Genomic DNA, 57,671 nt, shown 5'->3' on the forward strand with positions numbered 1-57,671 from the left:
ACCTACCTTGGTTGTACCTTATGGTGAATTGAAAAACACCCACGAAGAAATTGCCTATTTCGGTGAAGTGCTAAATAAAGAAAAAGAATCTGAGGCATGGTTAGCCGATTATGACGCAAGAATTGCAGATGCCAAGAAGCGCGTTCATGAGGCGATTGATCCGCAGGCCGAGGTGTCGGTCATGCAGTTCTATGATAAAGCACCGTTGGCCTTTGGTGATAATTTTGGTCGGGGAGGTCAGGCAGTCTATAGCGCGCTTGGTTTGAATCCTCCTGCAGATAAAAAAGAGATTTTAATGAAGGATCAACTGGTTGAAGTTTCATCGGAAGCGATTCCTGAATTTGCCGGAGACTACATCATTCTAACAGCAGATAATCTGACCCTGGAAGAGTTGAAATCGAAACCGGTCTGGAGTTCACTGGATGCAGTTAAAAATGATCGTGTGTTTATCTGGAGCCCGGATCGTTCATGGTACTTTGACCCGATTGCAACATTGGATCAAACAGAGGAATTGGCCGTGTGGTTTACGAAGATCTCTGAACCCAAATAAGCATAACAAGTGATAGATGAGATGAAATCCAATTCCACTCCAAATTACAGTTGATAATGAAAATTATTATCATTTATAATAAAGGTATATTAGTGAACCTCTGCTACACATATGTTATCGGATGTGTGGCAGGATGATGACCTTGTAAGGCCTTTGTTCCGGGTGAGGCTGGGATTGGAGAGTATTCGATGCAATTAGACGAACAGATGAAATGCTGGAATCATGCCGCTGTTAAGGTTCTGGATATACGCCGAATCGTTATGGAGGCAGGGGCACAACTGAGTTCTTACACACTTCCGGCAAATGGTTTTATATATACGATTCGAGGATCGGCTGTGCTTCAGTTGGATGGACAAACATACAAGGCAGAGCGGTTCTACATGCTTCATGGGGCGAAAGGATCTTCACTGGATATCCAAACCAACGAAGATTTTGAATATATTCTGCTCTATTACAGAGCATTCCTTGCCTTTCCTAGTTATCGTAAAAAGTGGTTATTGGCACAGCCGGAAGTTGCGCCGTTCTCTTTGCAATATGGATTTGCACCGAGCAGTCCGCTGGGGTTGTTACGTTACCTTGATGAGCTTGAGGGTGCATGGATTCAATCTGGGAGTCTGGATCTGCTTCATACAAAAAGTTTATTTTACCAATTCATTCATGAAATGATGGTTCAGTTGGCAGAGCAGGAGATCAAAACAGAGCTTGCTGACCCGGTGAAACAAACACTTCGTTATATACAGAACCATTATAGGGAACAGGTCACGCTTGATTTCCTGGCTGAACAATTCAACTACAGCTCCCGTCATTTATCCATGCAATTCAAACGACAGACGGGTCACAGTCCCATTGATTATTTAATTCAGACCCGAATCGCTAAGGCTCGCAATCTGCTTTTGCGATCTGATGCAACGCTGAGTGAAATTGCAGCAGAAGTAGGTTATTCGGATGTGTATTATTTTAGTCGTATCTTCAAAAAACATGTGGGGATCTCTCCGATACAGTATCAACGAAAGATGAGAGAAGAAGCGAGAACAGAGGATCGTCCATTGGTAATCTCTGAATCGTCCATTGGCCGAAGATGGAAGTCGGGATATATTGATTATGAGAATCATTATCAATATATAGACGGAGGGTCTACACCAATGAAAAGAAGAAAAACAAGTTCCAGTATGATTATGGTTGCATTATTGAGCATAACGATGCTCCTCGCAGCCTGCTCTTCAGGTACAGCAACAACACCAGCAGCTGGCGAAGGAACGGGTGCCAGTTCCAACAATAACAGCAGTACGGCAGTATCATCAGACACAGGAAGCCAGACGAACAAAGACAATGAAACACGCACGGTCTCCACGGTTAAGGGTGACGTAGTTGTTCCAGCAAATCCTAAACGGGTTGTTGTACTATATCTCCAGGGAGACGTCGTTGCGCTTGGAATTAAGCCAATTGCTACATCTGAAGTATTCAACGGGGCTGCCTACAAGAGTGAGCTTGAAGGTGTAAATTCACTAGGCACCTGGTTCGAACCGAATCCTGAAGCTGTCATTGACCTTGATCCGGATCTGATCATTGTTCCTTCAGAAGAGACGTATACGTTGTTAAAGGATATCGCACCTACGGTATATATTCCATACGAGAAAATGACAACAGAAGAAAGACTCCAGAGTATAGCGAGTATTTTTGGCAAAGAGCAGGAAGCTGAGACATTAATCAATAATCTCAATAGCAAAGTCGAAGAGAGTAAGCAAACACTAGCAGATGCAGGCATATTGGACAAAACGGTTTCCATTGTTGAGGGCGGTTTGAAAGGTATGGTCGTTGTAGAGAGCAAGCAATATGGCCGAGGATCTCAGGCACTATATGAATACTTGGGGATGAAAGCACCTGAAGTGGTACAAAAGAAAATTGATGTAGTTTCGGAAGCTGGAGGCTCCAATCTATCCATGGAAGTACTGCCTGAATATATCGGTGACTACGTGTTTCGTTCGGTGTATGAAGGGGCAGATAACCTTACGGATGATCCAATATGGAGTAGCATCCCGGCTGTTAAAGAAGGTCGCCTAATTGAGATTGATTTTGATTTCTTCTACTATTCGGATATCTATTCAATTAATAAACAACTTGATTTTGTCGTTGAAAAGCTGTTGGCGGCTCCAAGAGCGCAATAGTAAAGAACAGATGTGTTCGTAGAATTTTTGTACAAGAAATGTTTGTTTTTTAGCCATTGTATTTTGATAAGATTACCATTACACTAGGATTTAAGTGATAATGAGAATCGATATCAAATACTCGATGTTCTGGATCGAATTAACGGAGGTATTTTTAATATGAATCAGCAGTTGGAACTTTATGATGTAACCATTATCGGCGGTGGCCCTGCGGGTATGTACTCTGCCTTTTATAGCGGCATGCGAGATATGAAGACCAAGTTGATTGAGGCACGTGACAGATTGGGAGGTCGCATGCTCTTTTATCCGGAGAAAATGATCTGGGATGTCGGGGGTGTGACGCCAATTCTGTGTGAAGATCTGATCAAACAATTGGAAGAACAGGCAAGAACTTTTGAGCCTACCCTCGTATTTGAACAACAGATCGAAGGATTCGAGCGTCAACCTGATGGCACAATTCTGTTAACTTCTGCAACAGGTGAGCAACACTGGACACGTACCGTCATTATGGCAATCGGATATGGTATATATAAAATGGCCAAGCTGGAGCTTGAAGGTGCAGACCGTTACGAGGTTAGCAATCTGCACTATACCGTGCAGGAACTAGAACCATTCCGCGGTAAACGCGTGCTGATCTCGGGTGGAGGCGACTCTGCTGTGGACTGGGCGAATGAATTGGAAGCTCTGGCAGAGCAAGTTACGGTTGTGCATCGTCGTGACCGCTTTGGCGGGTTGGAGCGTAATGTACTGCGTATGAGAGAATCCTCTGTAGATGTTCGTACACCTTACGCGGTAGAGACACTGCATAGTATGAGTGGTGATGTGATTGAACAGGTGACCATCTCACACGTGGACACAGGTGAAACTGAACTGCTTGAAGTCGATGCTGTCATTGTAAACCACGGCATGAAGAGTGACTTTGGTCCAATCCGGGATTGGGGACTTGATCTTGGCGAATGGCATGTCACTACAACGGAGAGATTACAGACCAATATTCCTGGTGTTTTTGCCGCGGGTGACTTTGTAGATTATGGTAGCAAACTGTATCTGATTGCGGGTACTTTTACTGATGCAGCCCTAGCGGTAAACAGTGCAAAGCTTTACATGGACCCTGAAGCGGAAAAAGTGGCTTATGTTTCTTCCCATAACAGTCGCTTTAAGGAGAAAAATAAAGCTCTTGGTGTTGTAGAAGAATAAAGGTCTGCGATCGGTTATATTAAGATGACTTCGGGTTCATTCCGAAGTCATCTTTTTTGCATAAAATGGGTAATAAGAAGGCATAATTTTACGAGAAGCAAAGGCTGCCGAATTGTATATACACTACCAAATGTCTATAATAAGCCTGAGAAACATTAGAATGACATCAAGACACAATAATTAGATCAGAGTGGAGTGCAGCGTATGAAAAAGGGATCACAGCCACAACGAGGTTTCACCTTCATCCAGCGGTGGTTCAAACGATCTGATAAAAAAAAGATCAAATGGTCTGAAATGTATCTCGCACTGGCTGGCGCGCTTCATCGCTTGTTGGTTGAAGGGCGGCGTGAACGTTCAGCAGCCAAACGGCTGCATCAGGACTTGCCTATTAACGTGTTGGGTGAGATGAAGCTAGAGCCAGGGGATATTGTGTACACGCCAAGCTCGGAATCGACGTATTACGCCGGGCATATGGGCATTATTGGTCTCGACGGCAAGGTGTATCATGTGCACCCTTATGGGCCTGTATTTGCTGATTCATTAGAGTGGTATCTTACGCGGTTTTATGAAGGAGATCGTTTCATTGTATTCCGTTCCAGACTGAATGAGGCAGGCATGAAAGCAGCCGGGTGGGTACATGACCATTACAAGCAGGTAAAATTCTACCGTTTGCAGACCAATCTGCGCAGTATTGAGCGCAATTACTGCTCCAAGTTTATATATCAGGCCTATCAGTTCACATCGGGACTGGACCTGTGGAGCCGCAAATTTACCCGAATGAATCAGGGTTATATCTATCCATTTCGAATTGAGCGCTCTTCAGAGCTGGACGTTCTGGGAACTTTTTATAAATAAGGATGGAACCGACTAAAATACTGTTCTTCCGAAAATAAGGAGAGCAGGTTCTGTCGGTTTTTTTTGTATGTGTAGAGATTAAAAACAGGAAAAACGTTCAAAACGTCGAATAGATTATGAGATAGGCATGCACAACTTGGAATTGTATACATAAAAAAAGACGAGATGATTTTTAGCCCAGAGTAAAAAAATGACTACGAAGTAGACGAACAAGAAAGAGTGAAGCGAGATGAAATGGCCGGGTTTCTTACAACGATTCCGACCGAACAAAAACGTGGTTAAGCTATCGGACTATATCCCAAAAAAGGAAAGGAGGCACTACTGTTCCATATGCAAGAAAAACGTTAAATCGGTCGTGCATTATGCGGCGCCACAGGGAAATGTTTCAGGTGTATGCAGTTCTTGTAAGTCTTTGGCGGATGAACGTGGAATGTTTCCCATTTAATAAGAAGAGATGCGCTCAGGAAATAAGAATTTTTTGATTTATGCGCGTTTTTGTAGTACATTAGCAAATGTATTCGAAGGAGGATTCTAATGTACTCAGGTAGACAAGACGATACTTTATACATCATGACCTACACCTTAAACAGCGGTATCAAGGGTACGGTTCCACTGTCTAATAAGCAGATTATTGAGTGGCTGGATTGCTACAGAAATGAGAAGCGCTTCGTGACCGAAATCGGCAAGGAGTTTTTTGGATTGAATGCAGGATTGGTAGCAGACTTCAAGGTTCAAAATCATTTATCGGATTATCAGCAGACCATTATGCCTACACAGCAGCAGGATAACCTGGAACGCTTGTCCAGTGCCTATAAATCAACCGAGTTATTAATGAAGATTGATTGTAAATGTGGCACGGCTTATGTGACGGAATCCCCATACAAGCGCACAAAATGGTACTGTACAAAGTGTAAAGAGATTGTATTTTTGGATGCCAAAAAAGGAATGGTGGAAACGTCGCGTGGTGACGCTTACTACATGACCAACAAATATTTTGTTTCCCGTGACTAGCGGGAAGTGACTCTGGAAGCATCGCTGCGAAGCGGTGCTTTTTTGTGCGAATGTTTGCTCTATAACAAAAAAAGCCCCAAGGGGCCTTTTTGGAAGAAATCAAAAATCTTTTAGCAATTATGATGAGCATTCAACTTTGTGAGGAGGAATGAAGCAGCAACGACAGCGTGGCTCGTAAGCTTCTGAATCGCCAATCATGACAACCGGACCCAAGGTAACAGGCTCCCCATTGACGATACGTTGCGTAAAGGCTGCATCCGGGCTGCCACATACCGCACAGAAAGCCGAGAGTTTCTCAATGTCGTCTGCCATGGCAAGCAAACCGCCGACATATCCGAATTCCTTACCACGGTAATCCATATTAAGTCCGTCCACAATGACATGTTTGCCACAATACGCTAACTCCGAGACAAGTTCCATAATGGCACTGCTGAAAAATTGTACTTCATCAAATGCAACAACATCAGCATCTATGGTTTGGTTCAAGATCATTTCTACGGATTCCGGGGTTAATTGCCGGGGAATGGAATGGGCAGGGAGTCGATAACCAATTCGGCTTACGATCTCGTCCTGGGCAAACCGATCATCCTCGGCTGGTTTGTAGGCCACAACCTTTTTACGGCCAAATTGTATTAATTTCTGACAACGGCGAATGAGTTCACCGGATTTTTCACTGAACATGGGTCCAGTAATTACGGTAATACGTCCTGTTTGCACGGTGCTACTCCTCTCACATACGGGATTCAACAAAAAAAGCGACCTTTACAGAGTACCACAAAATCTTTGGAAAGAGCCAGAACTAATCTGCGCAGCTTTGTGTTACTATATGGATTGTTAAGGTATTGGTTACGGCAGCTAATTAACAGGAGTTGTGAAAAGAGGTGTTTAGTATGAGTGAAGCATTAACATCACTGCAAGCGCAATATGAAAGCCTGAAAGAACAGGGATCTCTAGATGAAGCGGCGCAGGTATTATTTGCAGAACTGTTCGCAGAAGCGGAGAGACTGCAGGCAAGTAACCTTACCTTGCGTAGAACGATTTTGAAGTCTTCTTCCAAAGAATCACGTATGTCTACCAAACTGCGGGATGCCCTATACGAATGACCCGGAGATTACTCCGGGTCCTCTTCTGTCTTTAATTTGCGAGGGAATAGAATACCTGCTGTAATTCTGGCAATCATGGCAAAGGTGAGACCAATGCCTGCAAACATGTAGATTACGGTAAAGGCTTTGCTGAATCCGGTGGATGGCACAAATTCAGGATGTCCCACTGTAGTCAGGGTAACTGCACAGAAGTATAACGCATCGATCCAGTACAGACCTTCAACACGAGTGTAAAACAAAGTGCCTGACAGCAACGTTGCTGCTGTTAACGCGAACAGAGCCAGAAACTTGGGGTCTTTGAACGCATGGAAAATGCCTTTGAGCAATCGTTGTAACGTGATTAGAAATGATACCATGATGATCCATCCTGTCTATGTAAAGTAGGCGGTGTGTTGTATACACACAAAAAAAGCCCGGACTCATGGAGTCCTTCCGGGCGTCTCTGCTTTTTCGGGTACACTTTTGGACCGGAAACGGGGACCTACATAATTACGCTTGCGGTCACGGAACAAGATCCAGCCTCCCAGAAAACTCATACCTGCGGCAAAAAGGACAAGTCCACCGCCAAAGGAAAGCCACTGGAACCCTGGTGAAATCAGTTCGTTCCCGTGCTCGGCATAATATAGGAACAGGGCATCTTTCATCATCAGAAAACCCTTCATTGCCATTAAACCGGGGATGACCAGAACAACAATTGCCAAAAATCGCGCAAAGACCAATCTTGTATTCATGAGCATTATACCCTTTCTGCCAAAGTCGACATTAAATAAAGGTTACGCTTACAGATCATACCTGATTCCATCATAGCTTGGAATGCATGGGCTGTCCATGTGTGATTGCTTCAAACTTTGAGTTGACCGCTCAAGGAGAGTACAATGGCATATAGAGGGTATAAGCTAAACCATGATTTAAGCCATCATAAATTATATTGAAATTTGATTCATAGAGGAGAGCATGAGAGATGCCAATTACATGTGATGTTGCAATTCTTGGAGGAGGAACTGGTGGATATGTAGCTGCGATCCGGGCTGCACAGCTGGGAAAACAGGTCGTTATCATTGAGAAGGACAAGCTTGGCGGTACCTGTCTGCATCGTGGCTGTATTCCGAGTAAGGCTTTGCTGAAAAGTGCGGAAGTATACGCCGAGATCCAGGAGAGCGAGACGTATGGTATCGAGACAGCTGGAGCTACACTTGTATTTCCCAAAGTACAGGCGCGCAAGGATGCAATTGTCGAACAGCTCCATCAGGGCGTTCAATATTTGATGAAAAAAAATAAAATCCAGGTTGTACACGCGAAAGGTCGCGTCATCGGACCATCCATCTTCTCACCGCAGAGCGGAGCAGTCGCTGTGGAGTTTGAAGATGGCGAGATGGATACGGTAGTTCCAACCAATCTCATCATTGCGACTGGTTCGCGTCCACGTGTGTTGCCGGGCCTGGAACCGGACGGCAAGTTTATTATGAGCAGTGACGAAGCCCTGCGTATGGATGAACTTCCTGCATCACTCATCATTGTCGGTGGGGGTGTGATTGGACTGGAGTGGGCATCCATGCTGAATGACTTTGGCGTAGACATCACAGTAGTAGAAGCAGCTGCTCACGTGTTGCCTGCCGAGGATGAGGATGTTGCCAAAGAAATGCAGCGATTGCTAAGCAAACGAGGTGTTCGTTTCCTGACAGGTGCCACTGTTCTAACGGAAACATATAACACGGATCAAGAGGGCATCCAGATTGATGTGCAGCTTGGTGACGATAAGCAGGAAACGCTGAGAGCGGAGAAAATGCTCGTGTCGGTTGGACGTCAGGCTAATGTCGAAAATATCGGACTCGAAAATACAGATATCAAACTGGAGCGTGGATTCATCGCTGTGAACAAACAGTTACAAACCGGCGAAGGTCACATCTACGCCATTGGTGACTGCATCGGCGGTTTGCAGCTTGCACATGCCGCAAGTCATGAAGGCATTCTCGCTGTCGATCATCTGGCGGGCGAAACGGTACATGCCGTAGAATCCCATCGCATCCCGCGCTGTGTGTATACACGTCCGGAAGCAGCAAGCATCGGATTCACCGAGCGTGAAGCCAAAGAACGTGGCTATGACATTAAAACAGGCAAGTTCCCATTTTCGGCGATTGGCAAATCGCTCATTCATGGAAGTCGGGATGGATTCGTGAAGGTGATCGCAGATGCCAAGACGAATGATATATTGGGAGTACATATGATTGGCACCCATGTGACGGAATTGATCGCTGAGGCTTCTCTGGCTCAGATGCTGGATGCCACACCTTGGGAAGTTGGACAAACCATTCATCCGCACCCTTCTCTGTCGGAAATCATGGGTGAAGCCATGCTGGCGGTCGATGGAAAGGCCATTGGAATGTAAGCCAAACAGGCTTATGAGAAAGGTTCTTTCCTTTTTTGGGTAAAAGGGATTATAATAAGGTTAAGCCAAGTCTTAGTACCAGGTTATAAGATCGGGTAGTAAGAGTGGCACAGGCTCTGATTAAAAGGAGGTACCTCATATGAGTTCACAAGGTACTGCAGACGCGGTCCATCGGCATCAACAGCTGGGACTTAGCGATGGTGAAGTATTGGATATGTACAAATACATGCTGCTCGCACGCAAGTTTGACGAGCGTTGCTTGCTCTTGCAACGGGCTGGCAAAATTAACTTTCACGTATCCGGTGTAGGACAGGAAGCTGCCCAAGTAGGCGCTGCTTTTGGTCTGGATCGGGATCACGATTATTATTTACCTTATTACCGCGATTACGGCTTTGTACTGGCGGTAGGCATGACTCCGCGTGAGTTGATGCTGTCTGCTTTTGCGAAGGCAGAAGATCCGAATAGTGGCGGTCGGCAAATGCCGGGTCACTTCGGTCACAAAAAGCTGCGGATTGTGACGGGTTCCAGCCCGGTTACAACACAGGTTCCGCACGCTGTTGGATTTGCGCTGGCTGCCAAAATGAAGAAGCAAGAATTTGTTTCTTTTGTTACCTTTGGCGAAGGATCAAGCAATCAGGGTGACTTCCACGAGGGAGCCAATTTTGCAGGTGTGCATAAATTGCCTGTCATTATTATGTGTGAGAACAATCAATATGCAATTTCGGTACCGATTCACAAACAGTTGAGCGGCAAAATATCCGATCGAGCACAAGGATACGGGTTCCCCGGACTACGTGTAGATGGTAACGATGCATTAGAAGTATATGCTGCAGTGAAGGAAGCGCGTCGCCGTGCTATAGCCGGGGAAGGCCCAACACTGATTGAAGCGATGATGTATCGGTTGTCACCTCATTCCACCTCCGATAATGATCTGGCTTACCGGACCAAAGAGGAAGTTGATGAGAACTGGAAGAAAGATGGCGTTCCTCGCATGAAGAACTACTTGATCGATTGCGGCATCTGGGACGAAGCCCGGGATGCGGATCTGGCTTCCCAGCTTGCGATGGAAATGAAAGAAGCAACTGAATATGCAGACAACGCGCCATATCCTAAACCTGAGGACACTCTGACGCACGTTTATGCGGACAGCGAAGAAGGGGGACGGTAAGTATGGCAGTGATGGAATATATTGATGCAATCCGTCTCGCGATGAAAGAAGAGATGGAACGGGATGAGAATGTTTTTATCCTTGGTGAAGACGTAGGTCTCAAAGGTGGTGTGTTTACCACAACTAAAGGGCTGCAAGATCAGTTTGGCGAAATGCGAGTGATGGACACACCATTGTCTGAATCCGCTATTGCAGGTGTTGCCATTGGTGCAGCGATGTATGGCATGAAGCCAATTGCCGAAATGCAATATTCGGACTTCATGTTGCCGGCAACCAACCAGATCATTAGTGAAGCGGCGAAGATCCGCTATCGTTCCAACAATGACTGGAGTTGTCCGATTGTTATCCGTGCGCCGATTGGTGGCGGAATCTTCGGTGGTTTGTATCACTCCCAATGTCCGGAATCGATTTTCTTTGGTACACCTGGTCTGAAAATTATAGCACCCTACTCGGCATACGATGCCAAGGGACTGCTCAAGGCGGCCATTCGCGACCCGGACCCGGTACTCTTTTTTGAAAATAAAAAATGCTACAAGCTTATCAAGGAAGATGTGCCTGAAGATGATTACATCGTTCCGATTGGTAAAGCCAACGTACTTCGTGAGGGTGCGGATATTACGGTGATCGGTTACAGTCAGCCGCTGCATTTTGTAATGCAGGCTGCTGAGGAGCTGGAACGGGAAGAAGGCATTACAGCACACGTTCTGGATCTGCGGACATTGCAGCCGTTGGATCGTGAAGCCATTATCGCTTCCGCTCGTCTGACAGGCAAGGTGCTGATTGTACACGAAGATAACAAAACCGGTGGTGTAGGTGCCGAAGTTGCCGCTATTATTAGTGAGGAATGTCTATTTGAACTGGATGCACCGATTCAGCGTCTCTGCGGACCTGACGTGCCGGCCATGCCAATTAGCCCAACATTGGAGAAATTCTACATGCTGAGCAAGGACAAAGCCAAAGCAGCAATGCGTACACTTGCCGAGTTTTAATTTCGTTTTTTGGATCGTTTAAAAGTAAAGTTTGGAGTGATAATCAAATGGCTGAACGTATGAAATGGATCGAGGTCATTATGCCGCAATTGGCGGAATCGCTGGTCTCGGCTACCATAGGCAAATGGTTGAAAAAACCGGGCGACCGTGTGGAACAGTACGAGCCGATCTGTGAAGTAATCACTGATAAAGTTAATGCCGAGATTCCATCCACTGTGGATGGAATTATGGGTGATCTTTTGGTGGAAGAGGGCACAACGATTGCTGTTGGTGAAGCAATCTGCCGCATGCAGGTCGCAGCTTCTGACGAAGAAGTGGCCGAGCAAGTAACACAAGTATCGCAGCAACAGGAGCAAGTGCAGCAACATGTCAGCCACACTCCTGTTGCCGCCTCAAATACAGCAGCACATGACCCCAACCAGCCGATGCGCAATCGATATTCCCCGGCAGTGCAATCCTTGGCAGCAGAGCATGGCTTGAACTTGCAAAGCATCCAAGGCACTGGGGCCGGTGGTCGTATTACCCGCAAAGATGTGCTGGCATTTGTTGCACAGGGAGGTAACGCGGCTGGAACGTCTGCACAAGCATCATCTGCAGCAGCACAGCATACACCTTCTGGTGTGCCGTCTGCTTCTCCATTCAGCGGAGTGAATCGTGGAAATGGAGAAATGGGTTTAACCGCTGGAGAAGCGATCTCAGCGTCCGATGCAGGTGTTCCTGTGAGACATTCAGGCATTCATCTAACCGAAAGCCCGAAAATTCCACAGATCGAAGTGGAAGGTGGCGGCCAGGGAAGATCGGAGTATTTCATCGATGTTACCCCTGTGCGTAATGCCATTGCCCGGAATATGCGTCAAAGCGTATCGGAAATCCCGCATGCATGGACAATGATCGAAGTGGACGTAACAAATCTTGTGATGCTGCGCAATAAACTCAAGGATGAGTTCAAGCGTAAGGAAGGCATCAATCTGACATATCTGTCCTTCATGATGAAGGGAGTCGTTAACGCGATTAAAGACTACCCAATCATGAACTCGGTATGGGCAGTGGACAAAATTATCGTCAAACGGGACATTAACCTGTCCATGGCGGTAGGAACCGAAGATTCCGTACTTACACCTGTAATCAAACATGCCGATCAGCGAAATATTGCAGGTCTGGCCCGTGAAGTGGATGAACTGGCTCGCAAAACACGTGAAGGTACGTTGAAGCTGGATCATATGCAAGGTGGTACGTTTACGGTAAACAACACAGGTTCATTTGGTTCGATCCTGTCCCAGCCAATCATTAACTACCCGCAGGCAGCGATTCTTACATTTGAGTCAATTGTCAAGAAACCAGTGGTTATTAATGATATGATCGCTGTTCGTTCGATGGCTAACCTGTGTCTATCACTGGATCACCGAATCCTGGATGGTGTAATCAGCGGACGTTTCTTGCAACGTGTCAAAGAAAACCTTGAAGGATATACCATGGAGAGCAAGGTGTATTAAGTAAATAGTTGACGGGAAAGTGTATGTGCCGGAGGCCGTGCACTTTTCCTGCTGTCTATGGACAAGTGCTCAATTGTACAATGAACCTGAAGCAGAAGGGTGTGGGGAATCATGAGCAAGCCGCTGGATGTTGCATACATACCAATGCTTGATTATGAAGAGGCTTGGAACCGCCAGAAAGCGATTGTGCAGCGATTGGACGAGGGCGAGGGAGCGGAGCAGATGCTGCTTTTACAACACCCGCCTACGTATACAATCGGATCACAAAATCATCCGGAGCATCTGCTTCTCAGTCCGGAAGAGTTGCGTGAGCAAGGGATTTCTTTGTTTCAAATTGACCGCGGCGGTGATATTACTTATCATGGCCCGGGCCAGTTGGTAGGTTACCCGTTATTGATTCTTGGTCGGGATGAAGACCTGGATCTGCACGGCTATTTACGGAAACTTGAGCAGGTACTTATGGATTATCTCGCAGACCAGGGCATCGAAGCCGGACGCAAAGAGGGTTACACGGGTGTGTGGATTGGCGATATGAAGATCGCTGCAATTGGCATCAAGTTTAATCGTTGCAAACACCGCCGCGGTTTTGTGACCAGTCACGGCTTTGCTTTTAATATCAGCTCAGGCATTCAACATGCAGGTTTTCAGGGGATTGTTCCTTGTGGGATTGAGCAGTATGGCGTTACCTCACTGGAGGATATAACAGGCAAGTCCTATGCGGTGGAACAGGTAGCGCAGGAGATTGTTCCGCACTTTAATCGTATTTTTCCATATGAGATTAATTGGGTCACGGAAAAAGAAGCCCTTCAACGTCTGTAAACAGTTCGTCGAAAGGCTTTAGGTTGCTATCCGAACAGCAACGGTTCGAGAGCTATGAAAAGGGTGGACCCGATCATGGCGATCAGCATGAGATAGATGATGATTTTGAACCATTTCTTTTTTTGCATGATGAGAGAACTCCTTTCAACATAAAGTGTGTGTTCAAAAAGACTGGTTTTCAGTACCAAGAAGATGGAATGAAGCTAGAAATGGAGTAGCGGAGCGTAGGAAAACTACGTGAGCAACGGACATTTCGGCTGAATTCCATATTCGATGCTGATGATGCCGCCAGGCATCCTTCGTAATCAAAAGCGGACTTTTTGAACAACCTCATAAAAAGTAAACAAGCCATAGTAATTGTATTGTACCGTATCCACGAGAGGGAGGAAAGTCCTATGATTAAACAACAACGTGTTATCGATCAGTTTATGGAACTGGTGCAGATTGATAGTGAAACGAAAAATGAACAGAACATCTCGAAGGTGTTAAAAGAACAGTTTACAGAGCTTGGTCTTCATGTCTATGAGGACGACACGATGGAGCAAACCGGACATGGCGCCGGAAACCTCGTTATTACCTGGGAAGCCGAAGGAACAGATGGAGTTGCACCGATCTTTTTCACATGTCATATGGACACCGTAACGCCAGGACAGGGAATCAAGCCTGAACTGGGTGAAGATGGCTGGATTCGCAGTGATGGAACAACGATCCTGGGAGCAGATGATAAAGCAGGGATTGCGGCATTGTTCGAAGCGATTCGTGTGATCCAGGAAAACAAGATTCCTCATGGTAAAATTCAATTTGTCATTACAGTTGGCGAAGAGTCTGGCCTGGTGGGCGCACGTGCGATGAATCCGAAGGATATCGATGCCGAGTTCGGTTATGCGCTTGACTCTAATGGAGCTGTAGGCACGATCTGTGTAGCTGCACCAGCCAGAGCTGAAATTCAAATGAGCATCTATGGTAAGTCCGCACATGCGGGCGTGAACCCGGAAGACGGGATCAGCGCCATTCAGGTAGCAGCCAAAGCAATTGCAGCGATGACACTGGGCAGAATTGATGATGAAACGACAGCAAACATTGGCAAATTCCAGGGTGGATCACCACTCAACGTGGTATGTGACTTTGTACAGCTTGAAGCGGAAGCCCGCAGTATTGTGCAGGAGAAAGTTGAATTGCAGGTTGCACAGATGCGTGACGCGCTGGAAACGACATGTCGCAAATACGGTGCAACGGCTGAATTCAGAAGTGAGATCCTCTACCCTGCATTTGGCTTCCATGATGAACACGAAGTTGTACAGCTTGCACAGCGTGCCATCCGCAGTATTGGGCTGGAGACCAGTACGTTTGCTTCCGGTGGTGGCAGTGATGCCAATATCTTTAACGGATTCGACATTCCAACAGTGAACTTGGCGGTAGGGTATGAGGATATTCATACGACCAAAGAACGCATTCGTGCCGAAGACATTGTGAAGTTGTCTCAGGTAGTCGTAGCTATTATTCAGGAAACGGCAGCTGACAAGAAATAATATAGAGCGCATGTTACCTCACATGTTGTTAGACAAAAGTCCGAACCCGGTCTGTATCGGATTCGGACTTTTTGCGAATTCATGTTATATTTCAAGGGAGAAGACTCGTTAATTTAGGGTCAAAAGGAATCAATGGATCGATGACCCATTCATTTACGTCCAGCGAGCAGATCGACTAACTTGGCATCCGGGCCCCACTCGCGCAACCATTGTTTGAGTATGAGCTGTACTTGCCGGGCTTGTCCTACCACGTGTACGGATTGAGGCGTCATATAACTGTTCATCGAAAGTCCCCCTGATTCGTTTATATTTGCTGTGAGAATTCTATACGCTCACCATATGCCCAAAATCAGAGATATATACATTAACCGAATATATAAATTGAGCTAATCCTTTACACAAGAACGGAGAGGACAGAAATAACCAAGAGAAGCGGAGCGTTCGCCTTTATAACCAAATTTTATCTATTAGAGAAAGAAATCAAAAAAATCTGGGGATAACAGCGATCGAAGGGTTGTTCTGTCATCGGAGTGGTTAGTGTAAATATTTTTAGTCCATTTATATATAATCCTACGATATGGAGTTGAAGAACAAATGAAACCAAACCAATCTGCCCAATCCATCCATGCAGCACAACCTGCCAATCCAAAACTGGATGAAGTGACCGTATCCACCAAGCCAATCTTCGAGGGCAAAGTGATTTCACTTCAAGTCGATACCGTTAAACTGCCAAACGGCCAGACGGCTACACGTGAGATAATCCGGCACCCTGGAGCGGTAGCTGTACTCGCTCTGAATGGGGATCGCATGCTTGTTGTAGATCAGTATCGTCAGGCAATGGGACGCACCGAAGTGGAGATTCCTGCGGGGAAACTGGACCCGGGTGAAGAACCAGAGGTTGCAGCAGCACGTGAATTGCGAGAAGAGACAGGATATGTAGCCAAGTCGCTACGTCATTTGCGTTCATTCTACACGTCACCGGGATTCGCAGATGAGATCATTCATCTTTACATCGCTGAAGAGTTGGTAGCAGGGGACATGGCGCTGGACGAAGACGAATTCCTTGAAGTTGCCGAAATAACTCTGGAGGAAGCCTATGCGCTTATGGACGAGAACCGTATTAGCGATGCCAAAACGATGATGGCTGTGTACGCGTGGGACCTTTACAGAACGACAGGACGGTTCTAGGCATGCAAGGCCAACTGAAAACGTCCACGATGTGGGAGCCCTGTTATACAGACCTGCATATCCATATCGGACGAACCTCTCGCGGAGAGGCCGTTAAAATCAGCGGCAGTCGCGATCTGACATTTGAGAATATCGCTCGGGAAGCATCGGATCGCAAAGGAATTCATTTGCTTGGTGTTATTGATTGTCATTCTCCGGTTGTACAGATGGATATTGAGCAATTGCTGGAGAGTGGTACCATGTCCGAGATTGAGGGCGGCGGTATTGCCTACCAGGACACTACCATTCTGCTGGGTACAGAGATTGAGCTGCGCGAGCCTGGAATGCGTGAGTTTCATATGCTGGCGTACTTCCGTGATCTGAAAACGATGAAGTCTTTCACGGACTGGATGAAACGTTATATGAAAAATGTGAACCTCAGTTCTCAGCGGGTGTACGTGCCCGCGCTAGAGATGCAGGCTGAGATTAAGGCACTTGGTGGGCTTATTGTGCCTGCACATGTATTTACACCGCATAAAGGCATCTATGGCAGTACTGCGCCCCGTATGGGCGATGTATTGGATACCCGTCTTGTGGATGCTGTCGAGTTGGGGTTAAGCTCTGATTCATCCATGGCCAGTTATATTCGGGAGTTGGATCATGTACCGTTTCTCACCAACTCGGATGCTCATTCACTCGGTAAGATTGGACGGGAGTATAACGAACTGCAAGTTGCTGCCCCTTCTTTTGATGAATTCCGTATGGCACTTCAAGGAGAAGCCGGCAGGGAAATTGCGGCCAATTATGGACTGAATCCAAGACTGGGCAAGTATCACCGTACTTACTGTGCAGCATGTGGCAGCATTATGGATGAGCGAGCGATGTCAGCAGAGCGTTGTCCGCACTGTGGCAGTCTGAAGCTGGTTCAGGGGGTGCTGGACCGCATTCTGGCGATCTCTGATCGGGAGAGTCCTCATGTCCCTGCAAACAGACCGGCCTATCATTATCAGGTACCACTGGAGTTCATCCCCGGACTTGGCAAAGCCAAACTGCGCCAGCTACTGGACCATTTTGGTACAGAAATGAATGTACTTCATCGCACGCGTGAGGAAGAGCTTGCTGCGGTTGTTGGACCTGTGCTAGCAGGCTTAATTGTGGCTGCACGGAACGGACAACTGGAGCTGTCCTCCGGAGGTGGCGGCACGTACGGTAAAGTTGCTGTTCAGGTGAAAGCTTCGGAGTGACCCGTGTAATTACTCCTAGGTTCAACTGATAAAGCTTCACTTCACGTAGAGCCAATCTGGACAAGAAGTCATACAGGTGCGTTCCGGTTCATAAGAATGACTATGAGGATGTAACTGAGAATCCTTGCAGCATGATACCGGAAAGGGGACTCGTACCTGTATGCGCTCTTCCTACTTTACATTTAAAGGTCAGACTTCGTTATATGTATTTGTGGCTGTCTTGTTTCTGGTCGGCGTCATTTTTGGTGCGCTCATGGTGAACGCATTGTCTCTTGAGCAACGTCAGGATCTGGAGGGTTATCTCGGCAATTTCTTCATGACCGTGCAGCACAGCGCACAAGTGACTGAGACCGGGGCATATTGGGACATTGCCATGCTCCATCTGAAATGGGTGGGTCTGATCTTTATTCTGGGTTTATCCGTTGTTGGACTGCCCGGTATACTGGTTCTGGATTTTTTGAAAGGTGTGCTCATTGGATTCACAGTAGGGTACCTTGTTGGGCAGTATTCCTGGAAAGGGCTGCTGTTTGCACTGGTGTCCGTGGCACCACATAATCTATTTGTCATTCCGATCCTTCTGATCTGCAGTGTGGCGGCGATGACGTTCTCGTTATACATCATTCGCAATCGTGTTTTGATGCAGCGAACACCTGGTCGACAAAGGCCTTTTGCTTCATATATAGTGTTAACTTTGGTTATGGCTGCATTGCTGCTCGGCGTGGCGTCTTTTGAAACATGGGTTACACCTGCGATGATGCGTTGGGTCACGCCAATGTTACTACCGGCCTAACGTGCACCGTATAGTGTAAAATGTTGACTTTAATTACGCACTCCCCCTATAATGAAAAGAGTGGGTTAAGTTGCAGTGTGCAGTGATTTCCTAGGGGGAGGGAGAAAATGGAAGCACGGATTGATAAAATTAAGCAGCAACTACAGTCCCAAGGATATAAATTAACGCCCCAGCGGGAAGCCACCTTAAGAGTACTTCTTGAGAATGAAGAAGATCATCTGAGTGCAGAAGACGTATTCATGCTCGTTAAAGAAAAGGCTCCCGAAATCGGTCTGGCAACCGTGTACCGTACCCTCGAACTGCTGAGTGAGCTGCATGTTGTAGAGAAAATCAACTTCGGCGACGGTGTAGCGCGTTATGATCTGCGCGGAGATACATCCAAGCATCACCATCATCACTTAATCTGTGTTCAATGCGGAAGTATGGATGAAATACGTGAAGACTGGCTTGGACCGCTTGAAGAGCGTTTGGAGCGGGAATTCAACTTTTCGGTAGTAGATCACCGACTGGACTTTCATGGAATTTGTTATCGTTGCAAAGCTAAAAATGAACAGAAACCCAAAGATGAAGAATAACATAGCATATCTTCAAGCTCTCACCGGCGGTTTTGACGGGAGAGCTTTTTTGGCAACGGACATGATCTGGAGTTTCCTCCGAATGGCATAAATCTGTGTTTATGGACATACCCTGATTCAAGGACATTACCGGATTCGAATCAGGAGGGGGACACGCCCATGATTATATCAGTGCGGAGAGGGCTCCGTTTTATTCGATTTATTATATTTTTTGCCGCATTAGTTTATCTGTTCTATCATGTTCTGGATCTGTTTAATGGCTGGATCTCACCTGTGGATCAGTATCAGATGCCGACTGGCAATGCAATCAAAGTTTTTCAGGAAACGGATTGGCCGGGTAATGGAGAAGGACGTCCTACGATGGCAGAGCGTCTCCGTTTGTTCTATTGGTACGGGGAGTAGCTTCAAACAGCCAGGGATGCAAATACGGGAGCAGTCTGCCAGAGCGGCAGATCTGTCAGTTGAGGAGCGTTGTACATGAAACAGACGATACATGCCTATGCCTTATACTTGGAAGATGATAAAGGGATGTCGAGCAGCACGCTTGAATCGTATCTCCGAGACGTGGACAAGTTCATTGAATTTGCAGAGAAGGAATATGGCATACGCGAAGCCGATCAGGTCAGACGCACACATGTCGTCCTGTTTGCAGGTCAGCTCAAACAGGCAGGACGTGCCAATGCAACCATTGCCCGCAGCATCGTATCTCTGCGCTCCTACTTTCATTTTTTGATGCGGCGGGGTGATATTATACAGGACCCTACGTTTGATGTGGAAGCTCCCAAGGCGGACAAGACGCCACCACAGGTGTTAAGTATCCAGGAGATCGAACAACTGCTGACAGCGCCTGATATTCGTTCACCGCAGGGTGTGAGAGATCGAGCGATGCTTGAACTATTATATGCTACAGGCATTCGGGTCTCTGAACTGATTGCGCTTGACATTCGGGATGTACAGCCAGGCATGCGCTTTATACGATGCGGTGGGGCGGGCAAGGAACGCATCCTTCCCATCGGTGCACCAGCTGCACATTGGGCGAGTGTATATGTGGAGGAATTCCGCAATAAGTTGCTCAAAACCGATTCGGACGAGCAGGCACTATTCGTGAATGTATCTGGCAGACGTTTAACCCGGCAGGGCTTCTGGAAGCTGCTCAAAAAAGCGGCAGTGGACGCGGGAATCTCGGAAGAAATAACGCCGCATACGCTGCGTCATTCCTTTGCGGCACACCTGATTGCCAATGGGGCGGATACACGTGCGGTTCAAGACATGCTGGGTCACGTGGAGCAGCCTGGACAACAATATGGCAATCATGGTCGCAAAACCATGAAAGAAATCTATGAAACCCATCATCCGAGGGCAAGATAGATTTTGACGCATGGCATTCACAAATAAATGCGGAACATTGGGCCGATTTAGGATAAAATAAATTGAATACATCCAAACGCCGTTATACATAAGACGGATCGTTTCAACTCAAGGAGGAACATACAACGCATGACAGCATTAAACCAACAAATGATTTCGGAAGCAGCATCTTATATTCAAAGCAAAAGCTCCATCAAGCCGGAAGTCGGTTTGATTTTGGGTTCGGGTCTTGGCGTACTGGCAGAACTGATTGAAGATGGCGTAAGTATTGCTTATCAGGATATTCCACATTTTCCGGTGTCCACAGTAGAAGGACATGAAGGTGAACTATTGGTCGGAACCATTAAAGGTCGTCCAGTCGTGATGATGAAAGGCCGTTTCCATATGTACGAAGGATATGGTCCGGAATTGACAGCTTTCCCGGTCCGGGTTATGAAAGAACTGGGTGTAAGTAGCTTGCTTGTAACCAATGCTGCAGGCGGTGTGAATACGTCGTATGAAGCTGGAGACTTGATGCTGATCTCTGACCACTTGAATCTCACAGGCAAAAATCCACTGATTGGACCAAATGACGCTGCACTGGGCGTGCGTTTCCCGGATCTGTCCGAAGCATATAGCCGCCGTTTGCGTGCGCTGGCGAAGGATACGGCCGCATCACAAGGTTTTAACGTACGTGAAGGGGTATACGCAGGTATGCTTGGTCCAAACTACGAGACACCGGCAGAGATCAGAATGCTGCGTACATTGGGCGCAGACGCAGTGGGCATGTCCACTGTATCTGAAGTGATCGTGGCACGCCACGCAGGCCTGGAAGTACTCGGTATTTCCTGTATCAGCAACATGGCTGCCGGAATTCTGGACCAGCCACTGTCACATGATGAGGTTATGGAGACAACGGAACGTGTGCGTGAGTCGTTCCTGGCGCTGGTATTGGCTGTTATTCCACAAATGTAAGCAAGATTTGAGTAGATAAGGTTACCTCTTTGAATGAGAAATCATCGGAGGTAACCTTTTTTTTGTTGTGTTAAACGTACGGTTACTCATTCGTTGAGTGCAGTGCGTTTTTTAGCTTTGACCACATTTTCAATAAAAGTTCGGGAAATCATGCTTTACATGGAATAATTTACTGGAAACGGGCCGACAATGATTAGCAGTACATGCATGGAACATGCAGTAAGCAAGTCATTTGAGGAGGTAAACTTGTGAAGAAAAGAATAATGGCATCGTTCATGACCCTTTGTATCCTGCTGTCCCTTTTGGCATCAACGGCATTAGCTGAAGAAACACCGAAGGCAGCGGGAGGAACTGATCTGGCCCCGTCGGCGCGCTCTGCGATCTTAATGGATGCAGACACGGGAACGGTCATTTATGAGAAAAACAGTCATGATCAGCTGCCTCCGGCGAGCATTACAAAAATTATGACCATGCTGCTTACGATCGAAGCGATCGACTCAGGCAAGCTGAAGCTGACGGACAAAGTAAGAGCGAGCGAATATGCAGCTTCGATGGGCGGTTCGCAGATCTTCCTGGAGCCTGGGGAAGAAATGACAGTTGATGATATGTTAAAAGGGATCGCGATGGCTTCGGGCAATGATGCCTCGGTAGCTATGGCTGAGAAGATCGCTGGCTCGGAAGAAGCCTTTGTACAGCTGATGAATGAGCGTGCGAAGGAGCTTGGCATGAAGGATACTCATTTTGCCAACTGTAACGGTCTGCCGGTCGATAATCATTATTCTTCCGCCCATGATATTGCCGTCATGAGCCGTGAACTGTTGAAACATTCCGGGATTACGAAGTACACCGGTGCATATCAGGATTACCTTCGCAAAGATACGGAAAAGCCATTCTGGCTGGTTAACACCAACAAGCTGGTTCGTTTTTATCAAGGGGCAGACGGTTTGAAAACAGGTTACACTTCCGAAGCGAAATTCTGCTTGTCTGCAACGGCGTCCAAAGATGGATTGCGTGTCGTTTCCGTGGTACTTGGTGAACCAAATACCAAAACACGGAACAGTGAGGTATCTTCGATGTTTGACTATGCGTTTAGCCAATATACGATGAAGGCGCTCTACAAGGCAGGGGATCTGCTGGGCAGTCTGAAGATCGAAAAAGGTGAAGTTGCCGAATTGCCTCTAAATGCCACGCAAAATTATAGTGTACTGATGCGCAAAGGAGCCAAATCCAACGACATCCGACATGAATTGTTGGTTGCCAAAGAATTGAAAGCTCCGATCAAGGCTGGGCAAAGTATAGGTAAACTTGTGGTTTACCAGGGCAATGACGTGATTAAGGAGTTCGATATTCAGGCTCCGCAGGATGTGAATAAGGCTGGCTGGTGGAAGCTGTTCAAGCGGACAACGTCCAACCTGTTTGACTAAACGGCGATTTCTGCGAGTTGCACGCATCCTTCGAACATATTTTGTAGTTAAATAGGGGTTTTCTTCTAGTTTTGTCGGGGGGCAGGAAAAGCCTTCGGAAGCGTAGAAATCCTTGTTCTAAGACAGGGAGGAGAGTGAGCAAACGTGAACTTGCATGTGGAAATGGAACACCATCGCGGGATTCTGATTGTACGATTATCCGGGGAGCTGGATCACCATACAGCTGACATGGTACGGATGCAGATGGATGAAGCCATCCAGCGGAGACAAAGCGAGCATCTCGTACTCAGCCTGAAAGATCTGCAATTTATGGACAGTTCGGGTCTGGGTGTCATTTTGGGAAGATACAAGCTCATTAAGAATAAAGGTGGCAAGATGGTGGTCTGTGACGTCAATTCGCCAGTGTACCGATTGCTGGAAATGTCGGGTCTGTTCAAGATTATGCCGATATACGAAAATGAGGGAACTGCTCTCTCAGGTCTGGAGGTCGTCTCATGAATGAAGGAACAGGGACAAATTTCATGAATCTGCAATTCGCGGCCAAGTCAGAGAATGAGTCGTTTGCACGGGTAACCGTTGCTGCGTTTATCTCCCAGCTTGATCCAACGATGGACGAGCTCAGTGACCTGAAGACGGTCATTTCGGAAGCCGTGACCAACAGCATCATCCACGGATACAACAACAACTCCGAAGGTGTTGTGTCTATCCAGGCCGAGATTCGGGAAGACATGATCACAATCATCGTGGAAGACCGCGGTGAAGGAATCGAAGATCTTGAACTCGCCAAGCAGCCGCTATATACGTCCAAACCCGAACTTGAGCGGTCGGGCATGGGCTTCACCATTATGGAAAACTTTATGGATGAATTCGAAGTCAGCAGTGAGCCCGGCAGAGGCACCTCCATCAAGATGAAAAAAAGGATTGAATCCAAGAAAGCATTGTATAATTAGGGGTTGGTGTTCTTATGGATGCTGAAGTGAAACCATCTTCACAGACCTATTTGGACGATGCCGAGGTCAAACGGCTGATTGCGCTCAGTCAGTCGGGTGACCATGTCTCACGGGATACGCTGGTGAACTGCAACATCAGACTCGTCTGGTCCGTCGTACAGCGTTTTATGAACAGGGGATATGATCCGGAAGATCTGTTCCAGATTGGTTGTATCGGTCTGCTCAAGTCAGTGGACAAATTTGATCTCAGTTATGACGTGAAGTTCTCAACCTACGCGGTACCGATGATCATCGGAGAAATCCAGCGATTCCTGCGGGATGACGGTACCCTGAAGGTCAGTCGTTCACTAAAAGAGATGGCGAATAAAGTCCGTAAAAAAAGGGACGAACTGTCTAAACATCTGGATCGTCTGCCAACGATTAAGGAAGTTGCCGCAGAGCTGGGGGTAACCCCGGAGGAAGTCGTATTTGCCCAGGAAGCGAACAAACCACCCACCTCCATTCATGAGACGGTATTCGAGAATGACGGTGATCCCATCACGTTAATGGATCAGATTGCCGACGAGTCTCAGGAACGTTGGTTTGACAAACTGGCCCTGAACGAAGCCATCGGTGGTCTCAGCGAGCGGGAGCGGTTAATCGTTTATCTTCGGTATTACCGGGATCAGACGCAGTCCGAGGTTGCCAGCAGGCTGGGAATATCTCAGGTACAGGTATCACGTCTGGAGAAAAAAATACTGCAATCCATCCGCGACCAGATCGCGCAGTGATTTTGTGGAGTGCAACAACAATATTGGCGCTTATGCACCAATATACGACAACTAACAACCTTCTATCGCGCATTATGGCGAGGGAGGTTATTTGTTGTTACTCCGGGGAGATCTCGAACGATTGGACTGCATGACCAGCATCATGCCAAGAATACATGCCATACCAATCCATTGATAGAGGCCAAAAGGTTCATGCAGCCATATAACGGTTGTTCCGACAGCAGCTAGGGGCTCTGCGCTCCCGAGCAGGCTAGTTTCCTTGGGTGTAAGACTTTTGAGACTCGCAATATAAAACCAAAAAGCAATCATGGTTCCAAAAAGGATCGTAAATATCAAATAACCGTAGGTTTCCAGCGTGATGCTAGCAAAATTCATTTTCCAGGGCGGGTGAATAAAACTCATTCCCAAACCAGCGATGATCATAGCCCAGCCGACCACAACAAGTGAATCGAACTTTTTAATCAGTTGCACGGCATACAGCGTATAAAATGCAGCTGAAACCCCGGATAATATGCCCCACATCACTGCGAGCCAGGAGACAGATAACTGCGTGAGTGAGCCGTTCGTCAGTAGGAGAAAACACCCACCGAGAGCCAGAACGGCGCATGCAAGGTCATTGCGTGTAAGGACAGACTGCTTACGGAGTGCGATGTAAATCATGATCATGACAGGGGACAGGTACTGCAGGAGTGTAGCTACCGCTGAATTACCGTGTTTAATGGATGCCATGTACGTATACTGGACGGTAAGCATACCGACCAATCCAAAGATGATCAGCTGTCCAGCCGTTTTTTTATTTCTCCACACATCAAAAATCTGAAATCGTCCATTAGTAAACGATTGAATAACCAGTAATAGTAACCCAGCGATCAACAATCGTACCGTGACATACCAATTGACCTCAATTCCATCCAGTTGAAACAGTTTTTGAGATACCGTACCCCCAATGCCCCAACAGATGGCTCCGGTCAGAACGAGTACGATGCCTGAAATTTTGGATTTTGCAGAAGTTGTCATTCTTGTTCGCCTCACCTTAAATATAAGAATAGTGTTATATTAAGGAGAAATGCGGTACATTAATATCAATATTACACTTAAAAATATAACTATATTGAGATGAGGGCCATGCGGAAAATCGAATTTATCATTGATCAACAATTGAAAGAAATGACGCAACACCGTACCGATACATTATCTATAGCCTGTTATGAGACAACCATTGTTCAAAATGTTCACGGACATATTCCTCTCCACTGGCATGATGAATTGCAGTTTGTTACCGTTCTTCAGGGTACGGCGTTGTTCCATATCAACGATCAAAAGATGATTTTGTCCAAAGGAGACGGGATTTTTATTAACAGTGGAGTAATGCATATGGCTGAGGATCACGGTGTGAGCGAGAACTGCATTTATTTATGTCTGAATTTGTCCCCGCATGTTATCATGCCTTCGGATTTGTATATAAAGTACGTACATCCATATGTAACAGCAACTAATTTGCCTTTTCTGTATATCGAAAGAGCTAACGCTTGGGGAGAACAGATCCTGGATGCTATTGCACGGATTAGAAAGGAGCTAGTGTACCAAGTTCCTTTTTACGAAGTGAATGTTGCTTCTGCGGTGCTGAATATGTGGAAACTGCTGATTATGAACGGATATTCCCTGGAACATGATCCATCAGAGATGAGCAGAAACAAGCGAATGAAAGACATGTTGCAATGGATTAATCTCAACTATACCGATCCAATTAAGCTGGAAGATATTGCAAAGGCCGGACAGTTAAGTCGATCGGAGACATGCCGTTATTTCAAGCAAATCCTGAAAACTACACCCATGCAATATGTGATAGAGTACCGCATCCAAAGAAGCATTGAACTATTGCAATCCTCCAAGCGTAGCATCACCGAAATTGCCTATGAGGTTGGTTTTAACAGCACGAGTTATTACATCAACCAATTCCGCAAAACAATGAATTCAACCCCTTTACGATTTAGAAGGGAATTGAACGAAAGAGAAAAAGAACATAATTTTTGAGTTATTGTACATGATCCGTGAACCTATTTACCAGTACCAAGAGTCGCCCATACGGCGACTTTTTTGATATGTAAAATAATGTTTCACACTTAGTTACGCCTCAAACCGATCACAAGGAGAGCGTATAAAAGGCTGTAGTCTAAGACGGTTCCAGAAGACAACTTCAAGAGTCATAGAATTTTGAGCAAAATAACCCCAAAAAGCTCATCTTTCAATTCCCTTCCTGCCTACTCCCCCAGCATATTTATTTCAAACGTTTGGAAACGGGAGGACGATGGGTAGCGGAGGGATGGAATCGGTCAAAAGGAGCGAAGCGTGAGGGCTCACCTAAGGATACATAAGCAACGCAGGCGGCAGATTAGACCTGAAGAAGCGAAGCGTTCGCCTTTGTCTCCAAATTTCTAACACTTAGAAATCAATCAAAAGAAATTGGAGACAACAGCGATCAGAAGGTTGGTCTGCCGTCGGAGTGTCTGCGTGTATCCTCCCCCGAGCAACAGCGACCAATGACCGATCCATCCCGCAGCGCCACCACCCACCTCCCGATCTTTTTCCAACCAATTTGTAATAAATTTGCACATTCTTCAAATACTAACCTAAATTACGCAGTAAAGGAGTGCTATGGATGTCCCAGACACCCACTCCAATGGTCTATATTCGTCTGCGCAGCCGTATTCGCATCCAGAGGGGCAGAGCAGTCAAGCTTGGAGACATTGCACATGTACTGACCTCTTCTGAAGACCAGGAGGGCAGGCTACTGGAGCTTGAACTGCTGCGCCCTGGACCGGAGGATGGCAATCTGATCCTCATTGATATATTGCAAATTATTCCCCGAATTCGGCACGTCTTGCCGGAGGTAAGTGTGGAACTGATGGGATCAGGTCATACGTTGGTTGAAGTCATTGCGGGAAATGGTCAACCTTCCAAGTCCCTGTTCATTCTGGTTTGGCTGCTGCTGTTTTTTGGATCAGCCTTAACCATTATGAATTTTCATGCCGATGTGAACATGCAGGAAGTACAGATTCGAATTGTGGAGATGCTCACTGGGCATCGGGACGAACATCCCTATCTGTTCCAAGTGGCGTATTCCATTGGCATTGGATTCGGAATGGCAGTATTTTTTAATCATTTGTTCAAGAAAAAGTGGAATGAGGAACCTACCCCGCTGGAAGTGGAGATGTTCCTATACCAGCAAAATGTAGATAAATATGTGGTGATTGAAGAAAGCGAACGGATGCACGAGCAGGAACGCAGGGAGATGAATGCGGATGAGCGTTCTTAATGGAGCAATCAGCATTGTATTGGGTATTGCAGGGGGAATTGCCGTAGGGAGCGGCGTAATTGCGCTCATTCTGGTGCTCGATATGATTCCCAGGTTGGCCCAACTTACGCAATCGTATGACAAGACTCACTGGTACGAAGGGGCGCTGATCGGTGGTTCACTGCTCGGGACGGTGGCGGATTTCTGGCACTGGAAAATGCATGGGGTGCTGCTGCTCAGTCCAATCGTTGGTTTATTCTGTGGGGTGTTCATCGGTCTGCTGGCCGCAGCGCTCACTGAGGTGCTTAATGTACTGCCCGTACTAGCCAAACGATTGGGCATGAAACCTTATTTGTTTGGATTACTGCTCGCCATGATTTTGGGCAAAATGACAGGTTCCCTGTTTGATTTTTTCATATATCAGCGGTAACTCGTGGCCATAGGAGGATGGAAGATGGATGAACAAACAGAGCACACAGGCCAGGAAAATAGTGAAGGTATAACGGAAGAGATGTTACACAAGTCTGCTTATGAGATTCAGAAGGAAGAAGAGGAGAAAGCGTACAGTAAGAAAAAACAAAATGAGATGTCCGACAGCATTGAGGAATCCGTGCAATATTGGCAGGAAAACGATGATATCTCCCCACGCATGAGTGAGAATAGATATACACTGCAACAGGTACTGGGGCTCGGAGAATCGTTTGACGTGAATATGAGAGAAATGGTCCTGGGTGGCAAGCACGTTGGATTGCTGATGATCACCGGCTTCGCCAAGGATGAGATTTTGCTTGAAGTGTTGAAAAGACTCACCTATCTCACGCCGGATGACGTGTCCGGACATGCACTCAAATCTTATTTTGAATGTTACATTCCCCATATTCAGGTGGAAAAAGTCGAGAAGATGAGTGCGGTCATCAACAAGGTTCTTACCGGTATGAGTGCAATGTTCGTTGAAGGGGACCGCTCGGTCTTAATTATGGATACCCGGAGTTATCCGGTACGTTCACCCGAAGAACCTTCATTGGAAAGGGTAGTCCGAGGTTCCAGAGACGGCTTTACCGAAACACTCCTGACCAATGTAACCTTGGTCCGCCGTAGAATTCGCGACCCAGGACTGAAATTTGAGATCATGCAGGTGGGGCGGAGAACACAAACCGATGTCTGCGTGGTGTACATTGACGATATTGTGGATAAAGTGCAGGTGGATTCCGTTCGTGAAAAAATTCAGCGAGTGGATATTGATGGTATTCCCTCCGCCGATAAACAGCTGGAAGAAGCGATTATCAATAAGGGTTGGAATCCGTTTCCACTCGTCCGGTATTCCGAACGACCGGATGTTACAGCTTCCCATTTGCTGGAAGGACGTGTTGTCATTTTCGTAGACACTTCCCCCAGTGTGATGATTCTGCCTACGACTTTCTTCGATCTGTGTGAGCATGCGGAGGAGAACAGACAGACAGCATTGATGGGGACGTATTTACGATGGGTGCGTTTTGCAGGGATTCTCATATCGTTGTTTTTGCTACCGCTATGGCTTCTCATGGTTATTGACCCTTCGATTAAACCGATGGGACTTGACTTCATTGGTCCGCAGGAAAATGTAAAGCTACCGCTGATTCTACAGTTTCTATTGATCGAACTTGGCGTCGATTTATTACGGATGGCAGCGGTCCATACGCCTACACCATTGGCATCGGCAATGGGCTTAATCGCGGCAATTCTAGTCGGGGATATCGCCGTCAAAACAGGATATTTTGTCAATGAGGTTGTACTTTATATGGCGATCGCAGCCATCGGCATGTTTGCCACGCCGAGTTACGAGCTTGGACTTGCCAACAGGCTGGTCAGGTTGGTTCTGTTAATCGCTGTTGCGATATTCAAGGTTCCGGGATTGGTGGTGGGCAGTACATTGCTCATATTGGCGCTCACCATTCACCGGTCGTACAATTCTTCGTATCTCTGGCCTTTTATACCGTTTAATGCAAAGGCCCTGGGCAACTTTTTATTCCGGCTTCCGTTGCTGGAAAATAAAAAACGTCCATCATTCAACAAAACCCGTGACAACACCAAAATGTCTGATGATCCAGACGGTGAACTGCGAAAAAGTAAAAAACACAAATGATCTTCCGAAAAATCCATTCATCTCGCTGCCTAATTTGATATACTGGTGTAAAATCATTGGAATAGCAACTGTTCCAGTATATAAAAAAGTGAGGAATGCAGATTATGTATTTACATGGTACAAGTAAAATAAACGCGCAAGGGCATCTGGAGATTGGCGGAGTTGATGCAACAGATCTGAAAGAACAATTTGGAACTCCCCTGTACGTTGTGGACGAGCAATTGGTTCGCGAGCGTTGCAGAGAGTACATGGAAGCATTCCGTGCTTCCGGATTGGGCTTCCAGGTTGCATACGCAAGTAAAGCATTCTGTGTAATGGCGATGTGTGCCCTTGCAGCTGAAGAAGGACTTTCCCTGGATGTTGTATCTGACGGTGAACTGTTTACTGCACTGCAAGCAGGATTCCCGGCTGAGCGCATTCATTTCCACGGTAACAACAAAACGCTGGAAGAGATCGAAATGGCTCTTGATGCGGAGATCGGATGCTTTGTTGTTGATAACTTCAATGAACTGCATCTGTTGCAGGCTGTAGCAGCGGACAAAAATCGTAAAGTAAACATTTTGCTTCGTGTGACGCCTGGTGTTGAGGCCCATACGCATGAATATATTTCCACAGGTCAAACGGATTCCAAATTTGGATTCGATATCGGAAATGGTACAGCATTTGAAGCGATTGACTTGGCTTCCAAGCAGTCTAACCTGGTATTGCTCGGTGTGCATTCCCACATCGGTTCCCAGATCTTCGAAGTTGAAGGCTTCCAGATGGCTGTTCAACGTGTTGCTGAATTTGCAGCAAGTGTATATGAGCGTCTTAATGTTGCTTTCAAAGTGGTTAACCTTGGTGGTGGATTCGGAATCCGTTATATCGATGGAGATACACCGCTTGAAGTTGCGCAATACGTGAAGGCTATTACAGACGCAGTTAAAAATCATTTTGCTCAAATCGGCTATGCCGTACCTGAGATCTGGGTTGAGCCAGGCCGCAGTATCGTGGGTGAAGCGGGAACAACGCTGTATACTGTTGGAACAAGCAAAGACATCCCAGGCGTGCGTAAATACGTTGCCGTTGATGGTGGTATGACCGATAACCCACGTCCTGCTTTGTATGAATCCAAGTACGAAGCTGTGCTTGCCAACCGTGCGAATGAGGCTGCTCAGGAAACGGTATCTGTTGCGGGTAAATGCTGCGAGAGTGGCGATATGTTGATCTGGGATCTGGACCTGCCAAAAGTGGAGAGCGGCGATCTGCTCGCTGTAGCTTGTACAGGTGCATATAACTACTCCATGGCGAGCAACTACAACCGTATTCGTCGTCCGGCTGTTGTGTTTGTCAAAGACGGTCAAGGAGATGTCGTAGTACGCCGTGAGACGTATCAAGATATCATTCAGAATGACCTGGTACCAGCGCGCATTGGCAAACAGCCAGTAACTCGCTAATTCGTCAAAAAATAATGCGTTTCTGCATTATTCAGGATATAGGGATTTTAAATTTGAAGCAGATGAAAAGGGAACTTCCTTTTTCGTCTGCTTTTTGTATATTCGGACTAAATTATGAAAAAAAGTTGCCGTTTTTTTTGCGATCCAGACATTTTCGGTGTACACTAAGAAAAGTGCTGTAATGCTTGGCCCAGGGTCATGCGTTCTGGCACCATTAACGATGGTCAATACGAAAGGAGTCATTTACATATGGCGAAACAAGCGAAAATTAAATTGGCAAACGGCGGAGAAGTTCTGATCGATCTGTTCGATCAAGAAGCTCCAAACACTGTAGCAAACTTTGAGAAACTGGCTAACTCCGGTTTCTACAATGGTCTTACATTCCACCGCGTTATCCCGGGCTTTGTAGCTCAAGGCGGATGCCCTAACGGTTCCGGTGCAGGTGGCCCAGGTTACACAATCAACTGTGAAATTAACCCGAACAAACATGAGCGCGGAACACTTGCTATGGCACATGCTGGCCGTAACACAGGTGGAAGCCAGTTCTACATCTGCTACCAACCGCAACCACATCTGGATGGACAACATACTGTATTTGGTAAAGTAACTAAAGGTATGGAGTTCGTAGACGCTTTAGAAGGTAAAGACAAAATGGAAACTGTTGAAGTTGTAGAAGCTTAATACCTTCACCTTAACTGGATCCAAACATGAAGTGCTTCTTTTATAGAAGCACTTTTTTTGTTTTTTTACATACTTGAAATCGATGATTAGAAAGGATGAATAAAACCTTGGATACGGTTACTCAGCTAAGCTTGTTAAAACAAATTTATAGTGAGCGCACGTTGTGGGATGAAGAACTGCAGGCATCGCGCCATGTCGTTCCGGATAGTCTATCCGTAAAGGATCGAGAAGCGCTTGAGGCAGCGGGGCATGAACCGAATCGATTTGTACGTCCCCAACATGATGAAACGATTACTGAGCTGAAAAAAGTTGCGAATCAATGGACGCTGAATGATGCAGCACAGGCTTTTGTCGCATCGATGTGGTCAGCACCTATGCTCTGGCGGTCATTGCTTACAGGCAAGCTTATTGCGAGCAGTATGCCAAGTCATGAACATACGCCATATCCATCCTCGAACACTTGCAAGATCTGCGGATTAAGTGTAAATCAAGCAACCGACACGACGCTGCAATGGTATTGGCGCATGACCAATGGAACCCCGTTGGACGGTGATCCTTTTGGATATGTGCTGGCACTTCGAGAGTTGGCGGCAGCGCAGGAGCTTCCAATACCCAATGATTACGACCGTTGGACATTCCGTGCGGTGTTAACGGTGCTGCGCGAATTACCTCCCAAAACACGCTACAGCAAGGCAGCAGTAGCGCTCAAGAAGGAACGTCTTTTGCCTACACAGAAGGAATATGCCTACCGTGATTTGCTTGAGACGTTAGCTCTGATTGGCATATTGGATACGCCGGAACATCCTGGAATGATCACGGAATTCACCACTTACATGCAACGTGACGCACGCCCCAATGTTCGGGTTGAGGTACAGGCGCCTCTGGCGTGGTGGGACTCATCTGTAGGAATCAATGAGAACAACCTGAACAAGATATTTCATGATTTTGATCTGAATAATATATCTCTTGCGGATAAGCCTGATGAGAGTCCAGCTGTAAAGGACACGATCTTAGGAGCATTGGAGAAGAAGAGAAGTGTTCGCGGAAAAGTACCAAAGGCATCTCCTGATGCAGGTACCGGGGAGGTACAGTCTGGAGATGTGTATGCTGTTCGGGTCCGGGAAGGTGTATGGGTGACAGTATACTGTCATGAAGTCAGAGACAAGCGTGTCATCGTTGAATATTTGGATGGTGTCTTTCCAGAGATGCCGGGAAAAGCAGATTTGCATGGAACGTTTCGACCGAGAGCGAATGGACGCTGGAAATGCTCGGCTATTGCGATTGATTCCACAAGTTGGGTCAGAAGGGTGGCAAGAGAGTTCCCGCTTCCGACTTCGCCCCTGCAAGAACCTGATCGCACTCCATTCCATAATGCCAAAGAATTAAAGCATATGGCGAGCTGGTGTTTTCCTGATATGTAGAATGCTGCGATGGATGTGAAATGTGCCTCCAAACAAAAACCGTACCTCCTTGGAGGAAGCGGTTTTTTGTTGTTTCTTAGCTTATTAAAAGTTAGTATGTGACAAAAAGGAACAAAAAACAATTGATTTTTTGGCATTAAAGTGCTAACATCCAAGTAATAACGAAAGCAATCCTTCAGGGCAGGGTGCAATTCCCTACCGGCGGTGATGCAGGAAGTGTAAGGACACATGTCCAGCACTTGATGCAAAGTCCGTGACCTGTCTGCCTGTGGCAGATGGCTGATCTGGTGTAATTCCAGAACCGACAGTATAGTCTGGATGGGAGAAGGAGAGGTGCAGACCTAACAGGTTTGCATTCAGCAGGAGTATTGCTGTACAGTCTAGATTGGTAATGTCTTGCACTGTGCAGGGAAAATCCGGTTACGCCGGACAGTTCCATACATATGCCACACTATAAAAGCTCTTTACCTGTAATTGATGTTCATTAAGGTATGTGTCTATTTTCACTTGCCCGAAATGAAGTTTTGGGCAAAGTGTTGGCGTGCTGTATCCATTTCACTCCTGCTGGTGACATTTGTCTCTCATCATCCCCATCGAACTGATTGTTCGACGGGGATTTTTTAATAAACAAGACTTTAAACCGCGGGGTGAACGGATTTGGAAATGATCAATGATGAATTTTATATGGCACTGGCATTGGATATGGCGGAACGAGCACAGGGACAGACGGGGATTAATCCGGTCGTTGGATGTGTAGTTGTGAAAGAGGGTCGTATTGTAGGCCTAGGAAGCCATCTGAAACGTGGAACCGGTCATGCAGAGGTGCATGCACTTAACATGGCAGGCAATGATGCAGAAGGAAGTACGGTATACGTTACACTTGAGCCTTGTAGTCATTATGGCAAGACGCCACCTTGTAGTGAACGCCTGATTCATGAAAAGGTGAAACGTGTTGTCGTATGTTGTGAAGATCCAAATCCGCAAGTATCCGGCAGAGGCATCAGCATGCTTCGTCAACAAGGCATTGAAGTTGAAGTTGGCGTACTGCGTGAGCGTGGAAGACGCATGAATGAAAAATTCATTAAATTTATTACAACGGGTCTACCTTTTGTGACACTGAAGACGGCTACTACTTTGGATGGCAAAATTGCTACTCGCAGCGGAGACAGCAAGTGGATCTCTAACGAGCCCGCTCGTGAGATTGTGCATGCCCTTCGTCATCGTCACCAGGGAATTATGGTTGGCGTCGACACAGTGATTGCCGATAATCCGGAACTTACAACCCGTTTGCAAGTGGAAGGCATTAGTCCAGTGCGCATTGTGGTGGATTCCAAGTTACGTCTTCCCGTAGGTGCCAAAATGGTTAAGGATGGTCTTGCTCCAACATGGGTGCTGACCACAGACGAAGCCAGTCCTGAAGCTGCTGAACGTTTGGAAGCCTATGGCGTCGAAATTATACGCTGTGGTCCTGGACCACGTGTGGATCTGTTAAACGGACTTAGCAAGTTGGGTGAGCGTGAGATTGGTTCAATTTTGCTTGAAGGTGGAGGCACCTTGAATGGGGCCATGCTGGAGGCACGGTTGGTTGATCGACTGCTCATGTTTATCGCTCCGAAGATTGTAGGCGGTTATGATACACCTGGAAGCTTCCGCTTCGAGGGTGTGGAACGTATGAATCAGGCAATTCAATTGAATCAGTTGGAGATTGAACAAGTTGGAGATAATATCAGCATTGGCGGTATTCCGGTGTGGCCTGAATAAATAAATGAATTTTAAAGAAACAAGTTAGGTTCTTTATAAATTGAACAAGGGAGGCGGCAGCATGTTTACCGGTTTGGTGGAAGAAGTCGGTCAGATCCGGCGTATTGGTCGGAAAGGCGAAGCGATGGTCCTGAATATCGGAGCTTCCGCCATCATGGACGATCTGAAGATTGGCGATAGTGTAGCAGTGAACGGCGTATGCCTAACTGCGACAACGCTGGAAGGTGGAGGTTTTACCGCCGATGTAATGCCTGAAACCTATCGCCATACCAATCTCAGTCAGCTGCAATCAGGCAGTAAAGTTAATCTGGAGCGGGCCATGCAATCCGGCGGTCGTTTTGGCGGACATATTGTTCAGGGCCATGTCGATGGTACTGGAGTGATTGGCAGTATAACACGTGATCAGAATGCAATTGTGTTTGAGATCAAGCCTGATGATCACCAGTTGTTCAAATATCTGATCCCCAAAGGATCGGTTACACTGGATGGCATTAGCTTGACCGTTGTCCATACGTCGGATACCGCATTCACGGTTTCCATTATCCCGCATACCATTGGTGAAACTGTACTAAATGTGAAAAAGACAGGGGATACCATTAATATCGAATGCGATATTTTGGGCAAATATGTGGATCATCTGCTCCAGTATGGGAGAGGACATCGGGAGACGGGTGCTGGCAAGCCGCGCAGTATCAGTGAAGATTTTCTCTCCAATCACGGATTTGCATAAATAGAGAACAGAAATTAACTGGAGGTGGACCCATGTCAGAACAATCCATTCTGGACACAATAGAAGAAGCCATATACGATCTCATGCGTGGTAAACCCGTCATTGTTGTGGATGATGAAGATAGGGAGAATGAAGGCGATTTTATCGCTTTGGCCGAAAAGGCGACACCTGAAGTCATTAATTTCATGATTACTGAAGGTAGAGGTCTGGTCTGTGTTCCGATTACACAACAACGTGCGGACGAACTTAACCTGAAACCGATGGTTCAACAAAATACGGATTTCCATGGAACAGCCTTCACCGTCTCTGTGGATCACAAAGATACGACAACAGGTATTTCGGCACATGAACGCTCTATTACCGTGAAAGGTCTGATCGATCCTGAAGCGAAAGCTGGGGACTTCCGTAAACCTGGTCACATGTTCCCGCTGATTGCAAAAGATGGCGGTGTACTTCGTCGTGCTGGGCATACAGAAGCGGCGGTAGATTTGGCCATTATGTGTGGTTCATATCCCGCAGGTGTGATCTGTGAAGTGATTAAGGAAGATGGCACAATGGCCAGACTTCCGGACCTGCAGGAGATTGCCCGCAAACATGATCTGAAGCTGATCAGTATTCAGGACATGATTCGTTACCGTAACGAAAAAGAGCAGCTGGTTCAACGTGAAGTGGCTGTACGTATGCCAACGGACTTTGGCGAGTTTCAAGCGGTGGCTTATACAAATGCTGTGGACAACAAGGAGCATGTGGCGCTGGTTAAAGGCGAAATAGATGGTTCCAAACCCGTACTTGTGCGTGTGCACTCTGAATGTTTGACTGGCGATGTATTCCATTCCCATCGTTGTGACTGTGGTCCTCAGTTTGATGCGGCACTTAAACAGATTAACGAGGAAGGCAATGGCGTTCTGCTCTATATGAGACAGGAAGGTCGGGGCATTGGGCTAATCAACAAACTCAAAGCCTACAAGCTGCAAGAGGAAGGTCTGGATACTGTGGATGCAAACCTGAAGCTGGGCTTTGCTGCCGACTTGCGTGATTACGGGATTGGCGCCCAAATTTTGAAAGACCTTGGGGTTCGTCAGATCAGACTGCTAACTAACAATCCTCGTAAAATTAAAGGCCTTGAAGGATATGGACTTGAAGTTGTAGAGCGTGTTGCGATCCAGATGGAAGAGAACGAGGACAATACAGTGTATCTTCATACAAAGCAAGCCAAGCTGGGGCATATGCTCAAGTTTGATGATATTGAGCAGAACGAAGAGTAAATGCGTTTTAGATGAACAATGTTCACCATGTAATTTATGGAAGTGATTACTTAGGGATTTCCGTTACTTACATTACATTATACCGTTAGGGAGATGACTTGAATGCCACAATTTTTTGAAGGACATTTAGTATCAGAAGGATCCAGGTATGGAGTTGTTGTTGGACGTTTCAACGAATTTATCACCAGTAAATTGCTTAGCGCAGCGCTTGATGCATTCAAACGTCACGGCGTGCAGGATGATGAAGTGGATGTAGCCTGGGTTCCAGGTGCGTTCGAAATCCCTTTGATTGCGCAGAAAATGGCGGAGAGCGGCAAGTATGATGCGGTGATTACCTTGGGAACTGTCATTCGTGGATCCACTACGCATTACGATTATGTGTGCAACGAGATGGCTAAAGGGGTAGCAGCAATTAACCTGAAAACTGGCGTGCCTACGATCTTTGGACTGGTTACAACAGAAAATATTGAACAAGCGATTGAACGTGCCGGAACCAAGGCGGGTAACAAAGGTTGGGATGCAGCTACGGCGGCAATTGAGATGGCAAACTTGACGAAACAGCTAAAATAGTGCTTATTTAATAGTAGTGCCCTGCTTTGCGCAGACGAACACGGGAAACCGGATTCGGACGGCTTAGCAGGGTTTTGTATTTTTCTGGCGGGAGGATTCGTCTAGTGACGGTAGTTACATACAAACTGGAGACTTTTGAAGGGCCTTTGGATCTGCTGCTTCATCTGATTGATAAGGCTGAAATTCATATCCAGGATATTCCCATCAGCGATATTACCGATCAATACATGGCGTATCTGCATTCGATGCAGGAACTGGAACTGGATATTACGAGTGAATTTCTGGTCATGGCAGCAACATTGCTGTCGATCAAGAGCAAACTTTTATTGCCCAAACCACCGGTCATTGAGGACTTCGAGGATTATGATTTTATGGAAGAAGAAGATTATGATCCACGTGCAGAGCTGATTGCACGTCTGATAGAATATCGCAAGTACAAGGGAATTGCGCGTCATCTTCATGAACGGGAGTGGGAACGTAGTCTTATATTTTCCAAAGAGCCCGAGGATCTGCGCCCCTATATGCCCGTAGAAGCCCAATCGAACCCGGTTGAGGGTTTACACACCTCTGACCTGATTGCAGCCTTTCAGAAGGCGCTACGTAAGGCTGAGAAGCGCACAACTGTAACCCGAATCAAACGGGATGAGATTTCGGTTAAGGACCGGATACGGGATGTCATCGGCGCTTTGGAAAGTATGGGGCCGGGAGGAAGACTGTTATTCTCCAAGTTGATGGACGAGCATATCTATCGCCATGAGATTGTTGTCACTTTTCTGGCGGTGCTGGAACTGATGAAGATGAAGCAGATTGTCTGTTATCAGGAACGGATGTTTGAGGATATCGTTATGGAGTGGAGAGGGGAAACAAAGAATCATGGATTTTCCGAAATTGAAATCGATTATTGAAGGCCTGCTGTTTTTGTCCGGAGAAGAAGGTCTGAGTATCAAACAAATCGCCGAGATCGTCGACCAGCGAGTGGAGCTTGTAACGGACGCGATTGAGGAGATGATTCATGAATTCTCACAGCAGGGACGAGGTGTACAGATTCTCAAGATCGCTGGTGTAGTTCAGTTGGGAACCTTGCCTGACCACGCTGTATATTTCGAGAAACTGGCATACTCTCCCGCACGCACGTCCTTATCCCAGGCGGCTCTGGAGACGCTGGCCATTGTGGCGTATCGTCAGCCGATTACACGGGTAGAGATTGAGGAAATCCGCGGTGTAAAATCGGAGCGGGCCATTCATACGCTTGTGAATAAGGATTTGATTATTGAAGTGGGACGAGCCGAGGCGATCGGACGACCAATTCTGTACGGAACGACCAAGTCATTTCTGGATTATTTCGGACTGGCTTCAATTAAAGACCTTCCGGAACCAGGCTTGTTCGAAGATTCGGAAAACCTGGAGGAAGAGACACAACTGTTATTCAACAAACTGGATCTGCAACAACTGGAACCGGAAAGTGCTGATCCGGCGGATGATCTAAGTCATATCGACAGCGAAGATGATAGTACGGATTCTTCACTCTAATTTGCAAGCTCATACTAACCGACACCCATCAGTGGAGTCGGTTTTTTTGTGCATTGTTTTAGAAAAATGGTGGATAGAATAGTTTCTAAATAAATATGAAATGGGATTTTTAGGTCAGACGTGAATTTTTTCCTATTCAGAGTGTCATACTAGACGAGAAAAGAATTGAGGGCTTGGAGGTAAGGCCTGTGTGGATTTGGCTTGGAGGAATCGGTTTGTTGTTCGCATTGCTGATTGCCGCAGTCCTCATCTCAAATGTTCATGTACATTTTACATTCAGTAAACATAAAAGTGATGATTACGCCAATATTAATGTTCGTTTTCTCTATGGAATTGTGCGGATTAACTATGAGATCCCGAGTATTGTTTTCCGCAATATGAAGGAAGGTTTTCTGGTCAAGACCGAACAATCCATGAATCATTCGAGAGGCGAGGCCCAGGGAAGTGAGCGGGTCAACAAACGTAAAGTCAAGAAGTGGACTAAAGATGTGAAAATTATGCTTAGGGCAACGGACGCGCTCAAGCTGTGGCTTAAGCAAACACTCACACGCGTACATATGACCCAACTGTCCTGGGCAACCCACATCGGCGTTGGTGATGCAGCATATACAGCGGTGCTGACGGGCTGGGTGTGGAGCATCAAGTCCATTATTATTGGTTTTCTAACCTATCAGATCCGCTTTGATGAAACACCCGTGCTTCAGGTTATGCCGGTATGGTCCGATGAAATGGAATTTAGAACGGAGCTCGATTTCAGAGCGAAAATTCGGATTACAGCCGTTCTGATCGCTGGAGTTACACTACTCACCCGTGTGCTTCAAGTCGAAGGCGGATGGCGGATGTGGTTCAAGCTTCTTCAGGAACAGCGCCGCAGGCATAAGGAGAAACAAAAGAATAAGCTAAGTGGGACAACAGTATAAAAACCCATCATAGTCGGTCTGTTTTTGGGAATGTAAGGTTGGGGTTTGGTGAGTGTATTTAAAATGCTTATTACATAAGTCCCTTCAAGTTTGGGGATGATATGGTTAGATCAAACCTAGCTTACATTGAAACTGGAGGGAATTTAAATGTCAGATCATCCAATTCAAGGTTTAATGGAAACTGCTATGGAGAATATCAAGGCCATGGTGGATGTCAATACAATTGTTGGCGATGCAGTTGAGACACCAGATGGTACCGTGATTCTGCCAATCAGTAAGGTGGGATTCGGATTTGCTGCCGGTGGTAGTGATTTTCACGTTAATGGAGAAAGTAGTGGCAAAAGTGGTGCTACGGGTACCTCTGCAGAACATGCGAGTTCAGCTAAAGTTGCTTCTCCGTTTGGTGGCGGTAGTGGCGGCGGTGTATCCATACGTCCTATTGCGTTCCTGGTGGTAGGTAAACAGGGGGTACACATTGTACCACTTGATAACTCCACACATCTGTTTGAGAAACTCATTGACTCCACCCCTTATGTTCTGGACCGAATTCAAGGCATGTTCCAACGGAATACAACACCAACGAATACTACAGGTGTACCGGTTACACCAGATCCATCAACGTATAGCTGAATCATTTCGTCATGATCCCTCCCGCATCCAAGCGGTGAGGGATTTTTGCTGTTTGTATAGCGGATGGTGAATGTTTTTTCGGAGGTTTTTGTATTCCATGAGACTTATGTCTGTGATCCGCCTAACCTAGACATGAAATAGGTTATTGAAGGGGGAACGTTAATGCACAGAGACACCGTTTTTATGGTTTTGCTTGGCTGGCTACTATCTGCAGTCGTGTATTTGGTAGGAGGAATTGATCACCTGTTTATTGCAGTGACCATCTTTGTGGGGTTGGATTACATCACAGGGGTGCTGTCTGCATGGTATAGGAAGGAGTTATCCAGCAGGGTTGGATGGTGGGGGCTTGCTCGTAAGTCATTGACATTTGTTTTTGTCATTATTGCACATCAACTGGATATGGTTGCAGGCAATTCCAATGATTTTATGAGAGATGCAATGTTAATGTTCATTATCGGTACGGAAGGAATCAGTATATTGGAGAACCTGGGGAAACTGGGCCTGCCTGTACCGAAGTTTATCACTTCAGCTCTCTTTAAGCTTCGAGGCAATGAAGATCAAGTTGAAGACGAGGGGAAGATGTAATGTTACAGATCATCAAGGATTACATACCTGTGAATAAATACAGCCGAGCTGGACTGAAATTAAAAGCAAAACGTGGGATTGTGATGCATTATACGGCTTCTCCTGGGGCGCCCGCCAAGAACATTAGCAAGTACTTTGCAAGTCTGGCACAGCAAGATTCCAATAAAGCAGTGAAAGGTCGTTATGCAAGTGCACATTACTCGGTAGATCGAAATTCGATATATAACAGTCTCCCGGATGATGAACTAGCCTATCACTGCGGGAGTGCAACATACACGAAGGAAGCTCTAGCCGAACTTGGGACATATCCGAACAATAGTACAGTGGGCATTGAGATGTGCATTGAAAAGGATGGCAGTATCCATGAAGATACATTCAATAACGTTGTAGACCTCGCGGTATACCTAATCAGGGAACGGGGCTTTCCACCCGTCTTCTTCACACACAAAGAAGTGGTTGGATGGAAGGAATGCCCACTGCCATGGATTAAACAACCAGGTGAATATGAAAGATTTAAGCAAGCAGTACATATAAAATTAAACCCACTACAAGAAGTAGCAGTCACGGAGGATGATGATATGAATACGGTTCTGGATTATGCACAATGGGCTTGGAATGAACTTGATCAGTTCATTGGAGATGCCTACAACGACAAGGTGATTGAAGATTGGGCATGGGTAGAGAAGGTACGCAAGAAGAAGTTAACCTATGGAGAATTGTTGTTACTGAAGGTTTTAATTGATGAGCGCAGACGTAAAAAGTCCTAACCGCGAGAGCAGTGCATATTGATTAGGAGCTAAGGATGCCTGCTGGTTAACCAGGAGTTAAAGTGTGCCGGATCTTTCAAAAAATAAAAATGTTGTATAATCACGATATGATCAGGATACTCAAGTTCATATTGGGTCTGAATCGAGGATTCATCGATGACTCCAATAACCGCGAGTTGATTTGTTTCGATCACATGGGGTGTTGTGGGTGAGCTCATACAACCATCCTTTCGTTTATTAAGTCAGAGTCAACAGGGGCGATGGAGATGTCCATGGTCCCTAGATGACCTATACGAGGCAGGATGGAGAAGGTTAAGCTGATCCGGTTCAAAACGGGTTCAAACTTCTTAAATATAAAAAAGCAGAACCCCACGTCGAATGTGATGTGGGGTTCTGCTTTTTTAACTACTCTTTTGAGAAAGTGTCCAGGGCCTCATCTGTAAGATGGAGTTCTGCAAAAGCCCTGCATATCTTTTGGAAAGATCTAATCGTATTTGTCTCGTACAACATCTCAATGGGATCAAGGCCCAACATAACAAGCGAATCCACAAGTTCTGTCTGATCTACTTCCGCATGGTGGAGCGCTTCAAGCATGGTTTCAATAACTACTAAAAATAAAATGGCTTTATTCACTGTCTCGATTGGTGTCCCCTCCTTCGTAATACTACTAGAATAAGCGGAGGAGGACGGAAAATAACGAGAAAGTCCAATTTCTCAGTGATGAATCTATTCAATCTAAAAGTGTGGAGAGAATATTTGGTTGATGTAAATTAAAATCTGATGATAAGCTCTCTCCTTGTATGTAAGATTAAGCTTTTTCGTTTACTTCGTGGATAATGGAATCAATTAATTCATCATCAATCAGAGTGCTAGCTTTTTCGAGTGCCAACAGAATACCTTGTGGTTGTTCAAAAAAGACTGTTGAGAGAATAGGGGCAACCTCATCTAGATTAATCTTCTCAGCTTTGACCATACTGATCAAGGCAACTACGATCTCATGTCCCTCCACGTTACCTTCCATAAATCTTGTTCTTAGATGAGTTGCTACTATTTCGGTCTTTGACTGCGAGTACGCCATTACATTTCCCTCCAACGGTTTGAATATCTTAGCAGAGCTCCTCTTCATGCAAGTTTAAACCAGGTTAGATTAGGAGTTATCTTAACAATAATAAGGCAGATAGTTTAAATTATCAACAGCCACTAAGGAGATAAAATTCGATTAGAATAACAGTTTTATCCAGTAAAAAAGACCCGGAGAGGGTCATTTTTTGGGTCTGCCTTCCCAATAATCAGGAAATCCGTTGTAATCCCATGCGTTCAGATTTTCGCTGTCGGCTTGAATGGCAACATCTGCTCCGGAACCAAAGTCAACACCTACGGTCTGCAGTTCTTTGGCCTTAATAACCAGTACCTTACCGGGTGCACCTGCACACACCAGAGCAAGCTTCCACGGTGTCTGTTGGTAGATATGTTCCATTTGTTTGGATGCTGTGCTCACATGAGACCACGAGGGGCAGTCCACCGTTCCCACGATGCTTGTCCACCCGTATCTCCGCTCCAGAACTTCTCGATATTGCTCGGCCTTGGCTCCGCAGATCAGAATAGGCATGGTCTTGAAAGTTTCATAGAATAACTTGAATCGGGCGATGTAATTATTCTCAAAAGCATAGAAGGTCTCCTTGGGTTCAACTTTGTAATATGCAAGGCACATATCGAATAACGGTTTGAAATACCAGTGATCTGTCTGGGTCAGATGTCCGACGTAATCCGCTTTTCGCAGGCAGTGTACAATAATTTCTCTCGCACTTGCATTGGGTAAGGTTATCCCGCAATAGGTAGGATCGTTCAACCAGCCGTAATGAGACTTGATGAAATCCATAGTCAGAACGGTATCGTGGGCCAGAATGGTGTTGGAAGCATCCCCAAATCGAACAGAAGCATGGGCTTCTCCATCAGAGGCCATTTGGAACCAGTTGTGGATTAATTCTACACTCCCCAGCATGCAGGTCACCTTCTTCCGATGTGTGAATAATGGTTTCTTTGGTATACATATTCATCAACTCCTTCTGTACTAGAATAGGAAAAATGTTTCGTTCTCTCTCTTCTTTTGAGGAATCACTCCTTTTTTGTTCCACGTGCGAAGGTTATTGAGGAACAGTCTAGACTATGTAAAAAGGGAGAGGGGATGGACTGTGAAAAACGTATTTATAGGTAGCCCTGTGCGAAACCGGGCTTGGATTATGGAACGGCACTTGCAATCACTTGAGCAACAAGCAGTGCAGAAGCATTATATGTACATCCTGAATGATAGTGAAGATCAGACGGAGCATATCCTTGATTGTCATCAGATTCCTTATCTTACTCATAATCTGGGGAGAACATATGGTCATATACGTGGACAATATTCCTATCACAACCTGGCGTTGTTGAGGAATATGCTCCTGGATGAGTTTCTAAAATCGGACTGTGATTATCTGTTCTCGATTGATACGGATATCCTCGTTCCTGAGCATAGCCTGCAGCAGTTAATGGATAATGACAAGGATGTATGCGCCATGCTTATACGGAATCATCCAAAGTTGAAGGCTCATAATGCCATGATCGGCGGAAAACATATACCTGAATTCAAAGCGGGTTTGTTCCCGGTAGAACTGACAGGTGCCGTATATTTGATTAAGCGTGAAGTGATCGAAGCAGGGGTTCGATATGGTTCCCATCCAACAGGTGAAGATGCACCATTTTGTGAGCAAGCTAGAAGAATGGGGTTTGAACTGTTTGTAGATACTCGGTTGCGTCCCGTTCATGCCTATGCGGAAGGGGTGGAGTTGATTGCTCAATTGGCTACTTCGTAGAAAACAACGAGAAAATCCGGTTTTTGAAAGTATAGAAATGACCATTGTCTACCCGCCCGCACTTGACTGGAACCTCTTGTTCCAACGTCCTCAGCAATTGATGACTGCCTTTTCCAATATTCCAGGTATACGGGCTATCTTTATCAATGAAGAAACGTACAGGAAGCAGAGCCGCCCGATTGAAAAGTTAAATGAGGATCTGTTCCTTGTGCAGAAAGGTGTGAACTACGATCACCTGATCAAAGGAAAGAAGGTACTCTGGTTCTCGAATCCAGGTCAGTACAATTATTCGGATGGCCGGAAGTTTGATTTTACCGTATTTGATTACCTGGACAATTCGGCTGATGAGTTTGCTGTGTGGAAATCCTACATCCCAAAATGTTTTGACCGTGCAGATCTTATTGCGACGACTGCCAAGGTGATGTACGAGGCACATAAACATGACGGCAAACCAATCTTTATGTGCCCTAACGGGGCAGATTACCAACATTTTGAGAAAGCGCGGGCCATTCTGCCCAAACCGGCGGACTTCCCCGATGTTCATGATGGGCAAAAGATTGTGGGTTTCCACGGGGCAATGGCATCGTGGGTAGATTATTCGCTGATTACCGCTATTGCAGATAAAGGTTATCGTGTTGTTTTGATTGGAAACAATGCCCTCTATCAAAAAAACATTGTGCATTCCAATGTGACTTGCCTTCCGCACAAAGATTATAAAGTGCTTCCGGCCTACATTGCTCAATTCGATGTCTGTATCGTGCCATTCAAGCTGACAGAGATGATCCGGGGCTGCGATCCGATCAAGTATTATGAATATTTGTCTGCGGGCAAACCTGTGTTGACAACGCGTATGGAGGAAATTGTTCATAAGTACAGCGATGTAACTTACTTTATGAATCAGCATAATTGCGGGGTGATGTTGGAGAAAGCGATTCGTGAGAATAGTGCTTCCAAAATTGCGGCAAGAGTAAGGGTGGCTAAGTCTAATAGCTGGGATGGCAGGGCAATGGATGCCGTAAAGATGATTAATCAGGTCATAGGAGGTATGAGAAATGAAAAAGATATTTAAACGAATGTTTGGTAGCCAATCGACTACACCAACAATTGAGCTTGAAGAAATAGAGATTGACGCGACGGAGTTCAATGTTACGACCTACACCCCAAACACGGATACTACGATTGTATATCTTCCTGCGATCGATTTCCATAGTGAACGATTCGGGCGTCGACCACAACGGCTGTTAAAAGCACTCGCGGAAGTAGGCTACAATGTAATATATATCAACTCCAGTGATGAGTTCTATCAGGTAGATGCCTTGGAGTATCCATATCCAGAGATTCCAAACTTTGTTGTAGCCCGTGTGGGCCATAATGTCCGTACGCTGTTTCAAGGTGATCGCGTGATCTATTGGGTGAACGATAGCCGGCTGGCAAGTTCTGTCGAGACAGCCTATCCTGATCTGGTTGTATTTGATTCGTTGACCGATCCGGATCAGTACGAGAAGCACAAACACAAGATGGAAGCTGTTGCTGACGTTGTCTTCATTACACCTGAGAGAATCTATGAGCATGGCAAATACTGCTCACATGTTCATCTGGTTACTGCCGATGAATTTGAGATCAAGGAACGTGCGGAACAGGTAGCGCAAATTATTGATGCTTTGCCAAACAGAACGGCCCCTCTAATGTAGGGGTCTTTTCTTTGATCGTATATAGGCCTTTTCCTTTTGCAAAGATGACGGGGCTAATCGTGCTTCAATATATTTCGTTTACATTATCGTTAGGGAATGAAGATAGCGTTCTACACTATAAAAAGCAGAGACGGCGAACAGCCAGACGGGTTAAACGAAGGATCTCCCGATCATCAAGTCATTTAACCTGATCACGGCTTAAGCAAGTCTCCGTAGCTAAAATTAAATATTATCCTAAGGAGTGGACTGTTCAATGGCTAAAAAAATGATTATCAAAGGTGTAGGTACGTTTATGGCTAAACGCCTTCCAAAAGATCCGATGGGCGAAATTGAGGTAGTTACCCTGGGTACCCTGCAAGATCTGAAAATTGACCTTAACGTGGAGCTTGAGGACATCTTTGGTGGTGACGGTTTGTTCGCCATTGATGTACTGGTGAAGTCCAAATCGATTGAAGTGTCGGCAACAGATGCCAAATTCGATCTGGATGCGATCCAGCTGATGATGGGTTCAACGGTACAAGAGCAAGTGAAGTCTTATGTATGGGTGCTGAATGAGCAGTCTACAGTGGCTGCAGGCGTATCCAATTCTGGCTTTGCTGAAGCCAAGCCAAAATATGCAAGTAAAATCTATGGAAGCAACGGTGGCATCACGGTTCGCCTCAAAGATTCCAACACATTGCTGAAACAACTCACTTTAAAAGGAACGGCCGTGGAACCGAATGCGTTCTTCTACGACGAAGCAAATGGTGTAGTCATCCTGAATGCGGTCCATATCGATAAGGAGATTGTGCTGAACTACAAACGTGAAGAAACTGTAGACATGGTTGACCTGTTGGTTGACGAAGTACCATTCCCAATCTCTGTCGTTCATCACGGTACGTTCCAGCAAAAAGATGGTTCGTATGCAGGTGTTGAAACCGAGCTGTACATGTGCCGTGCAAAAGGGACATTCAGTATCAATGCCCAGCGCGCTGCCGCTTCTGCATCTGCAATCTCCTTGCAGATTCTTGATCCGGAACGTGCTGACGGAAAAATCGGCAGTATCAAACGTTTCAGCGCACCAAGCAAGATCTAATATCTAAATAAGGTTGATTGCTCCTGGCAAGGTATCAAACGGCATCTGTGTCCTCCCCTTCACAGAGCCTTGCCTTGCCAGGTTTTTTATTATATGGGGGAGAATGTCCTGGGGAGGTCTTTAAATTCATGGAAACAGAACAAGAAAAAGCCGAGCGTGAGCTTGCGGAAAAGCTGAATGAGGAAGCGGCGAAACGAATCAAAGATGATCCGGAAAACAAACGGGTGACTCCGGAGGAAGTGGAGGCTGCTGAGCGTGCATTCTTTGAAGATGATGAGATTATTACGCTGAGGGATCGACGGAAATATCGTATTCCGCCATGTAACCTGAAGGATGCCCGCCGTCTGATGAAGTTGCTGAAAACGGTGAATATCGATGCCATTATTCTTAACTTCATTCCGACTGAGAATGATGAACTGGATGAAAAGCGGCAGCAGGATTTATTTGATGTATTGGCAATGGCATTCAAAAACTATCCACATATCGTGACCAAAGATGAGCATGGTGAGTATATCATCAATCGAGAATATCTGGATGAGTACCTTGATCTGAACACAGCTCGCAAAGTCATTGATATGCTCATTGGACTCAATGGTTTAAAAAAGTAGAACGCACCGAGGGGGAGTCTTTGGAGGGAACCGAAATCCGTGATACGGAAACACAGGAGCCCGTTCACTGGGGAGAAATCTTCTTCACCCTCCATAAACACTGTGGGCTGAACAAGTGGGAGATTTGGGAGTACACACTCCCTCAGGTTGCGGAGCTGTGCAAGTCAGCCGAGAAATATATTCAATTTGAGGTTGAACTTATGACAGCACCTCTTCGCATGTTCGGTGGCGGTGGGGGCGAGGAAGTTGAAGAAGATGGGACCGTCAGACGGAAAAGAACCTTCAATGACGAGGATTACACAGAGATATCAGAAGATGATATCGGTATGCTTGCACAAGCGCTCGGAGGATAAGAGAGAGACATCCCGTTTTGCCTAAATGAAGGTAGAACGGGATTTATGCATAAAGGCGGTGATTCTTTTGACTGAAACAGAAGGACAAGGAGATAAACATTCCTTAACACAAGAAATATTAACAGATATGGATCAATTAACTGGACAAAATACGGCACTGAAAGGAAGCTACCTTTCGGGTGTTAACACATTGGTTAGACGTGTAGAGACAATCAGAAGTGATATGCAGTCGCAAATGATTGAAACACTGACTACCGATTTGGAGCACTTTTATCGTGGAGCGTTCAATGAAATGAAGGATGTGTCTGCAGCTGGACCACAGGAGTTGTTAGACTCCGTGATGAATACGATGAAATATATTTCAGCAGGTGAAACCAAGGGGTATTCATCAACATTACTCAAGAAATCCCTTGACTCGTCGCATCAGATGGATCAACAGATAAGCCGAGCCGACCAAAATTTGGAGCTTAGATCGTCTGGGACAACGAATGACAGTGGGCAATTCACACAAACCGGAACGGTCAAAAATCTGCAAAGAATTGCACTGCAACATGGTATGGATCAGGAAGATGTAGGTCTTGCCTATCGCATTGGTTCTCGTAATTATGATCATTCATCTGAAGCTGTCGCGTTTGCTGAAGAAGTAGCCAAGCTGCATTCAGTGAGCAATACGGATGTGGAACAGACGGCAACAAGCCTGGAAGCTGTTAATTCCGCCTCGGGAAGCAGTGGCTTTGATCTGTCCCAAGTCACAGACATGATGATCAGGGCTGCAACGATATTGAATATTGGCATTCAGGACTTAATGGATATGATGCGTGAAACTCTACCAATGGCCAGTAACCCTCATGGAACGCTTGCACCAGAGGATGTATTAGCCAACTGGATTAGCAAGGCTGGATTGTTGGTTCAGTCAAAAGGAGATCATCCTCAGCAGGGCTTTGCATCGAATCGAGTTAGATTCGATCTTCTTGCTGAACAAGTGAAGGCTACGGATGCAAACGCGTCGGTCCATCAGCGCACTGGTAGTAAAGACAACCTTCAATTCCGACAACGAGAGATCGAAATCGCATTTCAGATTGCAACACATGAGGCTATGCAAGGGTTGAAAGAGGAATTTGCCGAGCTGGGCGATTATCTTATCGCAGTCATGAGGTTAATTGGAGATCGTACGGGTGGCATTGTTGATCATATGGAATTGCTTAACCGAATTATGGATGAAGTCGGAGTTCAGGTTGCATGGGATAAGTTCGGTGAAGTAATGAATGAAGGCGATCAGAAACGATACGGTGCTACGAATGCAGATCCAGGGAAAGTCGAAAATATGGGGAGCGATGTTCCCGAGCGACTTCGAGTCACGGATGTGCAACGTGCTGGTGTAGCGCAGGAAATGGGCAGACAACAGAGTCGTCTGCAGACTCTGGAACATCACAGAACAGAAATTCAAAGTAGGGCCGCCTCCAAGCAAGATGATGTACTTCAGGCCCGGACTAACCGAGATCATCAACATAAAATGTACAGTCAGGCTATACAAGATGGGGATACAGCGGCTTCTTCCATTCATGCAGAAGAACGTGACGAAGCTGAGAAGCGAGTCAAAACGTATAGTCGAGAACTTCTTCTGTTGCGAGAAGAAATGCATTCACTCGATATTCAGATTGCAAAGACGAAGCGAAGTCTTGAGTTTCTTGGGCGAGAGCTGGATGACACGAGTAGAGCAATGATGCAACTTGAACACCAAGCTAGAGTTTTGATGATGGCGATGGATGATATGGACCTGGATGCAGTTGAACTACGAAACAAGTTGTATTTCCTTAATGCTGAGTTTACATACGGTTCAACGGATGTTCAGCGCTACGAATCCGAGATCCAAAAGCTGCGTAAACAGTCAACTCTATTGAATGATGTTCTCTCCACATTGAGAACCGAAGTCAATGAGTTAAATGCTTCTTTTAGACAAGGCATGATCGATGCTACAGCATACATTTCCAAACTGAAGGAACTTGAACAGGTTCAGCTCGCAAGTATGATGAATGGTTCAGGAGGATTACTAGTTGTTCCAGGTGCAGGAAACGGTGGATCTCCTGTGAAGGATGACAAGGAAGAATCCAAAAACAAAACCTTTGTAGCTCGTCATGAAGATCTGATCAAAGATGTCATGAAAGACGCGATAATGGATGAATTCAATCCGGGGGGCGACTCGAAAAAAGGGAGTAAAAATACACCCAAAAGAGGCCTTCTTTCTAGGTTTAAGGATATGAAAGACACAGGTAATCGCAAAGCATTTTTTGACAGCAATGCCCCAATGCGTAATAAAGATGGAAATATTCTTCGAGATAGACAAGGTAATTCGATTACTCAGCGTGACATCAATGCGGAGCAAGCTGCCCGTGGGATTAAAACACCCGGAAAATTTTCGAGATTAGTCAAATCCGGCGGGAGATTATTGAGGCCTTTAAAAGCTGTACCAGCACTTGGGTTAGCGATGACCGCTATGGATGTCGTCTCTGGTCTTGTCGATCCATTGAACAATATGGGTAAGTCAGAAGCGGAGAAGCAGAGTATTCGCGCAACCAATAAAGAAGAGTTGGCCAAAGATTTCAAGGATATGGAGCAGTCATCTTTTGTAGGGAAAGTGTGGAAAGGGTTAAACCTGGGGATGGATGCCGCTGTGTCCGGCACAATGAGTTCAATATTCGGAAACAATGCTACCAATAACAAGTTCGGGGATTACTGGAAGGGATTTAAGGCGGTATGGAGCGAAGACGGCGGAGATGCAGTTGAGAAGAAACTGGGCAAGGAATACAACTACAAGCAGGAGAAAAAAGAAGCCCAGATTCAAATGGATAAAGAGTCTGGAAAACCGCCTGGGGACAACAAACAACAACAACCGCAGATACAATACATTCAACCTCAAATGCAGTATATTCCTGCTGTGGGCGGAATAGGTACCATTGCTAACGGCTATACGCCTCAGCCACAGAGCAATGGTATTGATGAAATGATCGCCAAGATTAATCGGCAGCTTAACAAGTCGACAAGTGATAACGAAACCAATTACCAAGTCACTCGATCCCGTCTATTGATTAGTGGTGTTCGCGAAGATTCTGGTCAGATGCGCGCGCTAATGGAGAAATATTTGCAAGAGAATATCAAGTTCTTCGATAAGGCTATTGCAAGTTTACAGAAGACGTACGACAAGATGGCTGAAGGTAAGGATAAAGATGAACTGGGCCTAGAGATCAATGAGAAGAAACAGCAGAAGGCACAATCAGAGCTTGAACTGAATGGTGTCAAAAACAGCCAAATTGATGAGCTTAGACGCAAGATGAATGATCAGTTTGAGTTGACGCAGTTGGATTATGATAAACGAATGTATGATCTCCTGGCGGCTAATGGAGGTAAGGAAGATGCACCAGAATTAATTGCATTGAACAAATCGCGTGCATCTGAAATGAACTCACAAATAAGTTCGATCAAGCAAGATTGGAAGAATCTGTTGAATAGTGGTGTGTTTAAACCGGGCTCGGATGAATATATGCAGATTTTTAAACAAATCCAGGCATTGGGTGTAGAACAGTCCAAAAATTTGTATGAAATTAGCAAAAAAATGGATAAACCGATTTCTTCATTCAACATTCCAGCAGGTCTTAAGGTCATGGATTACTTTGACTACATGACGACGAACAATACGCATAAAAGTGTGATGGTTGGCTCGGGGGATGTTACGGTTCATGTGAACATCGATAATATGACAGGCAGCACAAAAGATGTGGAGAGACTTACATCTACGTTGGACAAGACACTACGGCAGAACAGTCCTGGTATTGCAAACCGAATGGCCAGCAATGTTGGTGCGGGAATGGGAACTAATCATATCCCTAAATATAGTAGATAAGGAGGAAATCTGATATGACTCAGCAAAATCCGTTTGGCTTAGTTAATGACCGGTATAAAAGAAAGCTGTATGTAGATACAGGCATGAAGTTCGAGCCAGTAAACGGAAGAATTATTGATCCGTACTCATCACCTTCGCCCAATCCGCAAGTGAGGGAAATTAAAATGATAAATGCTCCCTCGCATTTTCATCAGATGGGCGTGTCTTCGTACAAGGCGATCATTAACATCCTGTTTAAAGATAAGCAATCCTATCACGACTACGCGATGTACGTAGGCTGGACACACAAATTTTATGATGAGAAGGGTAATATCTATGTTGGTGTTGTAGAGTCCATCAAAGTCGACCCTATTTTCTACCATCAGGATACGATGGATAAAGATCAGAAGGGGTACAAGGTCGAATTGACCATGACCCTGATCAAAAAAGATGGATATGACCGTAAGAGTGCAATACAGTTTCAGGATTTACAGACGACAGAAGGCAAGGACCACTGGGCAAGAGATTCTATTGAACGCTTGGCTGATTTGGGACTGACGGTTGTAACACAATTGGATGGCACACCCATTCTATTTTTCAGACCGGAAAACTTTATAACCAGAGCAGAGTTTGTCACTTTCCTGATGCGTACTAAACGTTTGCTGGAACGAACAATTCGAGAGTAGGGTGACCTACTCTCTTTTCTGTCTATTCTAAAGATAGGAGGTGTTTATCATACGAAAATGGGTTGATGTAAACGAAGGGGACTGGTTCTATAACGATGTTATGGAAGCCACGAATATGGTTTTGGAAGATGGTGAAGTCTTTGTGGCCGGGATCAACTATAACAAGTTTGAGGAAGGCAAGCCTTTTGTATATGAAGAAATCAAAGGGAAAGCGGGGCAAACCTCATTTAGTCTGCCTGTGCTGATTAAACCAACAGATGACAATCCACTGTATGTGTTTATTGATGGTGTTCAAACGATCTACCAAACGGCTGAAACTAATAGTAAAGGATTAACCGATGTAGAGTTGTATACCGGTGTGACAGCAGGACAGGTGGTGTCCTTCTGTAGTTATGGTGAACCGTTGCTGGACAGTGCTTGGAAAAGGCCGCCCGTCTCCTGGACTGGAGATCTGCCCAGAGCTGAACTTAGTGCAGCGACGACCTATTTCTACGATCCATTCAGTCGTAATCATCAGGAATATTTGTATGCAGCAGGCCAACCGCTTCGCAGACTCAGTATTCCTTCCGAGGTATGGGGTGATACCAAGGGGGATGCCGCGGCGGTAACCAAAATTGCAACAAAGGCTATTGGTTACCGAACGGATGTATATTGTGTCAGCCCGGGGGGATCGGTGTTTCTTCCTTTTAATCTGAACGGTGTCACTTGCAAGTTCAATTATTGGACGAAGAATAACAAATTCAAGAGTGAAGATATCAAAGCGACAACACTCAAACCAGCATACAACAATTGTTTTTTTCCTAATGCCATTATACAGCGGGGAGAAGCATTTCATCTGATTAACAAGTTGCGCAAAGTGTTCTATGCCAGATTTACGGACATGGAAGCACCAACGACGGAGATTAATCAGCCTATTACGGCATTTCAGGGTCAACGGGTGTTTAGACTTAATGGCAATTATCCGGCAGGTAAAAAGAAACTTAAAATTACAGTGAAATTTAAAGACGAAAAAAAAGATAACGTCCCAGAAACACCGGCTTATTCGGAAATTGACAACCACACGGTTGTATTTAATCAACCTTTTTCAGAAGGCGACGAAGTGACATTCTATTATCTCAAAGATGTGAGCGAGAGGTTCGCAGATGTCGGCAAAGCTTCAGCCATTTATTATCAAACCAAAGGTGAGCGGGTAGAACAGTCCAAGGATGCTTTCTGGAAAATAGCCGTCTCGGAAATGGAAGACGAAACATTTGCGAACAATGATCCACTAATTAATGGAATTCCTATCAATAACAAGCTGGATGGTGCAGCGATAGTAACAGATATGGGGAGACCTACAAATGGCACAGAGCAGGCAGAGCTATGGTTCCTTGGAAATTCCGCTATGACCCGGGCTGAAGCCGTAGCTTTCCTGGACCGATTCATGAAATGGACCATCGAGCGATTCAAGTAAGGGGGAGATTACAATATGATTCCAATTTCGGATGAGGTTATGAATGTGCTGTCCCAACGTCTGAAGCTGGGGGAAGGAGCACTTCCCAATATCCGTGTCGAAGTAGATCGGCTGGCCTTTATCCCGGGACGGACAGAAGAGTTCAGGCATATCGTAACCGAGCAAGTACCCATCATCAGTACAGAATCCGTTTGGGTAGATGAGTCGAGTAATGGTATATATAACGGTTCTACTCAAGCGAATGCTCAGGAGATTTGTTTTCCGATCAAGGGTAAAACGCTGATTACCACTCCTGTTACAGATGAATTTGGTGCTCCTCGTAATAGCGCGTCAAAAATTCACCGAGGCATCGATTTGTCGGAGAAGATCGGAACGCCAATTTTGGCTGCATGGGCCGGAAAAGTAGTCCGAACATCCTTGAATAAAACAGAAGGTGCCGGTAATGCCGTAAATATAAGACATGATAATGGTGTTATCACCAAATATTTTCATCTGAAAGAAATTCTCTGTTCGGTGGATGATGAAGTAGCTCAAGGGGCTGTCATTGGAACGCTGGGCAATACAGGTGGCGTGTATACCGGTGGTCATAAGGTGTCTGCGGCAGAACGTGCGGCGGGCAAGGGAAAACATCTGCATTTTGAAATTTGGGAAGGAGTCAATCCAACAACGAGAACCGGAGAGGGCGGCAAGCCAGTTGATCCTAGATTATATCTGAGCGGACAGCGCAAACTGCATGGAAATGCGAAAACAACATTTACTGATGTAAAGCCGGTTCAAGTCGAGGGATATCCCGGAGAGATTAAACTGAATGAGAAGTTCGACAAGCGAAACTGGCATGAGAAAGACGTTTATACAACCGGATTGAAATTTTCGGATTATGCCAAGATTGAATCGGGCTGGACTATGTTTGATTCAGGAGGCAAGTTACTGTATACGTTTGAAGGCAAAGCCGCCGTAGCTGAATTTGAGATTAACGTGACAAAACTGAGTATGCCCACGCAAGGGCTGCTTAGTATTGGAATGGGGACTAATTTTAGTGAAGCAGAAGGGGATTCTTTCGCGGTGGTGATTGATGGTAAAACGTATGCCTATGTGAATAAGTTTAACGGGGCATATGATCTGACCAAACTGACGGAATTGAATAATATTGTGATCCCTGCAAAAGCCAAGAGTATCAAGATTAAGGTGACGTATGGGGGGAAACAAAACCCCACTGTCCCAACCGGGTCTGTTCCTGCTTCAAGTAAGAAGTATAAAAAGTTCGCCATTGACTATATTCGCATACAAGAGTTGTCGCCTGCTCCGTTGAAGAATCAAAAGAGTGAAGAAGGGCTCGATCCATCTAAAGGATATTATCAAACGAACAGCTACACAGATTTTATCAATAATAGAAGGACAGAGACGGATGTTATTCAGGTCGGGTCTTTTGTCTATATGGACACGCAGGTTCTTCCCAATATCATTAGTGCCGAAATTGATGATCAGTTTGATTCTGAAGCCAGGGAAGCACGACTGACGATCTCCAATCCAAGAGGATTCTTCTCTCCGGATTATAATCCTGCTCATTTTCCCGAGCTTGGTGGTGTACCGTCTCCATGGTCTTATTTTGCAAACGGATTCCATATCGGGGTTCTGAGTGAAAATACACCGATACGCATATATATGGGATATGGTCAGCACATGATGCGGGTATTTACGGGACTGATTGACAAGGTGGACATCAATGGCGAAGGCTCCACTCTGGAGATTACGGCCCGAGATATGTACAAGCGCATAATCGAGAAAGTCATTTCCGAGAAAAAAGCCTATCCAGAGGTAGAAGAGATTGATAATGTGCCAGATCCGGTGCCGCCTGCAGCAGCTGGCACGGACCGGACATCATCCATAATTCAGGCTGCACAGGCCCAAGCTGCAGTGTATGGTGTGCCTGATCATAAGTTTTTGCTTGCGATATGCAGGCACGAGACCGTTCTCGGAACACAGGGGAAGGGTAAAGATGAGAACGGCAGCTTTATTCTTGGATATGGCTGTCCTAGTGAGGGACCGTGTACTGATAAATACGCAGGTATTCAGGAGCAAATGAAGCGCGGAGCAGAACGGATGTCCAAAGCACTAGCTTCCAGAGGTAAAAAAGTGACTTCAAAAGCCGATGTACTTTATTTCCACAATGGTGGAGACATTGCTCCCATGACCTGGAGTCAAGATCGGGAGAATTGGGTGGACAAGGTATGGACCTATTATCAGGAGATGCTCGCAGATCCGGCAAGCTGGACCATTACAGCAACCTCCACCCCGGCAGTTACACCAACACCCGCTCAGCCTGTAGAATTTGAAAAGCCTGCTTGGGTCAAATCAACGGTTGTACTAGATCTGGTTAAACATGCGGGTATGGTGGGTTGGCGGGCAACCAGTGAGGATCGCTCTTATCCTGACTACGTGATTGACGAGACCTATCTGATTGAAGTTAATCAAAAGACGGGCAGGGTCATTGTCCCCGTACCGGGTCAGGAAGGTGAGTTTGAAGTTAAGGACGCAAGCACGGTGCTGACACCGAACGGATGGCTTAATCCATTTATTGAGGAGTATGGCAAGACGTTTGAGCAATGGTCTGCCAAAGTTACGGAAGCTGTTCAGGAGGTGATCTCGGAGATTCCGTATCGAAGCTACTGTGACCGTTATGGTACGTACCGACTGGAGCGCTTAAATTATGACAAACCGGTCGTGGCAGAGTTTTCCGAGAATGACAATCTGATCTCCATTACCAAATCCACGGATTGGTCCAGAGGAAGAAGCCACATTGTTGTTATTGACTCGAATGATAGTCAGAGCAGTTTCGTGGACAAGGAGATTTTGCTC

61 protein-coding genes and 1 riboswitch (2 of these 62 running past the window's edge) are annotated in these 57,671 nt (G+C 45.9%); of the genes, 50 read left to right on the top strand and 11 right to left on the bottom strand.

Translation table 11 applies throughout. The annotated features are described in order from the left end of the window. The 5 genes from MHI14_RS10920 to MHI14_RS10940 all read left to right on the top strand — a co-directional run. Positions 1-550, top strand: partial view of an AraC family transcriptional regulator gene (locus MHI14_RS10920; RefSeq protein ID WP_341130299.1) — the 3' portion only. 1,325 nt of this gene lie to the left of the window's left edge; the window shows 550 of its 1,875 coding nt (coding positions 1,326-1,875); its start codon lies off the left edge, out of view; the stop codon is at positions 548-550. Positions 551-738: 188 nt separating this feature from the next. Next, on the top strand, positions 739-2,715 hold the full coding sequence (locus MHI14_RS10925) for an AraC family transcriptional regulator (RefSeq protein ID WP_133385411.1): 1,977 nt from the start codon (positions 739-741) through the stop codon (positions 2,713-2,715). A 159-nt stretch (positions 2,716-2,874) separates the two neighbouring features. Next, positions 2,875-3,912 (top strand): NAD(P)/FAD-dependent oxidoreductase, encoded by a 1,038-nt coding sequence (locus MHI14_RS10930; protein ID WP_017687612.1) that lies wholly within the window; start codon positions 2,875-2,877, stop codon positions 3,910-3,912. 204 nt (positions 3,913-4,116) lie between these two features. Beyond that, positions 4,117-4,767 (top strand): hypothetical protein, encoded by a 651-nt coding sequence (locus MHI14_RS10935; protein WP_036672336.1) that lies wholly within the window; start codon positions 4,117-4,119, stop codon positions 4,765-4,767. 534 nt (positions 4,768-5,301) lie between these two features. Then, the gene (locus MHI14_RS10940; RefSeq protein ID WP_017687614.1) at positions 5,302-5,778 is read left to right on the top strand and encodes a hypothetical protein; all 477 of its coding nucleotides are present in this window, start codon (positions 5,302-5,304) and stop codon (positions 5,776-5,778) included. Between the two features lie 117 nt (positions 5,779-5,895). Here MHI14_RS10940 and MHI14_RS10945 read toward each other — a convergent pair whose 3' ends face one another. Beyond that, complete coding sequence (locus MHI14_RS10945) at positions 5,896-6,495, bottom strand: thymidine kinase (protein ID WP_062835251.1); 600 nt, start codon at positions 6,493-6,495, stop codon at positions 5,896-5,898. Positions 6,496-6,668: 173 nt separating this feature from the next. Here MHI14_RS10945 and MHI14_RS10950 point away from each other — a divergent pair, with 173 nt between their 5' ends. Then, complete coding sequence (locus MHI14_RS10950; protein WP_339309951.1) at positions 6,669-6,881, top strand: hypothetical protein; 213 nt, start codon at positions 6,669-6,671, stop codon at positions 6,879-6,881. Between the two features lie 8 nt (positions 6,882-6,889). Here the strand turns inward: MHI14_RS10950 and MHI14_RS10955 are convergent, their stop codons facing one another. Both MHI14_RS10955 and MHI14_RS10960 read right to left on the bottom strand, forming a co-directional pair. Continuing rightward, positions 6,890-7,237 carry a potassium channel family protein gene (locus tag MHI14_RS10955; protein WP_341130300.1) on the bottom strand — a complete coding sequence of 116 codons (348 nt, stop codon included), beginning with the start codon at positions 7,235-7,237 and terminating at the stop codon, positions 6,890-6,892. A gap of 63 nt (positions 7,238-7,300) precedes the next feature. After that, entirely contained in the window at positions 7,301-7,618 is a 318-nt protein-coding gene (locus tag MHI14_RS10960) for a DUF2627 domain-containing protein (RefSeq protein ID WP_017687618.1), read from the bottom strand. A gap of 224 nt (positions 7,619-7,842) precedes the next feature. Here MHI14_RS10960 and lpdA point away from each other — a divergent pair, with 224 nt between their 5' ends. The 5 genes from lpdA to lipB all read left to right on the top strand — a co-directional run bounded on the left by lpdA (position 7,843) and on the right by lipB (position 13,736). Continuing rightward, positions 7,843-9,267 carry a dihydrolipoyl dehydrogenase gene (gene lpdA / locus MHI14_RS10965; protein ID WP_091028844.1) on the top strand — a complete coding sequence of 475 codons (1,425 nt, stop codon included), beginning with the start codon at positions 7,843-7,845 and terminating at the stop codon, positions 9,265-9,267. A gap of 139 nt (positions 9,268-9,406) precedes the next feature. Then, on the top strand, positions 9,407-10,435 hold the full coding sequence (locus MHI14_RS10970) for a thiamine pyrophosphate-dependent dehydrogenase E1 component subunit alpha (RefSeq protein WP_341130301.1): 1,029 nt from the start codon (positions 9,407-9,409) through the stop codon (positions 10,433-10,435). Positions 10,436-10,437: 2 nt separating this feature from the next. Then, entirely contained in the window at positions 10,438-11,424 is a 987-nt protein-coding gene (locus MHI14_RS10975; protein ID WP_017687621.1) for an alpha-ketoacid dehydrogenase subunit beta, read from the top strand. A 47-nt stretch (positions 11,425-11,471) separates the two neighbouring features. Beyond that, positions 11,472-12,917 (top strand): dihydrolipoamide acetyltransferase family protein, encoded by a 1,446-nt coding sequence (locus MHI14_RS10980; protein WP_091028848.1) that lies wholly within the window; start codon positions 11,472-11,474, stop codon positions 12,915-12,917. A gap of 111 nt (positions 12,918-13,028) precedes the next feature. Next, positions 13,029-13,736, top strand: a complete 708-nt coding sequence (gene lipB / locus MHI14_RS10985; RefSeq protein WP_339309948.1) for a lipoyl(octanoyl) transferase LipB — start codon at positions 13,029-13,031, stop codon at positions 13,734-13,736. A gap of 26 nt (positions 13,737-13,762) precedes the next feature. On the opposite strand, the gene prli42 is transcribed toward lipB, so the two are convergent. Further along, positions 13,763-13,864, bottom strand: a complete 102-nt coding sequence (gene prli42 / locus MHI14_RS10990) for a stressosome-associated protein Prli42 (protein ID WP_017687624.1) — start codon at positions 13,862-13,864, stop codon at positions 13,763-13,765. 267 nt (positions 13,865-14,131) lie between these two features. On the opposite strand from prli42, the gene MHI14_RS10995 reads away from it, so the two are divergent. Then, positions 14,132-15,265, top strand: coding sequence for a M20/M25/M40 family metallo-hydrolase (locus MHI14_RS10995; protein WP_133385404.1), 1,134 nt, complete (start codon positions 14,132-14,134; stop codon positions 15,263-15,265). 149 nt (positions 15,266-15,414) lie between these two features. Here MHI14_RS10995 and MHI14_RS11000 read toward each other — a convergent pair whose 3' ends face one another. Next, positions 15,415-15,549 (bottom strand): Z-ring formation inhibitor MciZ, encoded by a 135-nt coding sequence (locus MHI14_RS11000; RefSeq protein ID WP_091028853.1) that lies wholly within the window; start codon positions 15,547-15,549, stop codon positions 15,415-15,417. A gap of 310 nt (positions 15,550-15,859) precedes the next feature. Between MHI14_RS11000 and MHI14_RS11005 the strand changes: the two genes are divergently transcribed. The 11 genes from MHI14_RS11005 to sigF all read left to right on the top strand — a co-directional run bounded on the left by MHI14_RS11005 (position 15,860) and on the right by sigF (position 24,507). Further along, complete coding sequence (locus tag MHI14_RS11005; protein ID WP_076333240.1) at positions 15,860-16,453, top strand: NUDIX domain-containing protein; 594 nt, start codon at positions 15,860-15,862, stop codon at positions 16,451-16,453. Positions 16,454-16,455: 2 nt separating this feature from the next. Further along, a complete protein-coding gene (locus MHI14_RS11010) occupies positions 16,456-17,676 on the top strand; it encodes an endonuclease Q family protein (RefSeq protein WP_341130302.1) in 1,221 nt (406 codons plus the stop codon). 160 nt (positions 17,677-17,836) lie between these two features. Then, on the top strand, positions 17,837-18,466 hold the full coding sequence (gene spoIIM, locus MHI14_RS11015) for a stage II sporulation protein M (RefSeq protein WP_017687629.1): 630 nt from the start codon (positions 17,837-17,839) through the stop codon (positions 18,464-18,466). A 107-nt stretch (positions 18,467-18,573) separates the two neighbouring features. Further along, positions 18,574-19,041 (top strand): ferric iron uptake transcriptional regulator, encoded by a 468-nt coding sequence (fur, locus tag MHI14_RS11020; RefSeq protein ID WP_036607866.1) that lies wholly within the window; start codon positions 18,574-18,576, stop codon positions 19,039-19,041. Positions 19,042-19,200: 159 nt separating this feature from the next. Continuing rightward, positions 19,201-19,443 carry a DUF4227 family protein gene (locus tag MHI14_RS11025; RefSeq protein ID WP_017687632.1) on the top strand — a complete coding sequence of 81 codons (243 nt, stop codon included), beginning with the start codon at positions 19,201-19,203 and terminating at the stop codon, positions 19,441-19,443. Between the two features lie 75 nt (positions 19,444-19,518). After that, complete coding sequence (locus MHI14_RS11030) at positions 19,519-20,409, top strand: tyrosine recombinase (RefSeq protein WP_133385402.1); 891 nt, start codon at positions 19,519-19,521, stop codon at positions 20,407-20,409. A 129-nt stretch (positions 20,410-20,538) separates the two neighbouring features. Beyond that, positions 20,539-21,363, top strand: coding sequence for a purine-nucleoside phosphorylase (locus MHI14_RS11035; protein ID WP_091018093.1), 825 nt, complete (start codon positions 20,539-20,541; stop codon positions 21,361-21,363). Positions 21,364-21,611: 248 nt separating this feature from the next. Then, positions 21,612-22,787 carry a D-alanyl-D-alanine carboxypeptidase family protein gene (locus MHI14_RS11040; RefSeq protein ID WP_150364566.1) on the top strand — a complete coding sequence of 392 codons (1,176 nt, stop codon included), beginning with the start codon at positions 21,612-21,614 and terminating at the stop codon, positions 22,785-22,787. Positions 22,788-22,931: 144 nt separating this feature from the next. Then, positions 22,932-23,285 carry an anti-sigma F factor antagonist gene (spoIIAA, locus tag MHI14_RS11045; RefSeq protein ID WP_017687636.1) on the top strand — a complete coding sequence of 118 codons (354 nt, stop codon included), beginning with the start codon at positions 22,932-22,934 and terminating at the stop codon, positions 23,283-23,285. Next, positions 23,282-23,737 (top strand): anti-sigma F factor, encoded by a 456-nt coding sequence (spoIIAB, locus tag MHI14_RS11050; protein ID WP_036672324.1) that lies wholly within the window; start codon positions 23,282-23,284, stop codon positions 23,735-23,737. The genes spoIIAA and spoIIAB overlap by 4 nt, the downstream gene beginning before the upstream one ends. A gap of 14 nt (positions 23,738-23,751) precedes the next feature. After that, positions 23,752-24,507 carry an RNA polymerase sporulation sigma factor SigF gene (gene sigF, locus MHI14_RS11055; RefSeq protein ID WP_036607856.1) on the top strand — a complete coding sequence of 252 codons (756 nt, stop codon included), beginning with the start codon at positions 23,752-23,754 and terminating at the stop codon, positions 24,505-24,507. 87 nt (positions 24,508-24,594) lie between these two features. On the opposite strand, the gene MHI14_RS11060 is transcribed toward sigF, so the two are convergent. Then, positions 24,595-25,524 carry a DMT family transporter gene (locus tag MHI14_RS11060; RefSeq protein WP_091028870.1) on the bottom strand — a complete coding sequence of 310 codons (930 nt, stop codon included), beginning with the start codon at positions 25,522-25,524 and terminating at the stop codon, positions 24,595-24,597. 108 nt (positions 25,525-25,632) lie between these two features. On the opposite strand from MHI14_RS11060, the gene MHI14_RS11065 reads away from it, so the two are divergent. Next, entirely contained in the window at positions 25,633-26,541 is a 909-nt protein-coding gene (locus MHI14_RS11065) for an AraC family transcriptional regulator (protein WP_341130303.1), read from the top strand. Between the two features lie 419 nt (positions 26,542-26,960). Here the strand turns inward: MHI14_RS11065 and MHI14_RS11070 are convergent, their stop codons facing one another. Continuing rightward, complete coding sequence (locus MHI14_RS11070; protein ID WP_341130304.1) at positions 26,961-27,098, bottom strand: hypothetical protein; 138 nt, start codon at positions 27,096-27,098, stop codon at positions 26,961-26,963. 68 nt (positions 27,099-27,166) lie between these two features. On the opposite strand from MHI14_RS11070, the gene MHI14_RS11075 reads away from it, so the two are divergent. From MHI14_RS11075 to MHI14_RS11150, 16 genes are all read left to right on the top strand, one after another. Next, positions 27,167-27,823 (top strand): stage V sporulation protein AA, encoded by a 657-nt coding sequence (locus MHI14_RS11075; RefSeq protein ID WP_249913476.1) that lies wholly within the window; start codon positions 27,167-27,169, stop codon positions 27,821-27,823. After that, positions 27,804-28,232 carry a stage V sporulation protein AB gene (locus MHI14_RS11080; protein ID WP_026080996.1) on the top strand — a complete coding sequence of 143 codons (429 nt, stop codon included), beginning with the start codon at positions 27,804-27,806 and terminating at the stop codon, positions 28,230-28,232. Before MHI14_RS11075 ends, MHI14_RS11080 begins: the two co-directional genes overlap by 20 nt. Before the next feature lie 24 nt (positions 28,233-28,256). Continuing rightward, a complete protein-coding gene (locus MHI14_RS11085) occupies positions 28,257-29,924 on the top strand; it encodes a spore germination protein (RefSeq protein ID WP_091028877.1) in 1,668 nt (555 codons plus the stop codon). Positions 29,925-30,028: 104 nt separating this feature from the next. Beyond that, positions 30,029-31,360: a diaminopimelate decarboxylase gene (gene lysA, locus MHI14_RS11090; RefSeq protein WP_017687645.1), complete on the top strand. Its 1,332-nt coding sequence runs from the start codon at positions 30,029-30,031 to the stop codon at positions 31,358-31,360. Between the two features lie 249 nt (positions 31,361-31,609). Then, positions 31,610-32,041 (top strand): peptidylprolyl isomerase, encoded by a 432-nt coding sequence (locus MHI14_RS11095; RefSeq protein ID WP_017687646.1) that lies wholly within the window; start codon positions 31,610-31,612, stop codon positions 32,039-32,041. 107 nt (positions 32,042-32,148) lie between these two features. Further along, positions 32,149-33,462, top strand: a complete 1,314-nt coding sequence (locus tag MHI14_RS11100) for a hypothetical protein (RefSeq protein ID WP_341130305.1) — start codon at positions 32,149-32,151, stop codon at positions 33,460-33,462. Positions 33,463-33,629: 167 nt separating this feature from the next. Continuing rightward, a riboswitch (FMN riboswitch) is annotated at positions 33,630-33,796 on the top strand. A gap of 323 nt (positions 33,797-34,119) precedes the next feature. Continuing rightward, positions 34,120-35,223, top strand: a complete 1,104-nt coding sequence (gene ribD, locus MHI14_RS11105) for a bifunctional diaminohydroxyphosphoribosylaminopyrimidine deaminase/5-amino-6-(5-phosphoribosylamino)uracil reductase RibD (protein ID WP_341130306.1) — start codon at positions 34,120-34,122, stop codon at positions 35,221-35,223. A 61-nt stretch (positions 35,224-35,284) separates the two neighbouring features. Continuing rightward, positions 35,285-35,953: a riboflavin synthase gene (ribE, locus tag MHI14_RS11110; RefSeq protein ID WP_036607839.1), complete on the top strand. Its 669-nt coding sequence runs from the start codon at positions 35,285-35,287 to the stop codon at positions 35,951-35,953. Positions 35,954-35,985: 32 nt separating this feature from the next. Next, the gene (locus MHI14_RS11115; RefSeq protein ID WP_133385394.1) at positions 35,986-37,218 is read left to right on the top strand and encodes a bifunctional 3,4-dihydroxy-2-butanone-4-phosphate synthase/GTP cyclohydrolase II; all 1,233 of its coding nucleotides are present in this window, start codon (positions 35,986-35,988) and stop codon (positions 37,216-37,218) included. A 102-nt stretch (positions 37,219-37,320) separates the two neighbouring features. After that, positions 37,321-37,788 carry a 6,7-dimethyl-8-ribityllumazine synthase gene (ribH, locus tag MHI14_RS11120; RefSeq protein ID WP_017687651.1) on the top strand — a complete coding sequence of 156 codons (468 nt, stop codon included), beginning with the start codon at positions 37,321-37,323 and terminating at the stop codon, positions 37,786-37,788. A gap of 104 nt (positions 37,789-37,892) precedes the next feature. Next, positions 37,893-38,693, top strand: a complete 801-nt coding sequence (locus MHI14_RS11125) for a segregation and condensation protein A (protein WP_076328266.1) — start codon at positions 37,893-37,895, stop codon at positions 38,691-38,693. Beyond that, positions 38,662-39,318: an SMC-Scp complex subunit ScpB gene (gene scpB, locus MHI14_RS11130; protein WP_249913478.1), complete on the top strand. Its 657-nt coding sequence runs from the start codon at positions 38,662-38,664 to the stop codon at positions 39,316-39,318. The genes MHI14_RS11125 and scpB overlap by 32 nt, the downstream gene beginning before the upstream one ends. 188 nt (positions 39,319-39,506) lie before the next feature. Continuing rightward, positions 39,507-40,238: a DUF2953 domain-containing protein gene (locus tag MHI14_RS11135; protein ID WP_249913479.1), complete on the top strand. Its 732-nt coding sequence runs from the start codon at positions 39,507-39,509 to the stop codon at positions 40,236-40,238. A 147-nt stretch (positions 40,239-40,385) separates the two neighbouring features. Then, positions 40,386-40,868: a GerW family sporulation protein gene (ytfJ, locus tag MHI14_RS11140; protein ID WP_036607830.1), complete on the top strand. Its 483-nt coding sequence runs from the start codon at positions 40,386-40,388 to the stop codon at positions 40,866-40,868. A 162-nt stretch (positions 40,869-41,030) separates the two neighbouring features. After that, the gene (locus tag MHI14_RS11145; protein WP_341130307.1) at positions 41,031-41,453 is read left to right on the top strand and encodes a phage holin family protein; all 423 of its coding nucleotides are present in this window, start codon (positions 41,031-41,033) and stop codon (positions 41,451-41,453) included. Then, the gene (locus tag MHI14_RS11150; protein ID WP_341130308.1) at positions 41,453-42,220 is read left to right on the top strand and encodes a peptidoglycan recognition protein family protein; all 768 of its coding nucleotides are present in this window, start codon (positions 41,453-41,455) and stop codon (positions 42,218-42,220) included. Before MHI14_RS11145 ends, MHI14_RS11150 begins: the two co-directional genes overlap by 1 nt. 29 nt (positions 42,221-42,249) lie before the next feature. Here the strand turns inward: MHI14_RS11150 and MHI14_RS11155 are convergent, their stop codons facing one another. The 4 genes from MHI14_RS11155 to MHI14_RS11170 all read right to left on the bottom strand — a co-directional run bounded on the left by MHI14_RS11155 (position 42,250) and on the right by MHI14_RS11170 (position 44,222). Continuing rightward, complete coding sequence (locus tag MHI14_RS11155; RefSeq protein ID WP_341130309.1) at positions 42,250-42,438, bottom strand: hypothetical protein; 189 nt, start codon at positions 42,436-42,438, stop codon at positions 42,250-42,252. 187 nt (positions 42,439-42,625) lie between these two features. Further along, positions 42,626-42,853: a hypothetical protein gene (locus MHI14_RS11160; protein ID WP_133385388.1), complete on the bottom strand. Its 228-nt coding sequence runs from the start codon at positions 42,851-42,853 to the stop codon at positions 42,626-42,628. A 175-nt stretch (positions 42,854-43,028) separates the two neighbouring features. Next, positions 43,029-43,298, bottom strand: a complete 270-nt coding sequence (locus MHI14_RS11165) for a hypothetical protein (protein ID WP_133385387.1) — start codon at positions 43,296-43,298, stop codon at positions 43,029-43,031. A gap of 183 nt (positions 43,299-43,481) precedes the next feature. Further along, on the bottom strand, positions 43,482-44,222 hold the full coding sequence (locus tag MHI14_RS11170; protein ID WP_133385386.1) for a GT-D fold domain-containing protein: 741 nt from the start codon (positions 44,220-44,222) through the stop codon (positions 43,482-43,484). A 190-nt stretch (positions 44,223-44,412) separates the two neighbouring features. Here MHI14_RS11170 and MHI14_RS11175 point away from each other — a divergent pair, with 190 nt between their 5' ends. The 10 genes from MHI14_RS11175 to MHI14_RS11220 form a co-directional block, all read left to right on the top strand. Beyond that, positions 44,413-45,072 (top strand): glycosyltransferase family 2 protein, encoded by a 660-nt coding sequence (locus tag MHI14_RS11175; protein ID WP_341130310.1) that lies wholly within the window; start codon positions 44,413-44,415, stop codon positions 45,070-45,072. Between the two features lie 37 nt (positions 45,073-45,109). Next, positions 45,110-46,141 carry a glycosyltransferase gene (locus MHI14_RS11180; protein ID WP_341130311.1) on the top strand — a complete coding sequence of 344 codons (1,032 nt, stop codon included), beginning with the start codon at positions 45,110-45,112 and terminating at the stop codon, positions 46,139-46,141. Next, on the top strand, positions 46,125-46,763 hold the full coding sequence (locus tag MHI14_RS11185) for a hypothetical protein (protein ID WP_133385383.1): 639 nt from the start codon (positions 46,125-46,127) through the stop codon (positions 46,761-46,763). The genes MHI14_RS11180 and MHI14_RS11185 overlap by 17 nt, the downstream gene beginning before the upstream one ends. Before the next feature lie 253 nt (positions 46,764-47,016). Next, a complete protein-coding gene (locus MHI14_RS11190; protein ID WP_076328277.1) occupies positions 47,017-47,838 on the top strand; it encodes a hypothetical protein in 822 nt (273 codons plus the stop codon). Between the two features lie 128 nt (positions 47,839-47,966). Further along, complete coding sequence (locus tag MHI14_RS11195; protein ID WP_076331342.1) at positions 47,967-48,446, top strand: hypothetical protein; 480 nt, start codon at positions 47,967-47,969, stop codon at positions 48,444-48,446. A gap of 20 nt (positions 48,447-48,466) precedes the next feature. Beyond that, on the top strand, positions 48,467-48,799 hold the full coding sequence (locus tag MHI14_RS11200; RefSeq protein ID WP_223199730.1) for a hypothetical protein: 333 nt from the start codon (positions 48,467-48,469) through the stop codon (positions 48,797-48,799). Positions 48,800-48,866: 67 nt separating this feature from the next. Then, positions 48,867-52,697: a hypothetical protein gene (locus tag MHI14_RS11205; protein WP_341130312.1), complete on the top strand. Its 3,831-nt coding sequence runs from the start codon at positions 48,867-48,869 to the stop codon at positions 52,695-52,697. Positions 52,698-52,711: 14 nt separating this feature from the next. Continuing rightward, the gene (locus MHI14_RS11210; RefSeq protein WP_133385380.1) at positions 52,712-53,362 is read left to right on the top strand and encodes an S-layer homology domain-containing protein; all 651 of its coding nucleotides are present in this window, start codon (positions 52,712-52,714) and stop codon (positions 53,360-53,362) included. A gap of 100 nt (positions 53,363-53,462) precedes the next feature. Continuing rightward, on the top strand, positions 53,463-54,815 hold the full coding sequence (locus tag MHI14_RS11215; protein ID WP_133385379.1) for a hypothetical protein: 1,353 nt from the start codon (positions 53,463-53,465) through the stop codon (positions 54,813-54,815). Between the two features lie 15 nt (positions 54,816-54,830). Then, positions 54,831-57,671, top strand: partial view of a M23 family metallopeptidase gene (locus MHI14_RS11220; RefSeq protein ID WP_133385378.1) — the 5' portion only. It continues 300 nt past the right edge of the window; only the first 2,841 of its 3,141 coding nucleotides appear in the window; it begins with the start codon at positions 54,831-54,833; its stop codon lies beyond the right edge, outside the window.

This window comes from Paenibacillus sp. FSL K6-2393 (assembly GCF_038002545.1).
GTDB lineage: Bacteria > Bacillota > Bacilli > Paenibacillales > Paenibacillaceae > Paenibacillus.

Coding starts and splice junctions, on each gene's coding strand:
- MHI14_RS10925 (WP_133385411.1), top strand. CDS start 739: ATGCAATTAGACGAACAGATGAAATGCTGGAATCATGCCGCTGTTAAG.
- MHI14_RS10930 (WP_017687612.1), top strand. CDS start 2,875: ATGAATCAGCAGTTGGAACTTTATGATGTAACCATTATCGGCGGTGGC.
- MHI14_RS10935 (WP_036672336.1), top strand. CDS start 4,117: ATGAAAAAGGGATCACAGCCACAACGAGGTTTCACCTTCATCCAGCGG.
- MHI14_RS10940 (WP_017687614.1), top strand. CDS start 5,302: ATGTACTCAGGTAGACAAGACGATACTTTATACATCATGACCTACACC.
- MHI14_RS10950 (WP_339309951.1), top strand. CDS start 6,669: ATGAGTGAAGCATTAACATCACTGCAAGCGCAATATGAAAGCCTGAAA.
- MHI14_RS10955 (WP_341130300.1), bottom strand. CDS start 7,237: ATGGTATCATTTCTAATCACGTTACAACGATTGCTCAAAGGCATTTTC.
- MHI14_RS10960 (WP_017687618.1), bottom strand. CDS start 7,618: ATGCTCATGAATACAAGATTGGTCTTTGCGCGATTTTTGGCAATTGTT.
- lpdA (WP_091028844.1), top strand. CDS start 7,843: ATGCCAATTACATGTGATGTTGCAATTCTTGGAGGAGGAACTGGTGGA.
- MHI14_RS10970 (WP_341130301.1), top strand. CDS start 9,407: ATGAGTTCACAAGGTACTGCAGACGCGGTCCATCGGCATCAACAGCTG.
- MHI14_RS10975 (WP_017687621.1), top strand. CDS start 10,438: ATGGCAGTGATGGAATATATTGATGCAATCCGTCTCGCGATGAAAGAA.
- MHI14_RS10980 (WP_091028848.1), top strand. CDS start 11,472: ATGGCTGAACGTATGAAATGGATCGAGGTCATTATGCCGCAATTGGCG.
- lipB (WP_339309948.1), top strand. CDS start 13,029: ATGAGCAAGCCGCTGGATGTTGCATACATACCAATGCTTGATTATGAA.
- prli42 (WP_017687624.1), bottom strand. CDS start 13,864: ATGCAAAAAAAGAAATGGTTCAAAATCATCATCTATCTCATGCTGATC.
- MHI14_RS10995 (WP_133385404.1), top strand. CDS start 14,132: ATGATTAAACAACAACGTGTTATCGATCAGTTTATGGAACTGGTGCAG.
- MHI14_RS11000 (WP_091028853.1), bottom strand. CDS start 15,549: ATGAACAGTTATATGACGCCTCAATCCGTACACGTGGTAGGACAAGCC.
- MHI14_RS11005 (WP_076333240.1), top strand. CDS start 15,860: ATGAAACCAAACCAATCTGCCCAATCCATCCATGCAGCACAACCTGCC.
- MHI14_RS11010 (WP_341130302.1), top strand. CDS start 16,456: ATGCAAGGCCAACTGAAAACGTCCACGATGTGGGAGCCCTGTTATACA.
- spoIIM (WP_017687629.1), top strand. CDS start 17,837: ATGCGCTCTTCCTACTTTACATTTAAAGGTCAGACTTCGTTATATGTA.
- fur (WP_036607866.1), top strand. CDS start 18,574: ATGGAAGCACGGATTGATAAAATTAAGCAGCAACTACAGTCCCAAGGA.
- MHI14_RS11025 (WP_017687632.1), top strand. CDS start 19,201: ATGATTATATCAGTGCGGAGAGGGCTCCGTTTTATTCGATTTATTATA.
- MHI14_RS11030 (WP_133385402.1), top strand. CDS start 19,519: ATGAAACAGACGATACATGCCTATGCCTTATACTTGGAAGATGATAAA.
- MHI14_RS11035 (WP_091018093.1), top strand. CDS start 20,539: ATGACAGCATTAAACCAACAAATGATTTCGGAAGCAGCATCTTATATT.
- spoIIAB (WP_036672324.1), top strand. CDS start 23,282: ATGAATGAAGGAACAGGGACAAATTTCATGAATCTGCAATTCGCGGCC.
- sigF (WP_036607856.1), top strand. CDS start 23,752: ATGGATGCTGAAGTGAAACCATCTTCACAGACCTATTTGGACGATGCC.
- MHI14_RS11060 (WP_091028870.1), bottom strand. CDS start 25,524: ATGACAACTTCTGCAAAATCCAAAATTTCAGGCATCGTACTCGTTCTG.
- MHI14_RS11065 (WP_341130303.1), top strand. CDS start 25,633: ATGCGGAAAATCGAATTTATCATTGATCAACAATTGAAAGAAATGACG.
- MHI14_RS11075 (WP_249913476.1), top strand. CDS start 27,167: ATGTCCCAGACACCCACTCCAATGGTCTATATTCGTCTGCGCAGCCGT.
- MHI14_RS11080 (WP_026080996.1), top strand. CDS start 27,804: ATGCGGATGAGCGTTCTTAATGGAGCAATCAGCATTGTATTGGGTATT.
- MHI14_RS11085 (WP_091028877.1), top strand. CDS start 28,257: ATGGATGAACAAACAGAGCACACAGGCCAGGAAAATAGTGAAGGTATA.
- lysA (WP_017687645.1), top strand. CDS start 30,029: ATGTATTTACATGGTACAAGTAAAATAAACGCGCAAGGGCATCTGGAG.
- MHI14_RS11095 (WP_017687646.1), top strand. CDS start 31,610: ATGGCGAAACAAGCGAAAATTAAATTGGCAAACGGCGGAGAAGTTCTG.
- ribE (WP_036607839.1), top strand. CDS start 35,285: ATGTTTACCGGTTTGGTGGAAGAAGTCGGTCAGATCCGGCGTATTGGT.
- MHI14_RS11115 (WP_133385394.1), top strand. CDS start 35,986: ATGTCAGAACAATCCATTCTGGACACAATAGAAGAAGCCATATACGAT.
- ribH (WP_017687651.1), top strand. CDS start 37,321: ATGCCACAATTTTTTGAAGGACATTTAGTATCAGAAGGATCCAGGTAT.
- scpB (WP_249913478.1), top strand. CDS start 38,662: ATGGATTTTCCGAAATTGAAATCGATTATTGAAGGCCTGCTGTTTTTG.
- ytfJ (WP_036607830.1), top strand. CDS start 40,386: ATGTCAGATCATCCAATTCAAGGTTTAATGGAAACTGCTATGGAGAAT.
- MHI14_RS11145 (WP_341130307.1), top strand. CDS start 41,031: ATGCACAGAGACACCGTTTTTATGGTTTTGCTTGGCTGGCTACTATCT.
- MHI14_RS11150 (WP_341130308.1), top strand. CDS start 41,453: ATGTTACAGATCATCAAGGATTACATACCTGTGAATAAATACAGCCGA.
- MHI14_RS11155 (WP_341130309.1), bottom strand. CDS start 42,438: ATGAGCTCACCCACAACACCCCATGTGATCGAAACAAATCAACTCGCG.
- MHI14_RS11165 (WP_133385387.1), bottom strand. CDS start 43,298: ATGGCGTACTCGCAGTCAAAGACCGAAATAGTAGCAACTCATCTAAGA.
- MHI14_RS11170 (WP_133385386.1), bottom strand. CDS start 44,222: ATGCTGGGGAGTGTAGAATTAATCCACAACTGGTTCCAAATGGCCTCT.
- MHI14_RS11180 (WP_341130311.1), top strand. CDS start 45,110: ATGACCATTGTCTACCCGCCCGCACTTGACTGGAACCTCTTGTTCCAA.
- MHI14_RS11185 (WP_133385383.1), top strand. CDS start 46,125: ATGAAAAAGATATTTAAACGAATGTTTGGTAGCCAATCGACTACACCA.
- MHI14_RS11190 (WP_076328277.1), top strand. CDS start 47,017: ATGGCTAAAAAAATGATTATCAAAGGTGTAGGTACGTTTATGGCTAAA.
- MHI14_RS11195 (WP_076331342.1), top strand. CDS start 47,967: ATGGAAACAGAACAAGAAAAAGCCGAGCGTGAGCTTGCGGAAAAGCTG.
- MHI14_RS11210 (WP_133385380.1), top strand. CDS start 52,712: ATGACTCAGCAAAATCCGTTTGGCTTAGTTAATGACCGGTATAAAAGA.
- MHI14_RS11215 (WP_133385379.1), top strand. CDS start 53,463: ATGGAAGCCACGAATATGGTTTTGGAAGATGGTGAAGTCTTTGTGGCC.